At 66.4% G+C, this 54,475-nt stretch carries 58 protein-coding genes and 1 tRNA gene (2 of these 59 only partly in view); 33 read left to right on the forward strand and 26 right to left on the reverse strand.

The window, feature by feature from the left end; genetic code table 11:
* On the forward strand, positions 1 to 655 hold the 3' portion of the coding sequence (locus ACO06X_RS15530; protein WP_421837118.1) for an SDR family NAD(P)-dependent oxidoreductase. The gene continues 113 nt to the left of window position 1, outside the view; 655 of the gene's 768 nt are visible here — the last part of the coding sequence; the start codon falls outside the window, past its left edge; its stop codon occupies positions 653 to 655.
* A gap of 134 nt (positions 656 to 789) precedes the next feature.
* Here the strand turns inward: ACO06X_RS15530 and ACO06X_RS15535 are convergent, their stop codons facing one another.
* The gene (locus tag ACO06X_RS15535) at positions 790 to 2,865 is read right to left on the reverse strand and encodes a protein-disulfide reductase DsbD family protein (RefSeq protein WP_421837119.1); all 2,076 of its coding nucleotides are present in this window, start codon (positions 2,863 to 2,865) and stop codon (positions 790 to 792) included.
* 186 nt (positions 2,866 to 3,051) lie between these two features.
* Here ACO06X_RS15535 and ACO06X_RS15540 point away from each other — a divergent pair, with 186 nt between their 5' ends.
* Together ACO06X_RS15540 and ACO06X_RS15545 are read left to right on the forward strand one after the other, a co-directional pair.
* The gene (locus tag ACO06X_RS15540) at positions 3,052 to 4,761 is read left to right on the forward strand and encodes an alkaline phosphatase family protein (RefSeq protein ID WP_421837120.1); all 1,710 of its coding nucleotides are present in this window, start codon (positions 3,052 to 3,054) and stop codon (positions 4,759 to 4,761) included.
* Positions 4,758 to 5,996 (forward strand): UbiH/UbiF/VisC/COQ6 family ubiquinone biosynthesis hydroxylase, encoded by a 1,239-nt coding sequence (locus ACO06X_RS15545; RefSeq protein WP_421837121.1) that lies wholly within the window; start codon positions 4,758 to 4,760, stop codon positions 5,994 to 5,996. Before ACO06X_RS15540 ends, ACO06X_RS15545 begins: the two co-directional genes overlap by 4 nt.
* On the opposite strand, the gene ACO06X_RS15550 is transcribed toward ACO06X_RS15545, so the two are convergent.
* From ACO06X_RS15550 to hemC, 3 genes are read right to left on the reverse strand one after another with little or no spacing between them, the layout of a single operon-like run.
* A complete protein-coding gene (locus ACO06X_RS15550; RefSeq protein ID WP_421837122.1) occupies positions 5,993 to 6,889 on the reverse strand; it encodes a hypothetical protein in 897 nt (298 codons plus the stop codon). The two genes, ACO06X_RS15545 and ACO06X_RS15550, sit on opposite strands and share 4 nt — an antisense overlap.
* Positions 6,890 to 6,916: 27 nt before the next feature.
* Entirely contained in the window at positions 6,917 to 7,609 is a 693-nt protein-coding gene (locus ACO06X_RS15555; RefSeq protein WP_421837123.1) for a uroporphyrinogen-III synthase, read from the reverse strand.
* An 11-nt stretch (positions 7,610 to 7,620) separates the two neighbouring features.
* Entirely contained in the window at positions 7,621 to 8,565 is a 945-nt protein-coding gene (gene hemC, locus ACO06X_RS15560; protein ID WP_421837124.1) for a hydroxymethylbilane synthase, read from the reverse strand.
* Between the two features lie 45 nt (positions 8,566 to 8,610).
* Between hemC and tsaD the strand changes: the two genes are divergently transcribed.
* From tsaD to ACO06X_RS15580, 4 genes are all read left to right on the forward strand, one after another.
* Positions 8,611 to 9,660 (forward strand): tRNA (adenosine(37)-N6)-threonylcarbamoyltransferase complex transferase subunit TsaD, encoded by a 1,050-nt coding sequence (gene tsaD, locus ACO06X_RS15565; protein ID WP_421837125.1) that lies wholly within the window; start codon positions 8,611 to 8,613, stop codon positions 9,658 to 9,660.
* A complete protein-coding gene (locus ACO06X_RS15570) occupies positions 9,657 to 10,670 on the forward strand; it encodes an NAD(P)H-dependent glycerol-3-phosphate dehydrogenase (protein WP_421837126.1) in 1,014 nt (337 codons plus the stop codon). The genes tsaD and ACO06X_RS15570 overlap by 4 nt, the downstream gene beginning before the upstream one ends.
* The gene (locus ACO06X_RS15575; protein WP_421837127.1) at positions 10,663 to 12,171 is read left to right on the forward strand and encodes a lipopolysaccharide biosynthesis protein; all 1,509 of its coding nucleotides are present in this window, start codon (positions 10,663 to 10,665) and stop codon (positions 12,169 to 12,171) included. The genes ACO06X_RS15570 and ACO06X_RS15575 overlap by 8 nt, the downstream gene beginning before the upstream one ends.
* Positions 12,172 to 12,244: 73 nt before the next feature.
* A complete protein-coding gene (locus ACO06X_RS15580) occupies positions 12,245 to 12,724 on the forward strand; it encodes a hypothetical protein (RefSeq protein ID WP_421837128.1) in 480 nt (159 codons plus the stop codon).
* Positions 12,725 to 12,728: 4 nt separating this feature from the next.
* Here the strand turns inward: ACO06X_RS15580 and ACO06X_RS15585 are convergent, their stop codons facing one another.
* From ACO06X_RS15585 to uvrB, 4 genes are all read right to left on the reverse strand, one after another.
* Positions 12,729 to 13,256, reverse strand: coding sequence for a hypothetical protein (locus ACO06X_RS15585; protein ID WP_421837129.1), 528 nt, complete (start codon positions 13,254 to 13,256; stop codon positions 12,729 to 12,731).
* A gap of 134 nt (positions 13,257 to 13,390) precedes the next feature.
* On the reverse strand, positions 13,391 to 13,711 hold the full coding sequence (locus tag ACO06X_RS15590) for a HigA family addiction module antitoxin (RefSeq protein ID WP_421837130.1): 321 nt from the start codon (positions 13,709 to 13,711) through the stop codon (positions 13,391 to 13,393).
* Positions 13,680 to 13,967, reverse strand: coding sequence for a type II toxin-antitoxin system RelE/ParE family toxin (locus tag ACO06X_RS15595; protein ID WP_421837131.1), 288 nt, complete (start codon positions 13,965 to 13,967; stop codon positions 13,680 to 13,682). Before ACO06X_RS15595 ends, ACO06X_RS15590 begins: the two co-directional genes overlap by 32 nt.
* Before the next feature lie 389 nt (positions 13,968 to 14,356).
* Positions 14,357 to 16,546, reverse strand: coding sequence for an excinuclease ABC subunit UvrB (gene uvrB, locus ACO06X_RS15600; protein WP_421837132.1), 2,190 nt, complete (start codon positions 16,544 to 16,546; stop codon positions 14,357 to 14,359).
* Between the two features lie 275 nt (positions 16,547 to 16,821).
* On the opposite strand from uvrB, the gene ACO06X_RS15605 reads away from it, so the two are divergent.
* Positions 16,822 to 17,742: a DUF481 domain-containing protein gene (locus ACO06X_RS15605; protein WP_421837133.1), complete on the forward strand. Its 921-nt coding sequence runs from the start codon at positions 16,822 to 16,824 to the stop codon at positions 17,740 to 17,742.
* A gap of 77 nt (positions 17,743 to 17,819) precedes the next feature.
* Positions 17,820 to 18,368, forward strand: a complete 549-nt coding sequence (locus ACO06X_RS15610; RefSeq protein WP_421837134.1) for a DUF3617 domain-containing protein — start codon at positions 17,820 to 17,822, stop codon at positions 18,366 to 18,368.
* Positions 18,369 to 18,372: 4 nt separating this feature from the next.
* Here ACO06X_RS15610 and ACO06X_RS15615 read toward each other — a convergent pair whose 3' ends face one another.
* Entirely contained in the window at positions 18,373 to 20,448 is a 2,076-nt protein-coding gene (locus ACO06X_RS15615; protein WP_421837135.1) for a molybdopterin oxidoreductase family protein, read from the reverse strand.
* A gap of 183 nt (positions 20,449 to 20,631) precedes the next feature.
* Here ACO06X_RS15615 and ACO06X_RS15620 point away from each other — a divergent pair, with 183 nt between their 5' ends.
* From ACO06X_RS15620 to ACO06X_RS15640, 5 genes are all read left to right on the forward strand, one after another.
* Entirely contained in the window at positions 20,632 to 22,065 is a 1,434-nt protein-coding gene (locus tag ACO06X_RS15620; protein WP_421837136.1) for a circularly permuted type 2 ATP-grasp protein, read from the forward strand.
* Positions 22,065 to 23,012, forward strand: coding sequence for an alpha-E domain-containing protein (locus tag ACO06X_RS15625; RefSeq protein ID WP_421837137.1), 948 nt, complete (start codon positions 22,065 to 22,067; stop codon positions 23,010 to 23,012). Before ACO06X_RS15620 ends, ACO06X_RS15625 begins: the two co-directional genes overlap by 1 nt.
* A 30-nt stretch (positions 23,013 to 23,042) precedes the next feature.
* Positions 23,043 to 23,855, forward strand: a complete 813-nt coding sequence (locus tag ACO06X_RS15630) for a transglutaminase family protein (protein WP_421837138.1) — start codon at positions 23,043 to 23,045, stop codon at positions 23,853 to 23,855.
* 47 nt (positions 23,856 to 23,902) lie between these two features.
* Positions 23,903 to 24,655 (forward strand): peptidase, encoded by a 753-nt coding sequence (locus ACO06X_RS15635; RefSeq protein WP_421837139.1) that lies wholly within the window; start codon positions 23,903 to 23,905, stop codon positions 24,653 to 24,655.
* A 239-nt stretch (positions 24,656 to 24,894) separates the two neighbouring features.
* A complete protein-coding gene (locus ACO06X_RS15640; RefSeq protein ID WP_421837140.1) occupies positions 24,895 to 25,515 on the forward strand; it encodes a response regulator transcription factor in 621 nt (206 codons plus the stop codon).
* Positions 25,516 to 25,544: 29 nt separating this feature from the next.
* Here the strand turns inward: ACO06X_RS15640 and ACO06X_RS15645 are convergent, their stop codons facing one another.
* From ACO06X_RS15645 to ACO06X_RS15660, 4 genes are all read right to left on the reverse strand, one after another.
* Positions 25,545 to 26,669: an energy transducer TonB gene (locus ACO06X_RS15645; protein ID WP_421837141.1), complete on the reverse strand. Its 1,125-nt coding sequence runs from the start codon at positions 26,667 to 26,669 to the stop codon at positions 25,545 to 25,547.
* 53 nt (positions 26,670 to 26,722) lie between these two features.
* On the reverse strand, positions 26,723 to 27,538 hold the full coding sequence (locus tag ACO06X_RS15650; RefSeq protein ID WP_421837142.1) for a phosphate/phosphite/phosphonate ABC transporter substrate-binding protein: 816 nt from the start codon (positions 27,536 to 27,538) through the stop codon (positions 26,723 to 26,725).
* Entirely contained in the window at positions 27,535 to 28,434 is a 900-nt protein-coding gene (locus ACO06X_RS15655; protein ID WP_421837143.1) for a fatty acid desaturase, read from the reverse strand. The genes ACO06X_RS15650 and ACO06X_RS15655 overlap by 4 nt, the downstream gene beginning before the upstream one ends.
* 197 nt (positions 28,435 to 28,631) lie before the next feature.
* The gene (locus ACO06X_RS15660; RefSeq protein ID WP_421837144.1) at positions 28,632 to 29,294 is read right to left on the reverse strand and encodes an extensin family protein; all 663 of its coding nucleotides are present in this window, start codon (positions 29,292 to 29,294) and stop codon (positions 28,632 to 28,634) included.
* 168 nt (positions 29,295 to 29,462) lie between these two features.
* Between ACO06X_RS15660 and ACO06X_RS15665 the strand changes: the two genes are divergently transcribed.
* The 6 genes from ACO06X_RS15665 to ACO06X_RS15690 all read left to right on the forward strand — a co-directional run bounded on the left by ACO06X_RS15665 (position 29,463) and on the right by ACO06X_RS15690 (position 36,539).
* Positions 29,463 to 30,599: a phosphoserine transaminase gene (locus ACO06X_RS15665; RefSeq protein ID WP_421837145.1), complete on the forward strand. Its 1,137-nt coding sequence runs from the start codon at positions 29,463 to 29,465 to the stop codon at positions 30,597 to 30,599.
* A gap of 67 nt (positions 30,600 to 30,666) precedes the next feature.
* Positions 30,667 to 32,250 carry a phosphoglycerate dehydrogenase gene (gene serA, locus ACO06X_RS15670; RefSeq protein WP_421837146.1) on the forward strand — a complete coding sequence of 528 codons (1,584 nt, stop codon included), beginning with the start codon at positions 30,667 to 30,669 and terminating at the stop codon, positions 32,248 to 32,250.
* A 246-nt stretch (positions 32,251 to 32,496) separates the two neighbouring features.
* The gene (locus ACO06X_RS15675) at positions 32,497 to 32,913 is read left to right on the forward strand and encodes a DUF4440 domain-containing protein (RefSeq protein WP_421837147.1); all 417 of its coding nucleotides are present in this window, start codon (positions 32,497 to 32,499) and stop codon (positions 32,911 to 32,913) included.
* 58 nt (positions 32,914 to 32,971) lie between these two features.
* Positions 32,972 to 34,282 carry an NAD(P)/FAD-dependent oxidoreductase gene (locus ACO06X_RS15680; RefSeq protein WP_421837148.1) on the forward strand — a complete coding sequence of 437 codons (1,311 nt, stop codon included), beginning with the start codon at positions 32,972 to 32,974 and terminating at the stop codon, positions 34,280 to 34,282.
* 289 nt (positions 34,283 to 34,571) lie between these two features.
* Positions 34,572 to 34,931, forward strand: coding sequence for a CZB domain-containing protein (locus ACO06X_RS15685; protein ID WP_421837149.1), 360 nt, complete (start codon positions 34,572 to 34,574; stop codon positions 34,929 to 34,931).
* Between the two features lie 489 nt (positions 34,932 to 35,420).
* Positions 35,421 to 36,539, forward strand: coding sequence for an ATP phosphoribosyltransferase regulatory subunit (locus ACO06X_RS15690; protein WP_421837150.1), 1,119 nt, complete (start codon positions 35,421 to 35,423; stop codon positions 36,537 to 36,539).
* Here the strand turns inward: ACO06X_RS15690 and arsC are convergent.
* Genes arsC through ACO06X_RS15705 form a run of 3 tightly spaced genes read right to left on the reverse strand, consistent with a single transcriptional unit; the run spans position 36,536 to position 37,955 of the window.
* A complete protein-coding gene (gene arsC / locus ACO06X_RS15695; protein ID WP_421837151.1) occupies positions 36,536 to 36,946 on the reverse strand; it encodes an arsenate reductase (glutaredoxin) in 411 nt (136 codons plus the stop codon). The two genes, ACO06X_RS15690 and arsC, sit on opposite strands and share 4 nt — an antisense overlap.
* Entirely contained in the window at positions 36,943 to 37,605 is a 663-nt protein-coding gene (locus tag ACO06X_RS15700) for an MIP/aquaporin family protein (RefSeq protein WP_421837152.1), read from the reverse strand. Before ACO06X_RS15700 ends, arsC begins: the two co-directional genes overlap by 4 nt.
* Positions 37,602 to 37,955 carry an ArsR/SmtB family transcription factor gene (locus ACO06X_RS15705; protein WP_421837153.1) on the reverse strand — a complete coding sequence of 118 codons (354 nt, stop codon included), beginning with the start codon at positions 37,953 to 37,955 and terminating at the stop codon, positions 37,602 to 37,604. The genes ACO06X_RS15700 and ACO06X_RS15705 overlap by 4 nt, the downstream gene beginning before the upstream one ends.
* A gap of 155 nt (positions 37,956 to 38,110) precedes the next feature.
* Here ACO06X_RS15705 and ACO06X_RS15710 point away from each other — a divergent pair, with 155 nt between their 5' ends.
* On the forward strand, positions 38,111 to 39,400 hold the full coding sequence (locus ACO06X_RS15710) for an adenylosuccinate synthase (protein WP_421837154.1): 1,290 nt from the start codon (positions 38,111 to 38,113) through the stop codon (positions 39,398 to 39,400).
* 16 nt (positions 39,401 to 39,416) lie between these two features.
* Here ACO06X_RS15710 and ACO06X_RS15715 read toward each other — a convergent pair whose 3' ends face one another.
* A complete protein-coding gene (locus tag ACO06X_RS15715; protein ID WP_421837155.1) occupies positions 39,417 to 39,650 on the reverse strand; it encodes a hypothetical protein in 234 nt (77 codons plus the stop codon).
* 18 nt (positions 39,651 to 39,668) lie between these two features.
* Between ACO06X_RS15715 and ACO06X_RS15720 the strand changes: the two genes are divergently transcribed.
* Positions 39,669 to 40,718: a winged helix DNA-binding protein gene (locus ACO06X_RS15720; protein ID WP_421837156.1), complete on the forward strand. Its 1,050-nt coding sequence runs from the start codon at positions 39,669 to 39,671 to the stop codon at positions 40,716 to 40,718.
* A 232-nt stretch (positions 40,719 to 40,950) separates the two neighbouring features.
* Here the strand turns inward: ACO06X_RS15720 and ACO06X_RS15725 are convergent, their stop codons facing one another.
* Together ACO06X_RS15725 and folE are read right to left on the reverse strand one after the other, a co-directional pair.
* On the reverse strand, positions 40,951 to 41,904 hold the full coding sequence (locus ACO06X_RS15725) for an NAD(P)/FAD-dependent oxidoreductase (protein ID WP_421837157.1): 954 nt from the start codon (positions 41,902 to 41,904) through the stop codon (positions 40,951 to 40,953).
* A 14-nt stretch (positions 41,905 to 41,918) separates the two neighbouring features.
* Positions 41,919 to 42,533: a GTP cyclohydrolase I FolE gene (gene folE, locus ACO06X_RS15730; protein WP_421837158.1), complete on the reverse strand. Its 615-nt coding sequence runs from the start codon at positions 42,531 to 42,533 to the stop codon at positions 41,919 to 41,921.
* 234 nt (positions 42,534 to 42,767) lie between these two features.
* Between folE and ACO06X_RS15735 the strand changes: the two genes are divergently transcribed.
* Positions 42,768 to 43,343 carry a LuxR C-terminal-related transcriptional regulator gene (locus ACO06X_RS15735; protein WP_421837159.1) on the forward strand — a complete coding sequence of 192 codons (576 nt, stop codon included), beginning with the start codon at positions 42,768 to 42,770 and terminating at the stop codon, positions 43,341 to 43,343.
* A 416-nt stretch (positions 43,344 to 43,759) separates the two neighbouring features.
* Here ACO06X_RS15735 and ACO06X_RS15740 read toward each other — a convergent pair whose 3' ends face one another.
* The 4 genes from ACO06X_RS15740 to ACO06X_RS15755 all read right to left on the reverse strand — a co-directional run bounded on the left by ACO06X_RS15740 (position 43,760) and on the right by ACO06X_RS15755 (position 47,258).
* On the reverse strand, positions 43,760 to 44,611 hold the full coding sequence (locus ACO06X_RS15740; RefSeq protein WP_421837160.1) for a TorF family putative porin: 852 nt from the start codon (positions 44,609 to 44,611) through the stop codon (positions 43,760 to 43,762).
* A gap of 222 nt (positions 44,612 to 44,833) precedes the next feature.
* On the reverse strand, positions 44,834 to 46,189 hold the full coding sequence (locus ACO06X_RS15745) for an ATP-binding protein (RefSeq protein ID WP_421837161.1): 1,356 nt from the start codon (positions 46,187 to 46,189) through the stop codon (positions 44,834 to 44,836).
* Complete coding sequence (locus tag ACO06X_RS15750) at positions 46,186 to 46,899, reverse strand: response regulator transcription factor (protein WP_421837162.1); 714 nt, start codon at positions 46,897 to 46,899, stop codon at positions 46,186 to 46,188. The genes ACO06X_RS15745 and ACO06X_RS15750 overlap by 4 nt, the downstream gene beginning before the upstream one ends.
* Before the next feature lie 59 nt (positions 46,900 to 46,958).
* Positions 46,959 to 47,258: a hypothetical protein gene (locus ACO06X_RS15755; protein WP_421837163.1), complete on the reverse strand. Its 300-nt coding sequence runs from the start codon at positions 47,256 to 47,258 to the stop codon at positions 46,959 to 46,961.
* A 458-nt stretch (positions 47,259 to 47,716) separates the two neighbouring features.
* On the opposite strand from ACO06X_RS15755, the gene ACO06X_RS15760 reads away from it, so the two are divergent.
* The 6 genes from ACO06X_RS15760 to ACO06X_RS15785 all read left to right on the forward strand — a co-directional run bounded on the left by ACO06X_RS15760 (position 47,717) and on the right by ACO06X_RS15785 (position 49,527).
* On the forward strand, positions 47,717 to 48,007 hold the full coding sequence (locus ACO06X_RS15760) for a hypothetical protein (RefSeq protein WP_421837164.1): 291 nt from the start codon (positions 47,717 to 47,719) through the stop codon (positions 48,005 to 48,007).
* Complete coding sequence (locus ACO06X_RS15765; protein WP_421837165.1) at positions 48,004 to 48,183, forward strand: Flp family type IVb pilin; 180 nt, start codon at positions 48,004 to 48,006, stop codon at positions 48,181 to 48,183. Before ACO06X_RS15760 ends, ACO06X_RS15765 begins: the two co-directional genes overlap by 4 nt.
* A 30-nt stretch (positions 48,184 to 48,213) precedes the next feature.
* A complete protein-coding gene (locus ACO06X_RS15770; RefSeq protein WP_421837166.1) occupies positions 48,214 to 48,585 on the forward strand; it encodes a hypothetical protein in 372 nt (123 codons plus the stop codon).
* A gap of 43 nt (positions 48,586 to 48,628) precedes the next feature.
* Positions 48,629 to 48,976, forward strand: coding sequence for a PilZ domain-containing protein (locus ACO06X_RS15775; RefSeq protein WP_421837167.1), 348 nt, complete (start codon positions 48,629 to 48,631; stop codon positions 48,974 to 48,976).
* Positions 48,977 to 49,030: 54 nt separating this feature from the next.
* A tRNA-Val gene (locus ACO06X_RS15780) sits at positions 49,031 to 49,106 on the forward strand.
* A 253-nt stretch (positions 49,107 to 49,359) separates the two neighbouring features.
* Positions 49,360 to 49,527, forward strand: coding sequence for a DUF465 domain-containing protein (locus ACO06X_RS15785; RefSeq protein WP_421837168.1), 168 nt, complete (start codon positions 49,360 to 49,362; stop codon positions 49,525 to 49,527).
* 99 nt (positions 49,528 to 49,626) lie between these two features.
* On the opposite strand, the gene ACO06X_RS15790 is transcribed toward ACO06X_RS15785, so the two are convergent.
* Entirely contained in the window at positions 49,627 to 50,208 is a 582-nt protein-coding gene (locus ACO06X_RS15790; RefSeq protein ID WP_421837169.1) for a TlpA family protein disulfide reductase, read from the reverse strand.
* A gap of 22 nt (positions 50,209 to 50,230) precedes the next feature.
* On the opposite strand from ACO06X_RS15790, the gene argH reads away from it, so the two are divergent.
* The 4 genes from argH (at position 50,231) to ACO06X_RS15810 (ending at position 54,122) form a co-directional block, all read left to right on the forward strand.
* On the forward strand, positions 50,231 to 51,646 hold the full coding sequence (argH, locus tag ACO06X_RS15795; protein ID WP_421837170.1) for an argininosuccinate lyase: 1,416 nt from the start codon (positions 50,231 to 50,233) through the stop codon (positions 51,644 to 51,646).
* A complete protein-coding gene (locus tag ACO06X_RS15800) occupies positions 51,646 to 51,897 on the forward strand; it encodes a hypothetical protein (RefSeq protein ID WP_298166090.1) in 252 nt (83 codons plus the stop codon). The genes argH and ACO06X_RS15800 overlap by 1 nt, the downstream gene beginning before the upstream one ends.
* Before the next feature lie 48 nt (positions 51,898 to 51,945).
* Positions 51,946 to 53,205: a diaminopimelate decarboxylase gene (gene lysA, locus ACO06X_RS15805; protein ID WP_421837171.1), complete on the forward strand. Its 1,260-nt coding sequence runs from the start codon at positions 51,946 to 51,948 to the stop codon at positions 53,203 to 53,205.
* A 140-nt stretch (positions 53,206 to 53,345) separates the two neighbouring features.
* Complete coding sequence (locus ACO06X_RS15810; protein WP_421837172.1) at positions 53,346 to 54,122, forward strand: siroheme synthase; 777 nt, start codon at positions 53,346 to 53,348, stop codon at positions 54,120 to 54,122.
* On the opposite strand, the gene ACO06X_RS15815 is transcribed toward ACO06X_RS15810, so the two are convergent.
* Both ACO06X_RS15815 and ACO06X_RS15820 read right to left on the reverse strand, forming a co-directional pair.
* Complete coding sequence (locus tag ACO06X_RS15815) at positions 54,119 to 54,376, reverse strand: hypothetical protein (RefSeq protein WP_421837173.1); 258 nt, start codon at positions 54,374 to 54,376, stop codon at positions 54,119 to 54,121. The two genes, ACO06X_RS15810 and ACO06X_RS15815, sit on opposite strands and share 4 nt — an antisense overlap.
* Positions 54,377 to 54,475, reverse strand: the 3' end of a protein-coding gene (locus tag ACO06X_RS15820; RefSeq protein ID WP_298166081.1) for a hypothetical protein. It continues 105 nt past the right edge of the window; only the last 99 of its 204 coding nucleotides appear in the window; its start codon lies beyond the right edge, outside the window; it ends in the stop codon at positions 54,377 to 54,379. It abuts the gene before it with no gap.

Below are 54,475 nucleotides of genomic sequence, written 5' to 3' on the forward strand. Positions count from 1 at the left end.
CGCGCGGCGCGTGGAGCGCATTGCGGCGCTGGCGGACGAGATCAACGCGGGCGGCGGGAAGGCGCTGGCCGTGGCGCTCGATGTGACGGACGAAGGCTCGATCATCGCAGCGTTCGATGCGGCGGAAGCAGCCATCGGCGTGCCCGATGTGGTCGTCGCCAATGCCGGGATCGTCGTGCCGGGCCGGGCGATCGACGTGCCCGCCGAAGGCATCCGCAGCGTGGTCGATACCAACTTCACCGGCGTCTACCTCACCGCCCGCGAAGGCGCGCGGCGGATGATCAAGGCGGGCTCCAAGCAGAGCGAGAAGGGCCGCGTCATCCTGATCGGCTCGATCACCTCGCACATGACCGGGCAGGGCGATGCCTCCTACGCCGCCACCAAGCTTGCGGTGCAGCACCTTGGCCGCCAACTGGCGCAGGAATGGGCGCGGCTGGGGATCAGCGTCAACACGATCCAGCCCGGCTACATCAGCACCGAAATCGCTGGCGACTGGTTCGATACCGAAGGCGGCAAGGCCCAGATCAACACCTGGCCCCGCCGCCGCCTGACCGACATCACCGCGCTCGATGAACCGATGGTATTCTTCGCCAGCGATGCTGCGCGGCAGGTGACGGGTTCGCACATCACGGTGGATGACGGGCAGAGTTTGTAACTCCGGGCCACTTGAACCCAAACCCGCTCACCCTGAGCCTGTCGAAGGGTGCTGGCGCAACCGCCGCGTCAGATGCTTCGACAAGCTCAGCATGAGCGGATCTGGTGGTTGGTAAGGAAAAAAGGGGACAGTCCCTATTTCGCCGGCAGCCCCGCCATGAAGTCCGCGCTCAGCACTTGCGGCAGCTTTTGCGGCTCGGCAGCCTTCGCCGGATACCACAGGTAAAGCGGCACGCCTGCTGCGCCCTGTTGCGCAAGGAAGCTGGTGATCTTGGGATCACGCCGCGTCCAATCGCCCACCAGCACGACGACGCCGGCTTTGCGGAAGGCATCGCGCGTGGTCTCGCGCTCGATGGCGGCGGCTTCGTTGACTTTGCAGGATAGGCACCAGTCGGCGGTGAAATAGGCGAACACCGGCTTGCCCTCAGCCCGCGCCGCAGCCAGCGCGGCCTCGCTGAAGGGCTTGGCATCGAGCAGGCCCGCTTCCACCGCGCCGCCCGGGCCTGCCGTGGCAAGGCGCGGCGTGGCGGCGAGGGCGAGCGCGGCCAGCGCGACGCTGCCGGGCAGGGCCCACTGCATCGTACCGAGGCCCTGCCGCTGTGCGCGGCCGATCATGATCAGCAGCGCCACGACCAGCACGGCGAGCGCGATGGCACCCGCCGCATAAGCCGGTCCGCCCAGCCGCCATGCCAGCCAGCACAGCGCCAGCACGGTCAGCCCCATCGGCACAGCCATCGCGCGGCGAAAGCGCTCCATCCATGCGCCGGGTTTGGGCAGCAGCCGGCGCAGAGCAGGCACGAAGCCGAGCAGCAGGAACGGCAGCGCGAGGCCGAAACCGAGCGCGGCGAAGACAGCCATCGCGGCCCAGGCAGGCAGGACCAGCGCGGCGCCGACCGCAGCGGCCATGAACGGGCCGGTGCAGGGCGTGGCAACGAAAGCAGCCAACAGTCCGGTGCCGAACGCGCCGACCCAGCCACCCTTGCTGGTGCCGTCGCCGCTTTCGATGGAAAGCCCCGGAAGCTCATAAAGCCCCATGAAGTTCGCGGTGATCGCAACCGCGAGGAGGAGCAGCAGCGCGACGACGCCCGGGTCCTGCAACTGGAATGCCCAGCCGACTTGCGTGCCCGCTGCGCGCAGCGCCAGCATGGCCGCGCCGAGCCCCATGCAGGCCAGCATCACGCCCGCCGTATAGGCCAGGCCTTCGACATGCGCGTTATGACTGCCTGCGCGGGCCAGCGCCATCGCCTTGAGGCTGAGGATCGGGAAGACGCAGGGCATGACGTTGAGGATGAGCCCGCCCACGAGCGCGCCAAGGATGGCGAGCACCAGCGTGGCAGCGGAGAACGGCGCGGGCGCGCTCCCCTTGCCGAGCGGCGTGCCGCCCGTCGGCACCGCGCCGGGTACGGCGGTGAAGGCAATCCCGCCGAGCGATTCGCCCTTCGCGCCGGTGCCGAGCGACAGCACGCCGGAGAGCGTGGCGGGCGGCTCTGGCGAGGGGAAGGCGGCCTTGGCGAGTTCGATCACGAGAGTATCGCCCACGCGGCTGAATGCCTGCGGCTTGGCGTAGCTCGCCACGCCCTGCGCATCGATGAAGAAATGCGGTTCGTCAATGGCGGCACCCGCCGGGAAAGGTACGGCGATGCGCCAGCCCGTGGGCGAGGCGGCAAAGGTGCCCTGCCGGTCAAGCGGAGCAGGCAGCATAGCGCGCCAGCCATCGAAGCGCGCATCCGCCGCACCGCTGCCCACGGTCACGGTGCCCTGCAGCGTCGCGCTTTCGGGCACGCAGATCGCCTCGGTGCAGGCGAGCCAATTGGCCTTGGCGCTGATCGGCAGCGTGGTGCCGGGGGCAGCATCTTTAGGTACGTTGAACGGCACGAGCACGGCGTAGTCATGCTCGTAGACGTGGTTCATCAAGCCCTGCAGCAGCAGCGTCTGCGGCACGGGGAATTCGGGCACGCCGGTGCCAGCGCCCGGCGGCAGGGTCCATTCGAGCGTGATCGGCAGGCCGGCATCGCCGGGATTGGTCCAATAGCCGTGCCAGCCCTTGTCCGGCTGCATCAGCACCGCGAGGGTGATCGTCTCGCCGGGCATTGCGGGCCGCTCGGCGAGCAGCGAGGCGCGGATGTGCGGCCCTTGCGCCGCAGCGGGCGTGCCAGCCAGCGCCAGCCAGCAGACTGCCAGCAGAAGGACGATGTTTCGCAAGAATGCCATATGCCTCGTCTATCGCACCGCAATCGCTTTGGCCACCTGCCCGCCCGGCTTCAGCGCCCCCGGTGCCTTTGCGGGCAAGCAGCCACGCGAGGCCTCTTGCGCGCATGCGCCGCCGGGGCCATCACGCAGCGGCCCGGCCCGGAGCAGGCGACTCCGGTTCGGCCAAGTACCGAGAAAGGTTACTCTATGGCGCTTCGCACGTTCCGGTCCGTCACTCTGGGCGCGGCTGCGCTCGCCGCCGTGATCGTCCTGCCGCACTGCGGGCTGGCACGTCCGGCCGCGAAACGGGCACCGGCCCCGGCGGCTGCCCCTGCAGTCCTGCCGGCCGCGAATGCGCCCAAGCTCATCGTCGCGATCTCCATCGACCAGTTCTCGGCAGACCTCTTCGCGCAGTATCGCTCGCACTTCACCGGCGGCCTGGCGCGGCTCGCCACCGGCGCGGTGTTTCCGGCGGGCTATCAGAGCCACGCCGCAACCGAGACCTGCCCCGGCCACTCGACGATCCTGACCGGCGTGCATCCCGCGCGCACCGGGATCATCGCCAACACCTGGATCGACCAGTCGGTCACGCGCGGCAAGAAGGCGGTCTATTGCGCCGAGGACGAGACAAAGGCTGCCGCAGACCCCAGGGACTATGTCGCCTCGGTCGGTCACCTCCTCGTTCCCACGCTGGGCGAGCGGGTCAAGGCGCTCTGGCCGACCAGCCGTAATGTCGCCGTTTCCGGCAAGGACCGCGCCGCGCTGATGATGGGCGGCCATGTGATCGACAGCGTCTACTGGTGGAAGGGCGCAGGCTTCACCTCGCTCGACGGGCGCGCGCTGACCCCGGCGGCGGTGAACGAGAACAAGGCGCTCGGCGACGTGCTGAGCGCGGGCGCGCCGGAGCTTTCGCTGCCCGACTGGTGCAAGGCCAAGGACCGTGCCGTGCCGCTGAGCAGCACGTTTGCCGTTGGCACCGGCCGCTTTGCGCTGGCCCCGGGTGACAAGAACGGCTTCCGCGCCTCGCCGCGGCTCGACCGCGCGACGATCGATCTCGCGACCGAACTGGTGGACGAGAACAAGCTGGGCAAGGGCGCGACGCCCGATGTGCTGTCGGTCAGCCTTTCCGCAACGGACTATGTCGGCCACGGCTATGGCACCGAAGGCAGCGAGATGTGCATCCAGATGCAGCAGCTCGATCTGGCGCTGGGCGATTTCTTCGTGGCTCTGGACCAGCGCGGCATCGACTACGCCGTGGTGCTGACGGCGGATCACGGCGGGTTCGACATGCCCGAGCGGCTGGGCGAGCAGGCGCTGCCTGCCTCGCACCGGGTGAGCAAATCGCTCCTGCCCGAAGCGCTGAGCGCGGCGGTGGCGGCCAAGACCGGGCTCGATCCGAGCGGCCTCGTCCTCTCCGATGGTGCTTCGGGCGACATCTGGCTGCGGCGCGATCTGGCGCCGGCAGACAAGGCCCGCGCGCTCGAAGCGCTCAAGGCCGAACTGCTGGCCAACCCCGAAGTTGCCGCTGCCTTCACCGCCGACGAGATCACGGCCGCCTCCGCTCCCACCGGCTCGCCCGAGACCTGGCCGCTGATCGCGCGCGCCAAGGCCTCGTTCTATCGCCCGCGCTCGGGTGATCTCGTGCTGATGCTGAAGCGCGGGGTGGTGCCGATTCCGGTGCCCGGGCCGGGCTATGTGGCGACGCATGGCTCGCCGTGGGACTATGATCGGCGCGTGCCGATGCTGTTCTGGCGCAAGGGGATGACCTCCTTCGAGCAGCCCAGCCCGGTCGAAACGGTGGACATCGCCCCCACGCTTGCGGCACTGATCGGCCTGCCGGTTCCGGCCGGCGCGTTCGACGGGCGCTGCCTCGATCTCGATGCGGGCACCGGCGATACTTGCGGAGCACGGCCATGAGCGAGACACCCGGAAACCAGACGATGACTTCTGATATCGTGATCGTCGGCGGCGGGCTCGTCGGGATGACGCTCGCCATCGGCCTTGCCAAGGCGGGCATCCCCAGCGTGGTGATCGACAGCTCCGACCCTTCGGCGCAGACCGCCGAAGGCTTTGATGGTCGCGCCTCGGCGATTTCGACCGCGAGCTGGAATCTCTACAGCCATCTCGGCCTTGCCGAAGTGCTCGAGCCGTTGGGCTGCCCGATCGATTCGATCGCGGTGACGGACGGGATGAAGCCCGGGCGGATCGATTTTCAGCCCGCCCCGGGGGATGGCTCGCTGGGCCGCATGTTCGCCAATCGCGATCTGCGCGTGGCTATGTACGATGCGGCGGCGAAGGAGGATCTGATCACCTTCCTGCCCAATGCGCGGGTGGCGGAGCGGGAGCGCGATGCGCACGGCGTGGCGGTGACGCTCGCCGATGGCCGCGTGATCAAGGGACGCCTCATGGTGGGCGCCGAAGGTCGCGCTTCGCCAACGCGTGACGAGGCGGGCTTCACCCCCGCGCGCTGGAGCTATGGCCACCGCGCGATGATCGTGGGGCTGGCGCATTCGAAGCCGCACGGCAACGTGGCGTGGGAAATCTTCTATCCGGCGGGGCCTTTCGCGCTGCTGCCGCTGCTCGACGATGCGGAAGGCAACCACCGCTCGGCGCTGGTGTGGACGGTGAGCGAGAAGGACGCGCCCGGCGCGATGGCGCTGCCCGATGGCGCATTCCAGAGCGCGGTGCAGGAACGCATGGGCGATGTGCTGGGCACGGTGCGGCTGATGGGGCCGCGCTCTTCCTGGCCGCTCAATTTCCACCACACCGCGCGGATGGTGTCAGACCGGCTCGCGCTCGTCGGCGATGCCGCGCACGGGATGCACCCGATTGCCGGGCAGGGGCTCAACCTTGGCCTGCGCGATGTGGCGGCGCTGGTGGAAGTGCTGACCGACGGCATGCGGCTCGGGCTCGATCCGGGCGATGCGCAGCTGCTGGCGCGCTACGAACGCTGGCGCGCGGCGGATACCTTCATGGTTTCGGCGGCGACCGATGTGCTGACGCGGCTGTTCGGCGTTCCGGGGCGCTTGCCTTCGGCGATCCGGCGGTTGGGCATGGCGGGCGTGCAGCGCATTCCGGCGCTCAAGCGCTTCTTCATGGACGAGGCGCGCGGCATGAGCGGCGCGCTGCCGAGCCTGCTGCAGCCGGCTTAAGCGGCGGGCGCGCTGGCTGAAGGCGAAGGGCTGGCGACTGGCTCTGGCGCAGCCGCATCCGGTTTTGCCACAACCGGCGGTGTCGGCGGGAAGGAGAGCGCGGCGGTTTCCAGCTGATCAAGTGCGTGCTGCGCAGCTGCGAAATCGCGGGCATGGGCGAGCCATTCGGTCGCGGCATCCTTGCCCGGCATCCGCTCGACTTCGGCGATGGCGACATCGATGCGGCCCCCGGCCAGCGCCTCGCGTACGCGCATCGCGCGGCTTTCGGCGGTGGGCGAGGGGCCGTCGGCATGGCGGATGACAAAGAGTTCGCCCATCTGGCGCGTCAGCCAGTCCCACGTGCCTTCGCTCTGCGCGCCGCCGATCAGTTGCGGGCTGATCTTCTCGAAGGTTTCGTTCAGCATGGCGAGCGTCATCGGCTTCTGCGCGGCGGCGATCACGCGGTCCACGACGGATTGCTGCGTGCTGCCAAAGCGCACGCGCAACTGGGCTTCAAGGTAGCCAAGCGGCTGGCCGCGCTCGATCGCGCGGCGGGCGGCGAAGGCGACCAGCAGGGCTTCGGCCTGCGTGGCCTGTCCGGCCGCGGCGACGGCCTGCTGGTTGAGCTCGGCAAGGCGCTGCTCGAGCGCGGAGACCTTGGCCGCAGCGGCGGTGAGCGCGGCGTCGGTCGCGGCGAGGTTGGCGGTGGTCTGTGCGGCGGCCTGCGACATCGAGGCCGAGGGCGCGGGGATTGGCGAGGCAGCAAGGCCCGAGACGTGCACTTCCAGCCAGCCGGTCTTCCAGCCGTACCAGGCGCCGCCAGCGAGCGCTGCGAGGATGAAGAGGACAGCCAGCACCGCCCGCCCGCGACCAGTCCGGTTGCGTTGCAGAGCTAGGGGCGAACCAAAGGTCATGTCCTGCATAGGATCATTTTTCAGTTGTTAGTGTCCTCTTGGTGACACTTTCTCGCACATTTGCACGGCGAGTGCCAGCACTGCTTGATCGGTACGTGTCTCTGCGATTTCAATGTGTTGCCAGCCGAGCCCCGCCATAGACCCGATTCGTGAGGCAAGGCAGGCCAGCGCGATCTGCCCGCGTGCCACGCCGATCCGGTCCGATTCTGCGGCGAAATGAGCAGCGGCTTCTCCGGAGTGGAGCAGGACAACGGCGGGTTTCGCCAGCATGCGAGTGAGCGCAGGCGGCATCGGCAGGCCGGCAGCGGCATAGACCACCACATCGTCGACCTCGACCCCTTCGGGCATGGCGAGCGGCACGCGCTTTTCGCCGGCGAGGCGCAGATAGCGGCCCGGCGGCAGGGCGGAAGCCATCGGCTGCAGGCCGCCTTCGCCAATCGATGCCACGGTGAAACCGGCCGCACGCCCGGCCTCTGCGGTCGCCGCGCCGACAGCGTGGACGGGCAAGTCCCTGAGCCGCGCAAGGCTCTCGCCGCCGAGTCGGAACACATTGGCGCTACCGACGAGCAGCGCGCGGTAAGGCGCGGGATCGGGGACGGCCCAAGGCGCGGGGGCCATGTCGAACAGCGGGAACCCCTGCGCATCAAGGCCGAGCGCCTGCGCGGCAGCCACGGTGGCGGCGTTGCCCGGTTCGGGGCGGATCACGATCACCGGGATCATCCCGGGCGGCCTCAGCTGCCGGTGAAGTGGCGGCGAATGGCTTCGGGCGCGCTGGCCAGCAGGGTGCGGGCGAGCGCGGCGGGGCCATCGTTGTCGCCCGCCGGGAAGGTGGCGCTTGCCTCGATCCGTTCCGCCCCATCGGGGCTGAATAGCGCGGCGCGCAGCGTCAGGTTCGTGCCCTCGGCCGTGGTGAGCAGCGCGATCGGGCTGTGGCAGGTGCCGCCAAGGCCGCGCAGCAGGGCGCGTTCGGCCATCACGGCGGCGTGGCTCGGCTTGTGATCGATGGCATCGAGCAGCGCGACGAGATCGGCGCGGGCGGCGAGGCACTCGACGCCGATGGCGCCCTGTGCGGGGGCGGGAAGCCAGGTGTCGGACGGGAGCGGGCTGCCGACCGCGCTCTGGCCGAGGCGGTTCAGCCCGGCAGCGGCGAGCAGCGTCACGTCGGCCTCACCCGCTTCGAGCTTGGCGAGGCGAGTCGCGACATTGCCGCGGAAGCCGACCACGGTGAGATCGGGGCGGGAATGGAGCATCTGCGCGGCGCGGCGCGGGGCACTGGTGCCGACCCGTGCGCCGGCGGGAATGGCCGCCACGCTCTCCGCGCCGACCAGCACATCGCGCACGTCCTCACGCGGGAGCACGGCGGCGATCATCAGCGTGGCAGGGCGCTCGGTTTCCACATCCTTCATCGAATGGACCGCGAAATCGATGTTGCCATCGGCCAGCCAGGCATCGAGCTCCTTGGTCCACAGCGCCTTGCCGCCGATTTCGGCGAGCGGGCGATCAAGCACCTGATCGCCGCTGGCAACCACGGTGACGAGCTCGATCACATCCTCATCCCAGCCATGCGCCGCGCAGAGCCTACGGCGGGTTTCCTCGGCCTGAGCCATGGCGAGCGGAGAGCGGCGCGTACCCAGTTTGAGCGGGTTTGCAGCGGTGGGTGTTATGGACGTGTTCATGCGTCACTTGCCGTAACGGGGAATGTCTCTAAGGGAAAGTGTCCCATGGCCTTGATCCTCGGCATCGAATCCTCCTGCGACGAGACCGCCGTCGCCGTGATCGACGGGGCGGGCACCACGCTCGCCGCGCGCATTGTTGCGCAGCGCATCGCCTCGCAGGATGAGGAACACCGCCCCTATGGCGGCGTTGTGCCAGAAATCGCCGCGCGCGCCCATGCCGAAACCCTCGCGCCCATGGTCGGCGCGGTGCTGGAAGACGCGGGGCTCACTTTGGCGGACATGGATGCGATTGCCGCCACGGCGGGGCCGGGCCTGATTGGCGGGGTCATGGTCGGGCTGGTAACGGCGAAAGCACTGGCGATGGCGGCAGATAGGCCCTTGCTGGCGGTGAACCATCTTGAGGGCCACGCCTTGTCTGCGCGGCTGGCGGAGCCAGGCCTTGCGTTCCCCTATCTGCTGCTGCTCGCCTCGGGCGGGCATTGCCAGATCCTCGAAGTGCGCGGACTGGGCCAGTATCGCCGCCTCGCCACCACCATCGACGACGCGCTGGGCGAGGCGTTCGACAAGACCGCGAAGATCCTCGGGCTGGGCTTTCCGGGCGGACCTGCGGTGGAGCGGATGGCCCGCGAAGGCAATGCCAGGGCCGTCCCGCTGCCGCGCCCGCTCTTGGGTAGTGCTGAGCCGCATTTCTCCTTCGCGGGCCTGAAAAGCGCGGTGATGCGCGCCCATGATGCCGGCATCCACCAGACGGCGGATATCGCCGCCTCGTTCCAGCAGGCCGCGATCGATTGCGTGATCGATCGCACGCGCCGCGCGATGGCGGCTGCAGGGCCGGTGACGGCGCTGGTTGTCGCGGGCGGGGTTGCCGCCAATGCGGCCCTGCGCGGCGCACTTACGGCGCTTGCGGAGGAGGCCGGGCTGCCCCTCGTCGCCCCGCCGCCGAAGCTGTGTACCGATAACGCCGCGATGATCGGCTGGGCCGGGGCGGAGCGCTTTGCCGCCGGCCTCACCGATTCGCTCGACGTGCTGGCGCGCCCGCGCTGGCCGCTCGATCCCGATGCGGAGCCAGTGCGCGGCGCCGGGGTGAAGGCGTGAGCGGGGCGGCTCAAGTCGGCGTCGTGGGCGGCGGCGCGTGGGGCACGGCGCTCGCGCAAGTGCTCGCGAGCGATGGCCGCGACGTGCTGCTCTGGGCGCGCGAGGCCGATGTGGTCGAGGCGGTGAACGCGCAGCATCGCAATCCGCGCTTTCTGCCGGGGGCTGCGCTCCATCCGACGATCCGCGCGACCAGCGTTCTCGCCGATCTCGCCGTGCTGCCGGTGCTGCTGCTGGTCACGCCGGCGCAGCATCTCGGCACGGTGCTGGGCCAGCTTGCGCCTCAGGGAACCGACATCGTGCTCTGCGCAAAGGGCATCGAGCAGGGCACGGGCCGCCTGATGACCGAGGTGGCCGCCGCCGCTGCACCCGGTGCGGCGCTGGCCGTCCTCTCCGGCCCGACTTTTGCGCATGAAGTGGCTGAAGGACTGCCAACCGCGGTGACGCTCGCCTGCGCCGGGGGGGAGGCGCAATGGGCGCGGCTTTCGCCCGTCATCGCGCGGCCCTCATTCCGGCCCTACTATTCGGCGGACGTGATCGGCGCTTCGATCGGCGGCGCGGTGAAGAACGTGCTCGCGATTGCCTGCGGTGTGGTCGAAGGGCTGGGCCTTGGCGCCAACGCCCGCGCGGCGCTGATCAGCCGGGGCTTTGCCGAAATGCAGCGCCTCGGCCTTGCAATGGGCGCGGAAGGCGAAACGCTGGCGGGCCTCTCGGGCCTTGGCGATCTGGTGCTCACCTGCTCGTCCTCCGATAGCCGCAATTTCGCGCTCGGCATGGCGCTCGGCGCGGAAGGCGACCGCACCGGCGGCGCGGCGGCTCTTCTCGCGGAGCGCAGCACCGTGGCCGAAGGCGCGTTCACCGCTCCGGTGCTCGTGCGCGTCGCCGATGAACGCGGCATCGCCATGCCGATTGCTGCCGGAGTCGCCGCCCTTCTCGATGGCGCGATCTCGCCCCGCGCGCTGGTGGCGCAGCTGCTGGCCCGCCCGCTTCGTGCGGAGGCCCCGCTTGGCTGAAGCCGCCGCCCCCCTCTCCGCCGAACAGCAGGACATTGCCGCGCTGGCCAAGGGCGGGCGGACCAATTTCTTCGGTTTCCTGCTCCGCCTTGCCGCGCGCATCCCGTTCCTGTTCATCGCCGGGCGGCTGTATGGCGCAGAGGACTTGGGCCGCTTCGCCTCGGCCACCATCGCGGTGGAGCTGGCGGCACAGCTGGCCACGCTCGGCCAGAAGCGCGGCCTTGCGCAGCAGCTGGCGAGCGACGATCGCGACGGCGCCGAAGTGGTTGCCGATGCGCTGCTGCTGTCGGGCTTCGTCTCGGCCGTGCTGGCGGCCCTGCTCTATATCTTCCCGGCCCCGATGTTTCCGAGCGGGCATTTCACCCCGCTCCAGCGCCTGCTACCGCTCACCGTGCTGCCGATCGCGCTGGGCGATATCGCGCTGGCGGCGCTGGCCTACCGCTTCGATGTCGGCGCGACGGTGCGGGCGCGGTCGGTGGTCGAGCCGTGGACGCTGTCCATCGTGGCGGGGGCGGTGTGGCTGGCGGGTTTCACCTTCCTCTCGATCCGCGAATCCGGGCTGATCCTCGCCTATGTCGCCTCGATCTTTGCCGCGACGCTGACCGCCTTCGTGCCCCTGCTCAGGAGCTATGGCCTGCCGCGCCAGTGGTCGCCGCGCCCGATCGATCTCCTGCGGCTGGCGGTGAGCAACCTGCCGCTGGCCGGCGCGGATGCGATCGAATGGGGCACGCGCAAGCTCGATCTGTTCCTGCTCGGCGTGTTTCAGGCGCCGCCTGCGGTCGTGGGCATCTACTATGTGGCGCAGCAGGTCGCGACCCTGCCGCAGAAGCTCAAGACCAGCTTCGAGCCGATCCTTGGCCCGGTGATCACGCGCAATCTGCAGGGCGGAAACTTCCCCGCCGTGGCGCGGCAGGTGTGCCAGGTCGGCTTTTGGATCATCGCGGCGCAGGCCGGGGTGGCGCTGGCGCTGGGCATTCCGGGCGCGGCCGTGATGGGGCTGGTGGGGCCGGGCTTCGTGGCCGGAACCGCCGCGCTGGCGCTGTTGCTCGCCGCCGAAGTGGCCGCCGCCACCGCCGTGGTGAGCGAGGCGGCGCTGATCTACATCGCGCGGCTGCGCAACTTGTGGATCAGCCTTGCCACCATCGCGCTGCAGGCGGCGCTGACCGTGGGCTTCATGCTGGCGGCGCGGCGGGCGGGGCTCGATCCGCTGATCCAGGCGGCCGGAGCCGCCGCCGCGCTGGCAATTGCGCTGGGATGCGCGTCGCTCGCCAAATCGTTGCTGCTCGGCAGCCTTCTGGGTGAGCGTATCAGCAATTGGCGCTGGGCGTTGATCTGGGCTGCGGCGCCGGCGGTGCTGGTGGGCTTTGCGGCAAAGCTCATGCCCGAATGGGTCGAGCTTGCCTTCGGCATCCCCGCGATCCTCGGCGTCTATGGCGCGGTGATCTGGCGGCGCGGCTTCGGGCCGGAAGACCGCATCCTGTTCCGCAAGCAGACGCTCTGAAGCGGGAGGTCTTGGCTTCAGCCGCTGCGCATGGGAAAGCGCCGGACAGGTCCGGCAAGTCTTGGGGTGATCGATGATGGAATGGATTCAGGCAAACGCGGTTCTGGTCGGCGCGATTGCCGTGCTGCTGGTGCTGGCGCTGGCCTTCCTGTTGCGGCGCGGCAAATCGCTGCCGGAAAAGCGCGAGTACCGCGATGTCCTGTCCGAAGGTGCCGCGCCCGCCGCGCGCAATTCGGCGCTGATCGATGCGCCGCCCGCCGCCGCGATTGCGCCGCCGCCAGTGCTCGCCGAAGCGCCGCCACCCGCCACGGATGAAGGCGACGACCTGACCCGGATCAAGGGCCTTGGCCCCAAGATCAGCACTGCGCTGCGGGCGCTCGGCGTCACGCGCTATGCCGAGATCGCGGCGTGGACCGAGGCGGATGTGGCGCGGATCGACGCGCAGCTGGGAGCCTTTGCGGGCCGCGCGACGCGGGACAACTGGATCGAGCAGGCCAAGCTGCTTTCGAGCGGGGAAACCGGCGCCTACGAAGCGAAGTTCGGCAAGCTTTAGGCGCTCAGGATTCCCTGGCGGCGCAGCGCTTTATCAGCCCGCCGGGGACTTCGCTGGCGGGCACTGCGATATGTCCGCCACCCGGAAGCGTTCCGACGAACTTCGCCTTGAACAGCGTCAGGCGCTTGTCATCGGCCGGGATCGCGCCCTGCCAGACATAGCCGCGCTGGCCAGCGACTGCCGTCGCATCGACCGGCAGGCGCAGGATATAACCGCTCCCCTGCAGCGCGAAGAGCGCGGCGGCCCCGATGGGAGCGGCGACATTGCGGGTGACGACAAGCGAGCCCTGGCGGCATTCAAGGCTGAGCAGCGGCGCCTCACCCGGATAGCCGAAGCGGGCGGCATCCGGCGCGGAAGCCCATGCGCCCTTGGCATCCGGCGCGCGCATGGCAGGGGGCGCGGGGCTATCTGCCGGCATGGCGACGCGCACGCCGTCTACCGGACCATCCTTGCCCGCCGTGGTCGTTGCCGAAGAGGACGAGCAGGCCGCCAGCAGCAGGACCAGCAGGGGAGGCATGACACGCGAAATCAAGGCTTCATCCTTTTGCGACGCGATCATCGCCGCAGCACTGAGGTCAGACCCAAGCAGCCGAATTTCAAGGCCAGCGCAAGATAGCGAAAGGCGCAGCGCGGTGGATAGATGCGCGTGTGCGCTCAGCCATGCAATCAGGCTGCGCGCCGGACAATCCGGTCAAGCTCGTCGCCGTGCTGGCGGCGCTCTTCTTCAAGGTCATAGTCAATCTGCAGGCCTAGAAAGAAGCCTTCGGACACGCCGAAATAGCGGGCAAGGCGCAGATCGACGGCTGCCGTGACAGGCTCGGCTGCTGCAATAATCGCAGTCAGCACGTCTGCGGCAATGCCTGTCTCCTGAGCCACATCGCCAAGCGGAATTTCGCTGCCGATCAGGAAGTCCTCGCGCAGGATGTCGCCCGGATGAACATTGTCCAGCCGCTCGTCAGCCCCGGTGATAATCTTCGATCCGGACATCGTCCGCGCCTCCGTCAGACCAGGTGAAGGTGATGCGCCACTGGTCGTTGATCCTTAGACTATATCGTGGAGGGGTAAAACCTTTCAACTGCTCGAAGCGGTTGCCCGGAGGCACGCGCAGGTCGGTCAGGATTGCCGTGCGATTGATCTGGCGCAGCTTGCGCCGAGCGGTCTGCTGAATGTCGGGCGGCAGCTTCCGGCTGCGCTGGCCGAGCCAGATGCGTTCGGTTTCAGGGTCGGCGAAGGTGCGGATCATTTGCGCCTCCCCACTTGGAAGGCCATCAACACGACGGTGATGAACGCAATGTTCACAAGACAGCCGGTCAAAACCAAGCTTATGGCTTCATAAGTGCTCAAGAGCACCTCCTAGACAGAAGTTTAGAAGTGTTAGGCTTCTGTCTGGTGTTCTTGCTGCCGCCGGTTGCAGCGCCCTTTCCGGGTGAACGGTGGAGCAATAGCCGCTGCGACTAGTCACGTCAACAGTGCGAAAATTATCGCTGAGGGTAAAACACATTCGAGGAACTGCGGGAAGGTAGCCATAGGATTGTGTGTTCTGTATCATGCAAATGCCTGTGGCAGAACTAACAGCCTGTTTGAATCGATACTCCCCCGATTACCCGGTATTCTGGTTCGCCGCGCGAAGCCCTACTTCCCCCACTTCTTCTGGCTCTTCCCAAACCGCGTCTTCCTTGTCCCCGGCTTGCCTTCGTTGCTGCGGCCCACAATCGGCGCTTTCTTCTCGCCGTCCGGCAGGCCGAGCTCGCTCGCTTCAAGCGCGCGGATCTCATCGCGCAGCCGCCCCGCTGTCTCGAATTCCAGATCCGCCGCTGCCGCGCGCATCTTGCGTTCCAGTTCCTCGATATAGGCGCGCAAGTTGTGGCCGACGAGGTTGTTGGCCCCGCCTTCGGTCTCGATCTCCACCAGCACCCCGTCGCGGCTCGCGGTGTCGGCCACGATGTCGTGGATGTCGCGCTTGATCGATTCGGGGGTGATGCCGTGGAGCTCGTTGTAGGCGCGCTGCTTTTCGCGGCGGCGGTCGGTCTCGGCAATCGCCCGTTCCATGCTGCCGGTCATGCGGTCGGCATAGAGGATCACGCGGCCATCGACGTTGCGCGCGGCGCGGCCTATGGTCTGGATCAGTGAGGTTTCACTGCGCAGGAAGCCTTCCTTGTCCGCGTCCAGAATGGTCACCAGCCCGCATTCGGGAATATCGAGCCCCTCGCGCAGCAGGTTGATGCCCACCAGCACGTCATAGACGCCGAGGCGCAAGTCACGGATCAGTTCGATGCGTTCCAGCGTCTCCACGTCCGAATGCATGTAGCGCACCCTCAGGCCCGCCTCGTGCATGAACTCGGTGAGGTCCTCGGCCATGCGCTTGGTCAGCGTGGTGACGAGCGTGCGGTAGCCTGCCTCGGCGGTCTTGCGGCATTCGTTGATGCAGTCCTGCACCTGGTCTTCCACCGGGCGGATCTCCACCGGCGGGTCGATCAGGCCGGTCGGGCGGATCACCTGTTCGGCAAACACGCCGCCCGCCTGCTCCATCTCCCAGTGCCCCGGCGTTGCCGAAACCGCTACGGTCTGCGGGCGCATCGCGTCCCATTCGTTGAAGCGCAGCGGGCGGTTGTCGATGCAGCTTGGCAGGCGGAAGCCATACTCGGCCAGCGTGATCTTGCGGCGGTGGTCGCCTTTGCTCATCGCCCCGATCTGCGGCACGGTCTGGTGGCTTTCGTCCACGAACAGCAGCGCGTTGTCCGGCAGATACTCGAACAGCGTCGGCGGCGGCTCGCCCGGCATGCGGCCCGTCAGAAAGCGCGAGTAGTTCTCGATCCCGGCGCAGCTGCCCGTCGCGTGGATCATTTCGAGGTCGAAGTTGGTGCGCTGCTCCAGCCGCTGCGCCTCCAGCAGCTTGCCTTCCGCTTCCAGTTCCTTGAGCCGCTCGGTCAGCTCGAAGCGAATCGCGTCCGCCGCCTGCTTCATCGTCGGCCCCGGTGTCACGTAGTGCGAATTGGCGTAGACGCGGACCTTGGAAAGCTTCGTGCCGGCCTTGCCCGTCAGCGGATCGAACTCGCTGATGGCCTCGATCTCGTCCCCGAAGAACGACACGCGCCACGCCATGTCCTCGTAGTGCGAGGGGTAGATCTCCAGATTATCCCCCCGCACGCGGAAATTGCCGCGCTGGAAGGCGGCATCGTTGCGCTTGTATTGCAGCGCCACCAGCTTGCGGATGATCTCGTGGTTGTCGACCGTGTCGCCCACCTTGAGATCGAAGATCATCGCCGAATAGGTCTCGACCGAGCCGATGCCGTAGAGGCACGAGACCGAGGCGACGATGATCACATCGTCCCGCTCCAGCAGCGCGCGCGTGGCCGAATGGCGCATCCGGTCGATCGCCTCGTTCACCGAGCTTTCCTTCTCGATGTACGTGTCCGACCGGGGCACGTAGGCTTCGGGCTGGTAGTAGTCGTAGTAGGAGACGAAGTACTCGACCGCGTTCTCCGGAAAGAAGCTCTTCATCTCGCCATAAAGCTGCGCGGCGAGGATCTTGTTGGGCGCGAGGATCAGCGCGGGGCGCTGCAGTTCCTCGATCACTTTGGCCATCGTGAAGGTCTTGCCACTACCGGTCACGCCGAGCAGCACCTGCGTCACCTCGCCATCCTTTGCCGAGGCGACGAGATCGGCAATCGCGGTCGGCTGGTCGCCCGCCGGCTGGTATTCGGAGACAACGCGGAACGGCCGCCCGCCTTCCGATTTCTCGGGTCGCACGGGCTTGTGCGGAACGAAGTTTTCAGAGGTATCGGGCTCTTCCAAGCCCCTGCGGATCACGAGTTCGGCCATCCGCCGAATATGGGGAACAAACCGCGTCCATGCAATCGGCACGCGTTGCCCGTTATACCTTTTCCTGCACCCGGAAGCGGCCCTGAATACGTCGGCATGGCTGGCTGCCTGTGCCGCGATGGATAGGCATGGGGCGGCGTTTGCTATATTGCGCCCGGTGGTAGCATGACCACCGCAAGCCACCTTGCGGCATGTGAAGGATCAGGGAACTGCAGCTCTCTCAGCGCATCATCGCGGTCGCGGTCCTCGCCGTCCTGCTGCCCTCGGCGCCGGTGATGGCGCAGGATGCGGTGCCGGAGGCGGGGCCATTGCCCCCCGCGATGGCGGACGTGCTGGCAGCGGTCGAAGCCTCGCACGATCCGCGCGCGCTCGACGCGCTGGTGCAATATCTGCAGCACGCGCATCCCGAAGCCCAGGCGGCTATATCGGCCTGGGCCCTGCGCCGCAGCGTGCTGGTGTGGCTGGCCGAGCCCGTCCCGCTGGCGAGAAGGGAGGTCAAGGTCGAGCTTCCGCTTGAGGGTCCCGAGCCCTTGCAGCCCGACCTCTTCGCCCTGCCCGTCAAATGGAGCGGCGAAGGCGAACTGGGAGCCTTCGTCAGCACTGGCAGCGCGCCGGGTTCAGGCTTTGTCGGGCGCCTCACCGTGATCGCGGAGAAGGGGCGCTGGCGCGTCGCCACATCGGGCCGGATCGATTACCAGAAGACCTCTGACGAGGTGACGCGAAACCAGATCAGGCTGACGCTGGAGCCCAATTACAAGTTCGATGACCATGGCTATGTGTTCGGCCTCGGCCAGTACGAGCGTGATCGCTTTCAGGGCTTCATTGACCGGTACAGCCTGTCGGCCGGGCTCGGTTACAATCTGCTCGAGGGGGACGGCCGGAAGCTGAGCATCAAGGCAGGCCCCGCCTTGCGCGTGACCCAGCCTGTGGAGGGGCCGCAGGAGCAGACCCTTTCGGCAGTCGCGCTTGCCGATCTCAAGGTCAGGCTCACCCCCACGTTGAATTACAGCCAGGAAGTCAGCACCTATTTCGATGCGGTCCGCCGCACCTACTATACGCTCGCCGCGCTGGATTCGCGCCTGAGCAGCAAGCTCAAGGCCCGGCTTTCGTACACGCTGCAGCACGAAGCCGGCTCGGGAGTCGCGCGCACATTGACGGACACCACCAGCCGGCTCACGCTGCTTTACGGGTTCTAGGCCGGCGACGCGGATCATTGGAAAACCGCCGCGCGGGTGTTAGCCCTGTCATCACATCAGCGAGAGGACCTGAACCCATGCGCCTGCCCCTTCTGCCACTCGTGGCTCTTTCCACCGCACTGGCGCTGGCCGGCTGTGGCAGCGGGAAAACCGTCACCGCCACCAACGAAAGCGTTTCGGACGTGGCCAAGAAGGTGTCCGACGCGGGGCTGCGGTTCAATCCCGGGCGGTGGGAATCGACGATGAAGTTCGTCAAGATCGAGATGGAAGGCATGCCGCCCGAAGCCAGGGAAATGATGGGCAAGGTGCTCGGCAAGGACCGCACCTTTGCCACCTGCCTGACCAAGGAAGAAGCCGAGAAGCCCGACGCCAAGTTCTTCGGCCAGGCCGACGAGCGCTGCAAGTATGACAGCTTCAGCATGGGCGGCGGCAAGATCGATGCGAAGATGACCTGCAAGGCGGAGCAGGGGGTGCAGACCATGGCCATGGTCGGCAACTACACGCCCGAGACCTACCAGATGACGATGTCGATTGGCGGCATGGGGCCGCAGGGCAAGCCGATGTCGATGCAGATGGAACTGAACGCCAAGCACAACGGCGAATGCACCGGCAAGGAAGAGAAGTAGGCGGCTATTCCGCCGCTTCCAGCGCCGCCCTTGCCACCTCCACCTGCACGCCCGAAAGCGCGGCGTTGCCCGAAAGCGGATCGAGCGCGCCGGATTCGGTGAGTGCATTGGCGCTGACCCCGGCGCGGCTGCGTGCCACTTGCATCGCCATGCCGGGCAGATCATGCCCCCAGCCGTGTGGAATCGAGACAGTGCCGGGCATCATGTCGTCGGTCACTTCGGCGGGGATGATGACTTCGCCCGAGGATGAGCGGACAGCCGCCATGTCGCCGTCTTCAAGGCCCAGCGGCGCGGCATCGTGCGGATGGATCATCAGCGTGCAGCGGTTGGGCCCCTTGGTCAGGCGGTGGCTGTTGGCGAGCCAGGAATTGTTGGTGCGCAAATGCCGCCGCCCGATCAGGGTGAGCTTGCCGCTATCGGGCACTTCCACCTCGATCGCCGCGAGCGCGTCCATGAAGGCGGGCACGGCGCAGCGCACCGTCTGATCGTCGCTGCGCAGGCGTTCGGGGAGCACGCCCGTTTTCGGCGGGCCGAAATCGAGGCCCGATGGCGCGGCTTCCACTTCGGCGAGCGAGACCTTGTAGGGTCCGCTCTTCAACATGCTGTCGAGCGCCTCGCGCGGGGTCGGCTCCTGCACCGGCTTGCCGCTGATGGCGGCTGCCAGCCCGCGCAGGATTTCCCAGTCGTGCAGCGCGGCGGGGTCTTCCTTTTCCAGCGTCGGCTTTGAATAGGCAGCGATGTTGCGCACCGCCATCGGCAGCAGGAACAGGCCGTAGTGGTCGCGCTCCAAGGGCCCCGTCGGCGGCAGGATATAGTGCGCGCGGCGGCTGGTGGCGTTACGGTACATATCGACCGAGACCATCAGTTCGAGCCCTGCCAGCGTCTTGTCGAGCCGGGGGCCATTGGGGGTCGAAAGCACTGGATTGCCCGCGACCACGAACAGCGCCTTGATCTGGCCTTCGCCCGGCGTCTCGATCTCCTCGGCCAGCGCGGCGGCGGGAAACTCGCCCAGCACCGACTTGTGGCCCGAAACGCGCGAGGTGAACTTGCCGAGCGAGCCGCGCGGGAACATCGCCAGCGTATCGAGCGCGGGGATCGGGAAGACCGTCCCGCCCTCGCGGTCCAATTGCCCTGCCGCGATATTGATCAGCGCGATCAGCCAGGCATTGAGCGTCCCATGCCGCTGCGTGGCAATCCCAAGCCGGCCATAGAGCGCGGCCGGACCCGAAGTCAGCCGTTCTGCCAGCCACGCCACGTCTTCGGCCGCAACGCAGGAGGCCGCGAGGCACGCCGCATCATCAAACCGGGCGAGCAGCGCGGACACTTCGGGAAGCCCGGTCACGAAGTCTTGCACCGGCTGGAAGGGCCTGCTCGCCATCACGGCCTTGAGCAGTGCGACGAGCAGGAACACGTCGCTCGCGGGGCGCACGAACACGTGCCGGTCGGCAATCTTGGCGGTCTCGGTGCGGCGCGGGTCGATCACCACGAGCTTCCCGCCCCGCGCCTTCAACGCGCGGACGCGATTGCGGAAATCGGGCACGGTCCAGACCGAGCCGTTGGACGCCATCGGATTGCCGCCGATGATGATCAGCGTCTCGGTGCGGTCGATATCCGGTATGCCGAACATGCTGGCATGGCCATACATCAGCAGGTTCGCCACCTGATGCGGCATCTGGTCCACCGTGCTCGCGGAGAACTGGTTTTTCGTCCCCAGCGCCTTGGTCAGGTGATGGGCATTCAGCGCGTTGCCATAGGAGTGCGCGTTGGGATTGCCGACATAAGTCGCGGTGCTGGCGGGATCGCGGGCGAGAATGGCGCGGGCCTTCTCGCCGATCTCGCGGAAGGCCTGCTCCCAGCTGATTTCGTGCCATTCCTCGCCCACGCGCTTTTGCGGCGCGCGCAGGCGGTCTGGATCGTTCTGCAGGTCTTCCAGCGCGGTCGCCTTGGGGCAGATGTGCCCGCGCGAGAGGGGGTTGTCGGGGTCGCCCTTGATGGAGAGGACGCGGCGCCCTTCCACCTCCACCAGCACGCCGCAATTGGCTTCGCAGATATGGCAGGTGCGGTGGTGGATCTCGCCCATGGCTTGCTCTCTCCCGGAAATTAGCCGTGCGGTTAAACGTGTCACCTTGGCACGGCCAAGGCAAGCGCGAAGCGGCGAAACCCTTTGCCGCGCAGTTCAGTTACAAATTTGTCTCGCAAGTGCAGCATGGCGCTTGGCAAACCTCCCGCGCTGTGCAAGCTTCGTGCGCATCGGGATGATCGCATGACCAACGCCTCGCCCTCGTCTTATGACGAGATGTTTGCCGCCGATGGCTCGGTGCGTCCGGCCTATCGCGGGTACAGCGAATGGTATCAAAACCAGCCCGCCGATCTGCTGCGCCGCAAGGGAACCGAGGCGGAGGCGTTCTTCCGCCGTACCGGCATCACCTTCAATGTCTACGGGAGCGAGGACGCCGAAGAGCGGCTGATCCCGTTCGACATGGTGCCGCGCATCATCACCGCGCACCAGTGGCGGCGGCTTTCGCGCGGGATCGAGCAGCGCGTGCGCGCGCTCAATGCGTTCCTCCATGATCTTTACCACCGGCAGGAAATCGTCCGATCGGGCCGCCTGCCCGCGCGCCTGCTGGAGAAGAACCCGGCCTTCCTGCCGCAGATGGTCGGCTTCACGCCGCCGGGCGGGGTCTACACCCACATCGTCGGCATCGATCTCGTCCGCACCGGCGAGGACGATTTCATGGTGCTCGAAGACAACGCGCGCACGCCCTCCGGCGTCTCCTACATGCTGGAGAACCGCGAGACGATGATGGCGATGTTCCCGGAACTGTTCACGCGGGTCCGCGTGCGCGAGGTTTCGGACTATCCGCGCCGCCTTGCGCGCAGCCTCGCCGCCTGCCTGCCGCCCGCCGCCAAGGGCCACCAGCCGGTCGTCGCGGTGCTGACGCCCGGCATCTACAACTCCGCCTATTTCGAACACGCCTTCCTCGCCGATCAAATGGGCGCCGAACTGGTCGAGGGCAGCGACCTGCGCATTGAGAACGGCCGCATCGCCATGCGCACCACGCAGGGCTACACACCGATCGACGTGCTCTACCGCCGGGTGGACGACGATTATCTCGATCCGCTGTCGTTCAAGCCGGAAAGCCAGCTTGGCGTTTCGGGCATCATGGACGTCTACCGCGCGGGCGGGATCACCATTGCCAATGCGCCGGGCACGGGCATCGCCGATGACAAGGCGATCTACTCGTTCATGCCCGAAATCGTCGAATTCTACACCGGCGAGAAGCCCATCCTGCCCAATGTGCCGACCTGGCGCTGTTCGGAGCCGGATGCGCTCAAGTATGTGCTCGAGCATCTCTCGGAACTGGTGGTGAAGGAAGTCCACGGCTCGGGCGGCTATGGCATGCTGATCGGGCCGACCTCGACGAAGAAGGAAATCGCCGCCTTCGCCGCCAAGCTTGCCGCGCGGCCGCACAATTATATCGCGCAGCCCACGCTGTCGCTTTCCACCGTGCCGATCCTTGGCCGCGGCGGGCTCACCCCGCGCCATGTCGATCTGCGGCCCTTCGTGCTCGTCTCCCCCGGCGGGATCGACATCACGCCCGGCGGCCTCACCCGCGTCGCGCTCAAGAAGGGCTCGCTGGTGGTGAACTCGTCGCAGGGTGGGGGCACCAAGGACAGCTGGGTGCTGGACGACTGATGCTGGGAAGAAGCGCCAACGGCATTTTCTGGCTGTTCCGCAATCTCGAGCGGGCAGAGAATACCGCGCGCCTGATCGAGGCGGGCTTCCGCATGGCGCTCACCCGCGATGCGCGCGACGCCAGCGACGAATGGCGCTCGGTCATCGTCACGCTGGGGCTGCGCGCGCTCTACGAGACAAAGTTCGGCACCGATTATGCCGGACCCAACGTGATCAACTTCATCCTGCGCGACAAGGATAACCCCGGCAACGTGCTCGCCATGTGCGAACTGGCGCGCACCAATGCGCGCATGGTCCGCGCCGGGATCACGCGCGAGGTGTGGGAATCGGTCAACGACAGCTGGCTGCGCATGCGCGATCTGCTGGCCCGGCCGGTCGCTGAAACGCGGCTCGGTGCGGTGCTCGATACGCTCCGCCGCCAATCGACGCAGGTGCGCGGCGCGATGGAAGGCACCATGCTGCGCAACGAGATCTACAATTTTGCGCGCATCGGCAGCTTCATCGAGCGGGCGGACAACACCGCGCGCATTCTCGATGTGAAGTACTACGTGCTGCTGCCCTCGATTTCCTATGTCGGCTCCAGCCTTGATAACGTGCAGTGGGAAAACGTGCTGCGCAGCCTCGCGGGGGAGCGCGCCTATCGCTGGCTCAATGCCGGCCGCATGGAAGCGCGCGGGATTGCGGAGTTCCTCATCCTCGATAGCCGGTTCCCGCGCAGCCTGGCGTTCTGCTACGGCAAGCTGCGTTCGAACCTCGCCCACCTCGCGCGCGAATATGGCTGCGAGACCGAGGCGCATGCCATCCTGCAGGAAGCGGACTGCGATCTCCACACGATCACGATCGACGCGATTTTCGAGCAGGGCCTCCACGAGTACATCGCGAAGTTCATCAGCCGGAACACGCGGCTCGCCAACCAGATCCAGTACGACTATCGGTTCATCGATTAGGCGCTTCATCGATTAAGGGAAAACGACCGCTTGCGACTCTGGGTCGATCATACCACGCACTATACGTTCTCCGCCCCGGCGGCGCGGGGGCTGCAACGTCTGCGCCTGACACCCAAGACCAGCGCGGGGCAATCGATCGTGGCGTGGAAGATCGGGCTCGAAGGCGCGCGGCAGGAAGTCGAGTATGATGACGAGAACGCCAACCACGTCACGCTGATCGCGTTCGAACCGGGCGTGACCGAAGTGACGATCCGCTGCGAAGGCGTGGTCGATACCAACGACAAGGCCGGCATCGTCGGTCATCACGCGGGCTACCTGCCGCTGTGGCATTTTCGCCAGCCGACCGAGCTGACAAGCGGCGGCCCGCGGCTGCGGTCGCTGATTGCGGGCCTTTCGGGCAAGCAGGATACGCTGGAAAAGCTCCACTCGCTCTCCGCCCTCGTGCGTGGATCGGTGGAATACGGCTCGGGCCATACCGATACCGCGAGCAACGCCGAGGCCGTGCTCGCCGCCGGGCACGGGGTGTGCCAGGATCATGCCCACGTGTTCATCGCGGCGGCGCGCGCGCTCGGCGTGCCGGCGCGCTATGTCAGCGGCTACCTGATGATGAAGGACCGCGTCGAGCAGGACGCCGGCCACGCCTGGGCCGAGGCCATGGTCGATGGGCTCGGCTGGGTGGGCTTTGACATATCCAACGGAATCTCGCCCGATCCGCATTACGTCCGTGTCGCGACGGGCCGGGATTATCGCGATGCTGCCCCTGTCACCGGCATCCGCTACGGTGCCTATGACGAAACATTGCACGTGAAGCTTGCCGTCGCGCAGCAGCGTGTGGAACAGTGACCTCGCACGCGAGTCCGGGCGACGCCAGACAACGAGGGGCAGGACCAATGACGTATTGCGTGGGGATGGTGCTCGACAAGGGCCTCGTGCTGATGAGCGATACCCGCACGAACTCGGGCGTCGACAACATTTCCACGTTCCGCAAGATGTTCACCTGGTCCGTTCCGGGCGAGCGGATCATCTCGATCATGACCGCAGGCAATCTGGCGACCACGCAGGCCGTGATCAGCCAGCTGGAAGAACGCAACAAGACACCGGGCGAGCGCCGCCCATCGATCCTCGATGCGCCGACGATGTTCCAGATCGCGACGATTGTCGGCCGCCTGCTGCGCGATGTGATCGAGGGGCGGCAGGATGATACCGGGATGCAGGGCGAAGGCCCGCGCTTCACCGCCTCGATGATCGTTGCCGGTCAGATCAAGGACATGGAGCCACGCCTGTTCCTGATCTATCCCGAAGGCAATTTCATCGAAGCCTCGTTCGATACGCCCTTCTTCCAGATCGGTGAGACCAAGTATGGCCGCCCCATCCTCGTGCGCGGCTACGACAAGACGATGAGCTTCGAGGACGCGGTCAAGCTGCTCATGGTCTCGTTCGATTCGACGCTGGCGGCCAATCTCTCGGTTGGCCTGCCGTTCGATCTCATGGTGATCGAGCGCGACCGGTTTGAACCGCTGCACCACAAGCGGATCACGGCGGAAGACCCGTTTTTCAAGCTGATATCCTCAAGCTGGGGCGAGGCGCTGCGTTCGGCGTTCTATTCGCTGCCAGACTACAGCTTTGAAGATCCGGTGACCTGATCCGCATCCGGTTTCGTTAACGCAGCCGGATGTACGGGTAAACACTTATCCAAATCGGTTCGCGATCCGGGGTAAGCCTGATGGGGCTTACTTAGCACCTTTGCTGCCGAACTGACTCCATTCCGGAGCATAATTCCCTAAGGGAATGGTGTATTTGCGGCGCCCTGGCGGCGCTTGTGGGTTCAGAACGAAGCTAACCTCATTGGCGTGGTGGCCGGTGTTCATGGTTTGGTTAACCCATGATCGAACGCGTCACACTCCATGTCCTCGATAGCGACACAGCCCGCCGGGCCCAGCTCGCTCGTCTCGCATTTGCCGCAGGGCATCATGCGGAAATCTATGCCCACGCGGATGAGCTGCTCAGCCATGCGCCGACGGGCGGCCTTGTCCTCGCGCAGGATGAGCCGGTGGGCGAGGGGATAACCAGCCTCGTCGCTGCCATGATGCGCGCCGGGCAGTGGCTGCCGATCATCGCGATCGCCGAAGCGCCGACGATCGACGCGGTGGTCGCCGCGATCAAGGCCGGCGCGCTCGACTATCTCACCGTGCCCGAACAGATCGCCCCGCTGAACGAGGCGGTGGCCCGCTGTGCCCGTGAAGCCGATACCCAGCGCCAGCAGCGCGCCCGCGCAGCCGAAGCCCGCCAGCGCATTTCCCGCCTCTCGATGCGCGAACGGGAAGTGCTCGATCGCCTCGCCGAAGGGTGCAGCAACAAGGCCATCGCGCGTGATCTCGAAATCAGCCCGCGCACGGTCGAGATCCACCGCATGAAGATGATGGGCAAGCTCGGCGCCCGCCACGCGGCCGAAGCCGTGCGCCTGCGGATCGAGGCCACCGGCCTGGGCAATATCGCGGCCTGAGGCTTGCTTTCCGGCTCCGGCGCCTGCCGCTACTCCGCCGGGATCACCCAGCGGAAATCCTTGGTCTCATATCGCAGGCCGGAAAAGTCCGAGATTCTTTTGCTGAAGGCAAAGTGCAGGCGGCGCATCGCAACCTTGCAGGTCATGTTGTCGAGATAGGCCGTGCCTGATGAGCCGATCGGCCGGCAGCTCGCCGGTTCGCCATCGCGGCGAAAGCCCACCAGGATCTTCACCTTGCCTTCGATTTCCTCCCGCAGCGCAAGGCTGGGATAGTCATTCTCGGAAACCTTTGATTCCAGCGATCCGTTGCCGGTTCCGACCGGCGGGCGTTCGTCGAAGGGCACTTGGGGATAGACTATATCGACATCGCGCCAGATCAGCCGCTGGCCGACCGTGATCTCGCTGCGGTTCGGCCCCAGCCGGATCGCGATATAGGCGATCTGGACGCGCGCCGGTGCGGCAGGTGGGCGTGCGGACCGGGCAGCGGCGCGCACCGGTCGGCCCGCCGATTTGCGCGGCGCGCCCCTGCCCGCACCAGCCCTGCGCACATTCGGGCGAACCGGGGCGGGGGGCGGCACCGCGGCGGCCGACGGAAGCGGCGCGAAGCCGGGCCGCCCGGCGCGGGTCCAGGCCGCGCAGATTTCGGCCTCTTCCCACTCGGAAAACGGATTGGCCTCGATCTGGCAGCGCCCGTCGATCATGACCACGGTGACATCGTAGCCCTTCCCAGCAGGCAGGATCGCGATCGGATCCAGCGGGGTGAGCAAAGTTCGGCCCCAGAACGCAACCGCCAGCTGTCCGGTATCATAGGGCAGATCAAAGCCGAAGTTGCGCCGGAACTCCCCCTTTGCCTTGATCTGCTCGCACAGCGCTGCCACCCCGCGCGCCGTGCTGCCGGTTTCGCCGGGTACGCAGGCAACCGCGCGGCCCTGGTGGTTGAACGTGATCCGGGCGGTTCCAAGTTCCGCATCGCCCGGCCCAAACGTGGTGACACCCATGGCCGCCAGCACCGGGTCGGAGTCCGGATAGAACTGCAGATCGCCCGCGCCGGCCAGATCGACATTGTCGCTGCCGATCATCACCTGTTCGTGCGGCGAGGGTAGCGGTGGTGGCGGCGGGGCGGCTGCAGCCAGCGCCAGTGCGGAAAGGATCATCGGCATCGCAGCATGCTAACCGGCGGCAAATGTCATGGGAAGGCCGCGCGCGCTCAGCCCTGCGGACGTGCGATGCCGGCGGCATCCGCGATGCGCTCCAGTTCCAGCACCTCGTCGTAGGCCGCAGCATCGATCGGCTCGGCGCCCAGCAGTAGGAGGTCCGCGCGGGTCTCCGCCAGTTCCGGCGCATGCATCGCCGCCAGCAGCGCTGCCTGCACCAGCTGCGCGACCGGTTCCGGCGTTGCCCGCGCGGTCACAAAGGGCAGTGCGGGGACCTTGCGGGAAACGGCGATGACCTTCAGCTCTTCGCGCAGACCGGGATAGCTCGCCTCGGCAGCGGCAAAGGTCACCGCGTCAATCGCGGCCAGCTCCGCCTCGCCCGCCGCGACTGCGCGCATGCTGGCGACATGGCCGCCGGTGCGGACAAAGCCGGAGAAGAAGGGGCCGGGTCCGCACTGCTCGGCAACGGTGTGGCGCAGCAGGTTCACGCCGGTGTTCGAGGCAGGTTCATTGATCGCCGCGACCGCGCCGCGATAGTCCGCCAGCGCCGTGCGGGCATCCCCGGCGCGGGCGACGATCACGCTGCTGTGGCGCGTCCCTTCGCAATGAGGGGCGCCATAGCGGGGCACTGCCAGCACGCGCAGGTGGTCCTTGTGAAAGCGCGCGAAAGGATAGCCGCAGGCCTGCCCGAACAGCAGCGCCGGATCCGGCCAGAGCGCATCCGGGGCGCGGGTCCGCTCGAGATTGGCGGGCACGTCGCAAACGCCTTCGGCCGCGAGGCGGGCCGCGATCCAATGCCAGAGCGAATCGTTGGCGGCGCGCTGGGCGGGGTGATCGTACATGCCCAGCGAGGCGACCGGTCCGCTCATCCCCCGGTGGGCTTGTAGTCAGGATGCACAAGTTCGTCGTGCGGGCGCAGTGCGAAGCGGCGCAGCAAGGCACCGTAGGAGAGATAGACCGGGCCGGCAGGAACCTTGCCGCGCCGCGCGGCGTGGAAGCGCGGCAGGCGGTACCATGCAAGGTCCGGCCGGGCGTGGTGCGCCGCATGGAGATTGTTGTTGAGATAGAGCAGCGCGAGCAGCCCCCCGCGCTCGACAGTGGCCGCGCGGCGCGCCGGATCGGGATCGGCGCGGTGCTCGGCATGGCTGCGCAGCATCGAAAGCGCGGTGCCGGGATAGACGAAGCACAGCAGATAAGTGCCCAGGCCCAGGCCGCACCAGTTCAGCCAGAACAGGATCACGGCCACGCCCGCGCAATGCGGCAGCCAATCGCGCAGGAAAGCGCCGGGTTCATGTCGCAGCCGGGCCAGTTCTTCCACCAGCGTCCGCGCCACCACGATCGGCGGACCGAGCACGAGCCGGCCGATGAGCGTCTGCTGCACGCGCTCGCTCCACCACAGCAGGCTGCCTTCGCTGGCGACGTATTTCGATTCCGGATCGTCGAACGGATCGGTCGTCAGCCTCGTGGAATGGTGCGCCACGTGGCTGCGGTAGTAGATTTCATAGGGAAGCCAGATGTTGATCGGCGGCCAGCCAATCAGCGTGTTGATGAGTGGACTGCGTGTCGGGTGGCCGTGGATGGTCTCATGCTGCAGCGAATTGTGCCAGGCGTTGATCCAGCCGCCGGCCACGAACAGCACGGCGAGGGGCAGTGCCGCATGCCACCAGGTGAGGGCCAGCCAACCGCCGTAGATCGTGGCGGCAAGCAGCAGGGTTGGCAGTTCGACCCATCCCTGCGGACGGCGCGGCGAGCCTCGCATGCGCATCAGGCTACGCTCCCCGTGGCCGCTTCCTGCGGCAGGCAAATGAAAACACCCGGCAAACCGAACGCGTCAACGTAACGAATCATCGCAACCCCACCTGGCCCGATACGGAACTCAACAAACTTGGTTGAGAAGGGCAAGCGAAGAGATATTTAAAAGTGCGCAGGGCGGAATTCAGCGCCCCTGCAGTCGGCCCGCCCTTATTGGCAGAATGGCCTGCCGCTGCCGACCTCGAGGTGGAAGTGATCGCGGTGCGCGGCGTTGTACTCGGGGCTCAGCACCGTGCCGAAGCGCTTGCACGCGCTGGTCCGGATCGTGGCAATGAACGCGCGGATCTGCGGGTTTTCGCTGTCCCAATCGCGCAGGACGGTGATGCGCCGTCCGTCCGCCAGCACGAAGCCGCTGACGTCGACGGCATTGGCGCTGGCGTGGGCGGAAAGGCGCGATGTGCCGGCAACGGTGCGGCAGGCATAGCTGCCCATCGTCTCGATCCGCACCAGCGGACTGCCGAGAATCGCCCGCGCTGCGCGGTCCACGCCGAAGCGCGCCCAGCCGGAGAGGGTGCTGGCCAGCGGGCAGGTCACCGGGCCGAGGTTCGAGATCTGAAGCATGCCGCCGTCGCTGCGGAGCGAAGCGATTCGCACCGCGCCCACCGCCGAGCAGCCCGCGCCATAGTACTGGTCCGGTAGCGGGGTGAAATTCGCATACTTCTGGCTGAGATTGGCGAGGCACATGCGGCTGTCCGGCGCAGCGCGCGGGTTCCAGGTGGTCGCCGTGCGCACGGGGCGCGGGGCCGGCGGTGGTCCGCCAACGCAGCCGGCGAGCAGCACCGGCAGGGTGAGCGCAAGCGTGAGGGCAACCATGCGAACCATGCCGGCAATGTGCCGCACCGATGGTTAATTTGCGATTAGGAACAAGCTTAAGGGAAGTCCCACCCCTGACGCAGGTTGACAGGATCACCCCTGCCACTATGCACGGCGCCGGGCCACGCGGTCCCAACGCCGCGCGTGCTCTCTGCAAGGAGAGACTACATGACTGCACAAATGCCGGCGCGCAAACCCGCGCGCCCTCACTTCTCGTCCGGCCCCTGCGCCAAGCCGCCCGGATACGATCCCGCCAAACTCGCCACCGAAGTGCTCGGGCGCTCGCATCGCTCGAAGATCGGCAAGACGCGTCTGCAGCTGTGCATCGACCTGATGCGCGAAGTGCTGCAGCTGCCCGATACGCACCGCATCGGCGTTGTTCCGGGGTCTGACACCGGCGCCTTCGAAATGGCGATGTGGACGATGCTGGGCGCCCGCGGCGTGACCGCGATGGCTTGGGAAAGCTTTGGTGAGGGCTGGGTCACCGATGCGGTCAAGCAGCTCAAGATCGATCCCACGGTGATCCGCGCCGATTACGGCCAGCTGCCCGATCTTTCCGTCGTCGATTTCTCGACCGACGTGCTCTTCACCTGGAACGGTACCACTTCGGGCGTGCGCGTCCCCAATGGCGACTGGATCCCGGACGACCGCGAGGGCCTGACCTTCGCCGACGCAACCAGCGCGGTCTTCGCCTACGACATTCCGTGGGACAAGATCGACGTCGCCACGTTCTCCTGGCAGAAGGTGCTGGGCGGCGAGGGCGGCCACGGTGTCCTGATCCTCGGCCCCCGCGCCGTCGAACGCCTCGAAACCTACACCCCCGCCTGGCCGCTCCCCAAGGTGTTCCGCCTTGTTTCCAAGGGCAAGCTGACGGAAGGCGTGTTCAAGGGCGAGACGATCAACACCCCCTCGATGCTTGCGGTGGAAGACGCCATCTTCGCGCTCGAATGGGCCAAGTCGGTTGGCGGGCTCGAAGGCCTCAAGGCCCGCTGCGCCGCCAATTCCGCCGCGCTCGACAAGCTGGTGCAGGAGCGCAGCTGGCTCGGCCACCTCGCCGCCGATCCCGCCTCGCGCTCGATGACCTCGGTGTGCCTCACCGTCGAAGGCGCGGACGAGGCGCTGATCAAGGCGTTTGCCGGCCTCCTCGAAAAGGCCGGTGCGGCCTATGACGTCGCCGGATACCGCGATGCACCCCCGGGCCTGCGCATCTGGTGCGGCGCCACCGTCGATGCGGCGGATATTGCCGATCTCGGTCCCTGGCTCGATTGGGCCTGGGCTGAAGTCAAGGCCACCGCCTCCGCCTGATCTCCCGGCAACCCCCGCTGAGGCGGGGGCATGGCCGCCTGCACCCCGATTCCCAAGGACATTTCCCATGACCAAGCCCCGCGTTCTCATTTCCGACAAGATGGACCCCAACGCCGCCCGCATTTTCGCGGAAAGCGGCTGCGACGTGGACGTCATCACCGGCGAAACCCCCGAAGAGCTGATCGCCCGTATCGGCGACTATGATGGCCTCGCCATCCGCTCCTCGACCAAGGTGACCAAGGCGATCCTCGATGCCGCGACGAACCTCAAGGTGATCGGCCGCGCCGGCATCGGCGTCGACAACGTCGATATCCCCTATGCCACTGGCAAGGGCGTGGTGGTGATGAACACCCCGTTCGGCAACTCGATCACCACCGCCGAACACGCCATCGCGCTGATGTTCGCGCTCGCCCGTCAGATCCCGGAGGCCAACGCGCAGACCCAGCAGGGTCTGTGGCCGAAGAACGGGTTCATGGGCGTCGAAGTGACCGGCAAGACGCTCGGCCTGATCGGTGCGGGCAATATCGGCTCGATCGTCGCCAGCCGCGCGCTCGGCCTCAAGATGAAGGTCGTCGCCTACGATCCCTTCCTCACCCCCGAACGCGCGATCGAGATCGGCGTCGAAAAGGCCGATCTCGATACACTGCTCGCCAAGGCTGATTTCATCACGCTGCACACGCCCCTTACCAGCGAGACGAAGAACATCCTCAGCCGCGAAAACCTCGGCAAGACGAGGAAGGGCGTACGCATCATCAACTGCGCGCGCGGCGGCCTGATCGATGAAGCCGCGCTGAAGGACCTGATGGATGCCGGCCATATCGCCGGCGCTGCGCTCGACGTGTTCGAGACCGAGCCCGCCAAGGAATCGCCGCTGTTCGGCACGCCCAACTTCATCTGCACCCCGCACCTCGGCGCAAGCACGACCGAAGCGCAGGTCAACGTCGCGTTGCAGGTGGCCGAGCAGATGGGCGAGTTTCTCACCACCGGCGGCGTCACCAATGCGCTCAACATGCCCTCGCTCTCGGCGGAGGAAGCGCCCAAGCTCAAGCCCTACATGGCGCTTGCCGAACGCCTCGGCAGCCTCGTCGGCCAGCTCGCGCACGACAACCTCACCAAGATCGCCATCGAAGTGGAAGGTGCCGCTGCGCAGCTCAACCAGAAACCGATTACCGGCGCGGTTCTGGCGGGTCTGATGAAGCAGTATTCGCAGACCGTGAACATGGTCAACGCGCCCTTCCTCGCCAAGGAACGCGGGCTCGACGTGCGCGAAGTGCGGCACGACCGTGAAGGCTACTACCACACACTGGTGCGCGTCACCGTCGGCACCGCGCAGGGCGATCGCTCGGTTGCGGGCACGCTGTTCGCCAACGGCCAGCCGCGTCTGGTCGAAATCTTCGGCATCAGCATCGAAGCCGATCTGGCGGGCGACATGCTCTATATCGTGAACTCGGATGCGCCGGGCTTCATCGGCTCGATCGGGACGCTGCTCGGCAAGGCCGGCATCAACATCGGCACCTTCCACCTCGGCCGCCGCGAGGCCGGCGGTGAGGCGGTGCTGCTGCTCTCGGTCGATAGCCCCGTCACCGAGGCGGTGCTGGCCGAAGCCCGCACCGTCCCCGGCGTCCGCACGGTGCGCGCGCTGAAGTTCTAAAAATAGGGACAGTCCCTATTTTATCGGCTCCAAGTATCGACAGTTCCTGTTTAATATGCCGCTTACGGCGCGTAGATTAAATGGGGACTGTCCCCTTTTTCCAGTGCTTGCTCATCCTGAGCCTGTCGAAGGCTGCCGGCGCTACGCCCGCCCTTCGGGGCGCATCCCTGCGCGGTGTTTGACGCGCTGGACAAAGCCCCATAGCCTCTCACCCTCGGGGACCATTCCCAAGGGGGCTCACTTCTCATGCGCAAGACACTTCTCGCCGCGGCCGCACTCGTTTTCTCCGCAACACCCGCACTCGCCAACGACAATGCCATGATCCAGGCCGCCGACGACGCGCTCGCCGCTGCGTTCAACAAGGGCGACACCGCCGCCGTCGGCGCGATGTACGCTGCCGACGCCACCATGCTCCCGGGCGACAACAAGCTCTACAAGGGCGCGGATATCACCGCATGGTGGACCGGCGCTGCCACCGCGATCACCAACCTCAAGCTCACCGTCCTCGAAACCGAGCGCCTCTCGCCGACCTACATCCGCGAAATCTCCCGCGTCGAATACGACACCAAGGGCGCCAACTCGGTCCACGCCAACGTCACCGCTGTCGTCGTCTACAAGCTGGTGAACGGCAAGTGGATGCTCTGGACCGATATCTTCCATTGATATCCTGAAAACCCTCTCCCCTTCAGGGGAGAGGGTTGGGAGAGGGAATCAGCCTCGAATGACCGAAAGAAGCGCATACGACGCCGTGATCATCGGTGCCGGCGTCATCGGATGCGCCATCGCGCTCGATCTGGCGCGGCGCGGCTACCGCACCTTGAATGTCGATCGCGGCCCCGCACCGGGGCACGGCTCCACATCGTGGTCTGCCGCGATCATCCGGCCTTACTATTCGACCGTGGACGGCACCGCGCTCGCCTATGAAGCGCACTTCGCCTGGCAGAACTGGGAGGAGTACCTGGGCTACCGCCCCGATTCCGCGCTGCACTACAACGAATGCGGCTGCCTCGTCCTCGAAGCGGCAGACAATCGCCAGCTGGCAGGCACGCGCGCCATCATGCGCGAGGTCGGCGTTCCCTTCACCGATGTCGCTTCAAGCGAGCTTCCCGAATGGCTTCCCGGCGCGGACCTCCGCCAATTCAGCCCCGCGCGTCGCATCGATGATCCCCTGTTCGGTGAAACCGCTGGCGAGGCCATCACCGGCGCGATGTTCTGCCCGACCGGCGGCTATATCAGCGATCCCCAGCTGGCGACCGCCCAGATCGCGCAGGCGGTGGAGCGCGCTGGCGGCCATTTCCGCTTCAACGATACCGTCCTCGCCGTCCACCAACCCGCCGGAAAGATCACCGGCCTGACCTGCGACAAAAGCGGCCTGATCCATGCGCCCATCGTCATCAACGCCGCGGGGCCGGCGTCGCGCTGGGTGAACGGCCTTGTCGCCGATGCGCACCAGCCGGAGCACATCAGCACCCGCCCGCTGCGACAGGAAGTTGCCTACGTCCCCATGCCGCAGAGCCCGCAAGGGCCCTCCTTGCGCTTCGTCATGACCGACGCCGACGCCGGCATCTACATGCGCCCGGAGCAATCCGATCACCTGCTGATCGGCTCGCTCGAACCTGCCTGCGACCACCTCGAATATCTCGACAGCGAAGACTACGAGACCAGCCTCTCCGAGCAATGGACCAATCAGGTCTGGCGCGCCGCCCTGCGCTTCCCGCACCTTGGCATTCCCAACACCGCCCAGGGCTTCGCCGCGCTCTACGACGTCAGCGAGGACTGGATTCCGGTCTACGACAGGAGCGACATCGAAGGCTATTTCACCGCCGTCGGCACCAGCGGCAACCAGTTCAAGAACGCCCCGCTTGTCGGCGGACTGATGGGCCATCTGATCGAAAGCGTGATGAACGGCGCCGACCACGACCGTTCACCCTTGCAGTTCCGCCTGCCGGTGTCGGGGAGGGACGTGGGCCTCGCCGCCTTCTCGCGGCTGAGGCCGATCAACCGCGCGAGCAGCTTTTCCGTGCTGGGGTGATGGGGCTGGCGCGCGATGCGTCGTTGCGCCCACCGCCGCGCGACCTTTTCGTCATTGCGAGCGAAGCGAAGCAATCCAGAGCAGCGAAATAGGAGGAATGCTGCGACATCACCGTGACCCCAGAGAACTCGAAAGACGTACTAAGGGAATATCCTGCATCCCGATATCACCTGAATTAATGACGAATGGATAGGTTCAAACTCATGACGACAGCGATGTCGGTCGAAGTTCCCGGTGGCTAACTGCGGTCAGTTTGGTCGGCGGATACGTCAAGTGAGGAGCCCATCCAGTGTCTGAATTTCTCGATCGAGCCATGATGACCCACAGCGCCGTCAAGAATCGCCTCATCCGGGCGATCAAGGGCGAAGAAATGATCGACTACAACACGATAAAGCGGGATGATGTCTGCGAAGTCGGCAAATGGATATATGGCGAGGGCGGCAGGAAGCACGCGACCTCCCGCATCTTCCAGGAGTTCAAGACGACGCATGCGGAGTTTCACATGTGCGCATCGCACGTTCTTCTTCTGCATCGCAGCGGCAAGGTGGCTGAGGCCAATGCTGAATTGCAACGGGGGGCCTTTGAGCAGAAGTCGATGGACATCGGCAGCTGCATCGTGCGGATGAAGAAGGATCCCGCTTTCAGTTAAGCGTTCATCCAGTCCGCGCCGCAAAGCCCCTGCGCAAGGCGGGGGCTTTTTCGTTTCGGCAAGCTGCCACCCGGGCGCTTCGTCTCCGCCAACGTCCCGGTTTCTGCACGACGCAAAAAACCGGAGATCCGTCCGCGGCTGTTGATGACTTGCGAAAGACTCGCCCGATCCAATCGGCCCGCTGTCGAGCCCAATTTTCTCCAATGAATAACAGACGCGTCGGTTATTTATAATCGGCTGTCCTACAACCACGACCATGCGGCATAGTCCTCACATGCCTCGCCAACCTGCCGCAGTCCCGCCATACTTCGCGCCTCGCCGCAGCGCCGCAAGCCTTCTCGCCGGGGCTGACAGTTTTCCCCATGGACTGTGTCAACTGCGTCAACTTCGCGCTCCCCGCACCCTGCCGCTGGCACCTGCCACCCGCCGCGCCCAACTTGCGCAATTGGGGTTCGATTCTCGCGCGCCATGGTCTAGGGCGCGGCTGTCATGACCGAACCGAATTCCGATCTCCTGCCTGAGGGCCTCGAAGACCGTCTCCCGCGCGAAGCTGCCGCGACCACGCGCGTCATGCGCAGCTTGCAGGACGTGATGCACGGCCACGGTTATGACCGCGTGCTGCCGCCGATGATCGAGTTCGAGCGCAGCCTGGCCGCGCGGATGGACGGGATCAACCAGCGGCGCATGTTCCGCTTTGTCGATCCGGCGTCCCTGCGGATGATGGGCCTGCGCAGCGACCATACGCCGCAGATCGGCCGCATTGCCGGAACCCGCCTCGCCGGTGCCGCGCGCCCGCTGCGGCTGTGCTATGCGGGGCAGGTGCTGACGATCAAGGGCGACGCGCTCGATCCTGCGCGCGAGCGGCTGCAGTGCGGCGCGGAACTGATCGGAACGGACAATGTCGCAGCGGCCACCGAAGTGGTCGCCATCGCCATCGAGGCGTTGCAGGCCGCCGGCGCACAGGGTGTCAGCGTCGATTTCACGCTGCCCGATCTGGTCGATACCCTTGCTGCCAAGGCTTTCCCGCTGGCGCCGCAGCAGATCGAAGCGGTGCGGCGCGAGCTTGATACCAAGGATGCGGGCGGGCTCGTCGATGCGGGCGGCGAGGCCTATGTCCCGCTGCTCTACGCCACCGGCGATTTCGATACGGCGATTGACAAGCTTTCGGCCATCGACGCTGGCGGCGCGCTTGCCAGCCGCATCGCCGCGTTGCGCGAGATTGCCGCAACGCTGGGCGGCACCGCGCGGCTCACGCTCGATCCTTCGGAGCGCCACGGCTTCGAGTATCAGTCCTGGCTGGGCTTTACGCTCTATGCCGATGGGGTACGCGGCGCGCTGGGGCGGGGCGGCACCTACCGGATCGCAGGCTCCGGAGAGGGTGAGGCCGCGACCGGCTTCTCGCTCTATCCCGATGCCCTGATCGCGCAGGTTGCCGAAGCCGAACCGGCACCGGAGAGCGTGTTCTTGCCCCTCGGGCACGACCGCGATATCGCCGCCCGTCTGCGCAGCATCGGCTGGCGCACGGTCGCAGCACTGAGCGAGGCGGACAGCGCCCCCAAGCTCGGCTGCACGCACGAACTGCGCGGCGGCGAGCCGGTGAAGCTTTAGAGCTTCACGACCTCGCCATCTTCCTTGGTGAAGCTCTCGGGCTTCCTGTCGAGCAGGTCGAGCACCAGTTCCGAAGGGCGGCACAGCTTGGTGCCCTTCGGCGTTACCACGATGGGCCGGTTCACCAGGATCGGGTGCTCCACCATCGCTGCAAGGATCGCCTCGTCGCTCGCCGCGGGATCGGTGAGGCCAAGTTCCTCCGCGGGGGTGCCCTTGGTGCGCATGATCTCGCGCGGTGCCGCGCCCATGTCGGCAAGGATCTGGTCAAGCTGCGGCCGTGTCCAGCCGGCCTTGACGTATTCGACGACCGTGGGCGCGTAGCCCGCCGCCTCGATCATCGCCAGCGTATTGCGCGAGGTGCCGCACTTGGGGTTGTGGTAGATGGTGATCGGGAAACTGTCAGTCATGTGTGGTCCTCTGCCAGAAGCCAGCCGAACACGGCAAGGGCGGCAAGCGCGCCGACCAGCTGTCCGGCGATGAACATGGGGATCGATGCGGGCGCGATGCCCGCAAACGTATCGGTGAGCCCGCGCGCCAGCGTCACCGCTGGATTGGCGAACGACGTGGAGGCGGTGAACCAGTAGGCCGAAGTGATGTAGAGCCCCACCGCCACAGCCGTGAACTCGCGGCGGTGCTTCGAGACGGCGAGGATCGTGCCGAGCAGTCCGAATGTGGCGACCAGTTCCGCAAGGCCCTGCGCCCAACCGCCGCGTGAGTGGGCAGAGATCTGCAGCATCGGCAGTGCAAACATCGCATGCGCCAGCCACACGCCCAGCACTGCGCCGATGATTTGCGCCGCGATATAACCGAACGCGTCCACCGGGCCAAGTTCACGGCGCAGCACGGTCGCCAGGGTCACCGCGGGATTGAAGTGTGCGCCGGAAATCGGGCCGAACATGTGGATCAGGACCACGAGCCCCGCACCGGTCGAGAGCGTGTTGCCCAGGAGCGCGATGGCGTCGTTGCCGCCCGCCAGCCGTGCGCCCATCACGCCGGAGCCGACCACCACGGCGAGCAGGAGCAGGGTGCCGAGCCCTTCCGCCACGATCCGCCGCGCGAGGCTCATGCGCAGGCCCCGCAATCGGGCGCGAGTTCAGCGAGCGGCGCGCAGATTTCCGGCCTTCCGCCGCAGCAATCCTCCGCGAGGAAGCTCATCAACGTGCGCATCGCGGCATAGTCTGCCGAGTAGATCAGCGAGCGGCCCTCGCGCCGGGCATGGACCAATCCGGCATGATCGAGGATCGCGAGGTGAGTCGAGAGCGTGTTGGGCCGCACGCCCACTTCGCGCGCGATTACGCCGGCGGGCAGGCCCTCAGGTCCGGCCTTCACCAGCAGGCGGAACACGGCGAGCCGGTGCCCTTGTGCCAGCGCCGATAGCAGATCAACCGCGCGGGGCAGGGCAAGAGATATGGTCAAGCTCGGCTCCTGATTCGATAATTCGGCGATAATCGAAATGAATTTGCATGGCCATCCCCCATAAGCTGGTGGCGGCCCCTTTCCCTTGCCCTCAGCGCCACACTCCCCTAGGGCGCCAGCCGACTTTGAACTGCAACAGAATGAAAGCGTGAGCCGTGGCCAACGTGACCGTGATCGGCGCCCAGTGGGGCGATGAGGGCAAGGGCAAGATCGTCGATTGGCTGGCAAGCCGCGCCGATGCCGTGGTGCGCTTCCAGGGCGGTCACAACGCGGGCCATACGCTGGTGGTGGACGGTTCGGTCTACAAGCTTTCGCTGCTGCCGTCCGGCATTGTGCGGGGCACGCTTTCGATCATCGGCAACGGCGTGGTACTCGATCCCTGGGCACTCAAGGCGGAGATCGAGAAGCTGACCGGGCAGGGCGTGACCATCCATGCCGAAAACTTCGCGATTGCAGACAATTGCCCGCTGATCCTGCCGCTGCACCGCGATCTCGACGGCCTGCGCGAAACCGCCGCAGGCTCGGGCAAGATCGGCACCACCGGACGCGGCATCGGCCCGGCCTATGAGGACAAGGTCGGCCGCCGCGCGATCCGCGTCTGCGATCTTGCGCATCTCGATGCACTGGATTCGCAGCTTGACCGGCTTTGCGCCCATCATGACGCCCTGCGCGCCGGTTTCGGCCAGCCGCCGGTGGACCGCGCTGCGCTGCTGGCAGAGCTGCGCGAGATCGCGCCCTTCGTGCTGCAATATGCGCAGCCGGTGTGGAAGCGCCTGAAAAAGGTGCGCAAGGCGGGCGCGCGCATCCTGTTCGAAGGCGCGCAGGGCGTGCTGCTCGATGTCGATCACGGGACCTATCCCTTCGTCACCTCGTCCAACACCGTTTCGGGCACGGCGGCTTCGGGTTCGGGCCTTGGCCCCAATTCGACCGGTTTCGTGCTCGGCATCGTCAAGGCCTATACCACCCGCGTCGGTTCGGGCCCGTTCCCGACCGAACTGGAAGACGAAGTTGGCCAGCAACTGGGTGAACGCGGCCACGAATTCGGCACGGTGACGGGGCGCAAGCGCCGCTGCGGCTGGTTCGATGCGGTGCTGGTGCGCCAGTCGTGCTCGATCTCGGGCGTCACCGGCATTGCGCTGACCAAGCTCGACGTGCTTGATGGGTTCGACAAGGTGAAGATCTGCACCGGCTACCGCCTGCGCGGAAAGGTGCTGGACTATTTCCCGAGCCATGCCGCAGACCAGGCTGCAGTCGAACCGATCTACGAGGAAATTGACGGTTGGCAGGGCACGACCGCCGGCGCGCGTTCGTGGGCGGACCTGCCGGCGCAGGCGATCAAGTATATCCAGCGCGTGCAGGAACTGATCGAAACCCCGGTCGCGCTCGTCTCGACCAGCCCGGAACGCGAGGACACGATCCTCGTGCGCGATCCTTTCGTCGACTGACGACGGCCACGCCGAATCAAAGCCGATGCGCGCCCTGGCCGATCTGGCCGGTGTGAAAGTGCGTGTTCCGCGCGGTTGCAGCCCAGTTTGCCGCGATGCGGAATGCATCCGCGATGCGCGGATCAAACTGTTGGATTTGCGGGGATTCCAGCGGCTTTACCGGAGGTGTTCCCGTGGCCTGCATCCAGTTTGGAGCTTTTTGATCTTGACTTGAACCTGTTTTGTTCCTCCCTTGTTCACATACGGACATTTACGGAGTGCGCTTTCGATGGGACAGGCTGCCAGGCAGTTCGACTACGGCAATGGCGATGCAGGAGCACCGCCCGTGGTGGAAATGCGCAATCGGGTGGAGGGCAGGCTTCAGGGCCGCGTGCAGGATCGCGGCACATCGGCTCTGGCCGTTTCCATTTTCGCGGACCGCAGCTATTTGCGGGCCGAGATGGAGGAGGACGCGGTGGCGGCCGGACTGCGCATCGCGCATACGGCGGATCTCGGCAATCTGCTCGGCTCGGAAAACGGCCCAGCGCTGGGTGATCTCGTGCTGGTCGATTGCCCCGTGATCGACGGCGCCGAACTCGCTGCACTCGCCCGGCTCGATCTGCGTGCGGCGAAGAGCGGATCGCAACTGGTGGTCTCGACCAGCATCGGCTCGCTCGACGATGTGTTCGGCTGCCTTGATCAGAGCGACGCGCAGATCCTCGTCACCCCTAGCCGTGCAGACCGCGTGATCGCTTTGGGCCGCACGCTGGCCCGCGCCGGAAACCGCGTGCGCGAACTTTCGGAGGAAGACCGGCTCGCCCTGCTGCGCCTTACCGAACAGGTCGGCCAGATTGCCCAGAAGCTTGAGGCGCTCTCGTCCGGTTCAGGTGCTGCGGCGGCGCAGGCTTCGGCGTTCCGCTTCGATGACTCCGCTGACGAGGCGCGACTTGACGATGGCACGGACCGGCTGGTTCGCGCCGCCCGCCCGCCGCTTCCCGACCCGCGGCTAGTCCGCAAGATCATCCGCCAGCGCCAGCTGCGCGCGCGCTTTTTCGAAGGCGATCTCTTCGCCGATCCGGCGTGGGACATGCTGCTCGATCTCACCGCCGCGCGCGCCGAACACGTGCGCGTCTCGGTCACCTCGCTCTGCATCGCCTCGGGCGTGCCGCCGACAACAGCGCTGCGCTGGATCGGCCAGATGACCGACGCGGGTCTGCTCCAGCGCGTTGACGACGAGACGGATCGCCGCCGCGCCTTCATCACGCTGACCGACAAGGCCGCCGATGCGATGGCGCGCTATTTCGCTGAGCTGGGCGCGGCATCAGCGACGCTCGTTTGAGCCCGGCCTAGCGGCGATCATCCGTCGAGAACGGCGGGCTGGGCGCGATTGTGCCCATCCTGCCCAGCTCCAGAGGCCTTTCGGCGCCCGATTGGCCCACGGTGCTGCGAGCCCATGCGAAGCTGGCAACTTTGCCATGCAGAGCTCGTGCGAATGGGCCGGCAGCGATGGTGGCTCGCAGGGCATTTCGCGGGGCTCGTCCATCTCCGCTTCAAGCCGCCGAATCGCTGGCTCAGGCGGCTTCGCGCGCTGCGCCAAGGATGCGTTCGCCCAGCATTCGGCCGGAGATCCAGGCGCATTCCACGCGCGGGCCAAGCAGCCAGTCCCCGCAGGCGCCGATGCGCTGCTGCTCGTTCCACAAACAGCCGAGCCCGGTGCCGGCTGACAAGGCGTAGCGCCAGCGATGCGCGGAATGGGCGAGCGGCATGTGGGCATGCGCTCCGGTCGCCTCTTGCAAGGCAGCGAGCAGCAGCGGTGCGATTTCCTCAGGGCTGCGCTCGAGATGCGCTGTCGACCATTGCGGCGTGGCCTGGACCACCCAGCTCTCCGGTCCGCGCCGACCTGGCTTGGCGCTATCGCGCGAGGCCCAGGCGAGGATGCCGTGGTTGCGCAGGATGTCCTCGCCGTGGGGCAGGGGGCTGTCGAAGGCGAACATCCCGGTCCAGCACGGCTGCGAACGCGCGAACAGTGCCGTGCGGGCCAGATCGAAATCGTGGAGCGTCAGAATCGGTGCGGCCTGCTCGGCAGGAAGCGCAAGGACGGCAGCGTCGAATTGTTCGGTCGGCATGCCCTCACCAAGGAGGCGCCAGGACATGCCCTCTCGGGCAAGGCCGCTGACGTGGTGCGAAAAGCGCACTTCGTGCCGCGCCGCCATCTCGCGCACCACGGCATTCATGGCCGGAACGCCGATCCACGCGTCAGAACCCGCATGGGGCCAGCGGACTGCCAGCCCGGCATCGGCCCAGCGAGCAACTTCGGCCGCGAAGCCATCATGGCGAACGGTGAAGTACTGTGCGCCGAAGTCGAAGCTCGCCTCGCCGTGGGGGGTCTCGACCCGCCTCGACGACATCCGGCCGCCAGCCTTGCGGCCCTTGTCGAACAAAGTGACCCGCCAGCCGTCCTTTGCCAGAACATCTGCACATGAGAGGCCGGCAATCCCGGCCCCGATGATGGCAACGCTACGCATGGATCTGATTGCCGCTACTTGCGGCCCATCAGCGACAGCACTTCCTTGCGACTGCTGTCATCCTCAAGGAAGCAGCCGAGCATGCGGCTGGTGACCATGCCGACACCCGGCGTACGCACGCCGCGGCCGGTCATGCAGCCATGCTGCGCCTCGATCACCACGGCGACGCCATGCGGCTGGAGATTGTCCCAGATGCAGCTGGCGACTTCGCTGGTCAGCCGTTCCTGAATCTGCAGCCGGCGAGCGAAGCCGTGCAGCACGCGCGCCAGCTTGGAAATGCCGACAACGCGGTTCCGTGGGAGGTAGGCGATCGAAGCCGTGCCAGTGATCGGCGCGAGGTGGTGTTCACAGTGTGACTGGAAGGGAATGTCGCGCAACAGGACGACTTCATCATATCCTGCGACTTCGCTGAAAGTGCGGCGCAGGTGGATGCCGGGGTCTTCCTCATAGCCAGCGCAGTATTCGCGCCATGCACGGCCGACGCGTGCCGGCGTGTCGGCAAGGCCTTCGCGCTGCGGATCATCGCCCGCCCAGCGCAGCAGCGTGCGGATTGCTTCCTGAACAGGTTCGGGAACGATCAGTTTTCCGTCCTCGTCGCGCGCTTCGAACTCGTGATTTACGTAATTCATGCGTGCGCTCCGTGGACGAGAGGAAGTTGCGCGCCGGAATGGGCTACGCACTTGCTGCAGAACGAGGGCAGAAATCCGCGCGGCACATATTGCAGCACCGTCGCAAATGGGTTTACCCACGCAGCAATCTTGGCTCTAAGGATCGGGACGGGGCCGGTTTTTGGGAACATGGACCTAAGGGCAATTGCGCGCGGCGCTCCGGAGCCGAAGGGAAAGAATATGGCAATTGGCGCAATGATTGAGAACAGCCTGGTGGCCGCGGTGGTGAGCAACCCGCGTTTGCCGGACAATCCCATCGTGGATTGCAACGCGGCTTTCATGGAACTCACCGGCTATGGGCGCGATGAAATCATCGGGCGCAATTGCCGTTTCCTGCGCGGCCCGGGCACCGAACCGGAACTGACCGCACAGTTGCGCGATGGCATCGCGGCACGCGTGCCGGTGATGGTCGAGTTGCTCAACTACAAACGCGATGGGACCCCGTTCCGCAACGCGGTGATGATCGCGCCGATCTTCGATGCTGCGGGGGAGCTTGAATGGTTCCTCGGCAGCCAGGTGGAAATCGCCGGGGCAGCCGATGCGGTGCCCAGCGCCCGCGCGGTGGAAGCGCGCGAGAAGGTCGCCTCGCTTTCGCGCCGGCAACGCGAGATCCTCGAATGCATCGCGGCCGGGCGGCTCAACAAGCAGATCGCCTACGAGCTTGGGCTGAGCGAGCGGACGGTCAAGCTCCACCGCGCGGCGGTGCTGCGCGCGCTGGGTGTTCGCACGAGCGCGGACGCCATCCGCATGGCGATCGAAGCGGGCCTCTGACGCCCGACCTGGCGGCAATGCGCACGAGTCGCCCGAGGGGGCTGCGAACCGCGCCAAAGTGGCGTGATTTGCCCTCCGGGACAGGTTGAGAGCGCGGGGGCCGAAGCCCACCTCTGATGCATCGGGTCGATGGAGCAAAGCTCCTCTTCGCGGTCGCAAATGGGTGCGAGCCTTCTGGTCCCCCCCGCTTCACCGGGAGGTTCGCACCTTTTTCCCTGTCATTGTGAGTTTGCCAGCGGGCGCCTTGCGATAGCGCGCGAGGCGTGTCTGCAGCGCGTTCGCTTGCAGTCCCCGCCCGTCTGGCTGGTTGGTGATCGTGGCTGGTGAAGCCGCTTGGCCGGATTGCTGGAGGGGAGCCAAAAGGGTCCCCCCGGCCATCGGGCCGAGGGGACAGGCTGCGTACCTCGTAAATGCGATCAGAATGCAGCGGTAATCGAGGCCACGAACTTCGAACCGGCGATGGTCTTGCCGTTCTTGGTCGAGGAGAAGTTGGGCTGCAGGTAGGCCGCCTCGGCGTCGCTGATGTCGGTATCGACATAGGCGAGGCCGAGCGTCAGCTTGCCGAGCGCGATGTCCGCGCCCAGCAGCCAATCGACGTATTCGCCGGTCGGCGTGACGCTGGTGCCGTTGGGGCCAAGGCCCGAGTTGCCCTTCGAGTAGCCGATGTGGCCCTTGAGGGTGACCGGCGTCGACGGGATGCCGGCAGCGGCGTCGGTCCAAATGTAGAAGTTGTCCGTCTTGGCGCCCGGATTGTCATAGACGCCCGCAACGGCGGAGGCGCCAGAGTTGTACCACTTGCCCAGCGCTTGCTGCTTGGGGGCATAAGCCACGCCGGTGGTGACGCTGGCCGGCCCGAGCGTGCCGGAAAGCTTGACATAGGGTTCGACGAAGGCGGTTTTGCTCGAGCCACCGGGATAAGTGTACCAGGTCAGGCCGACGTCGAGCGCAACGGACTTGGCGACGGGGACCTTGTAGCCGGCGATGAGATCGAGTTCGAGGTTCGGACCGCCGAAGGTGCCCCAACCGGCGAGGTTCGACGACCAGAAGCCCGCATAGGCTCCGCTTTCGTGGCTGACGGTGATGCCGCCCTGAACGGCTGCGCCGCCGTTCGACTGCGAGACGCCGCGGAAGCGGTAGTCGGAAACGAGTGCAACGGTGCCCGAGACGGTCACAGCCGGGGGAGGCGCGGTTTCCTCGGCGTGCGCCGCAGTAGCGGCCAGCGCGGAAACGGCAGTCATGAGTGCCATGGTGGCAAGACGGAAATTCATCTGGAACGACCTCCCTGGGACTGAGCCCGAGATTAAGGATACCGTTCCTGCCTGCGGCCACACTCCGCGTAGCATCTCACCAATTGGTGCTACGTCCCGTGCGGTGGAGTAATACTTACGGTAACGATTTTGCTGCTTGATTGCTGGATGGTGTCGTAATGTTGCTACTCGTGCTGCAGCGCAAAAAAAACGGGCTGCGATGTTTTTGCAACAGCGTGGGAGTCAGGTGGGATTCGCCGCTGCCGGAAGGGGTAGGCTGATCACCGCCGCCAGCCCCGTGCCCTCGCCATCGAGTTGTCGCTTGTTGATCAGCGACAGGGTGCCGCCTTCCAGCTTGACCGCCGCCTGCACGATGGCAAGGCCCAGCCCCATGCCCGGCGTATCGCGCGTGCGGGCGGTGTCGAGCCGGAAAAAGGGCTGGAACACGTCTTCCATGCGGTCTTCGGGAATGCCGGGGCCATCATCCTCGATGCGGATCACAACGGCATAGGGCTCGCTGGCCAGTGAGACGCGGACATTGCCGGCATAGTGCAGCGCGTTGTCTATAAGGTTTGCCAGCGCCCGGCGGATCGAGACCGCGCGCGCCATGATTTCGCAGCTCTCGGGGCCATCGTAATGCGCATCGAGGCCCTGATCGGCGGCGCTATCGACCAGGGTGGCAGCCATGATCGCGATATCGATGCGCTGCGGCGGGATCTGGGTTCCGCCAGCTTCGACAAAGGCCTGCAGCGATTCGAGCAAATGGCGCATCTCGCCGATATCGTGTTCCAGCTCGGCGCGCGTTTCGTCATCGAGCCCAGCGCCGTCGAGCCGCAGTTGGAGCCGCGCCAGCGGTGTGCGCAAGTCGTGCCCGATGGCAAGCATGGACTGGGTGCGCTCGGCCTGCTGGCGCTTGATGCGGCGTTGCATCTGGTTGAAAGCGCGAATCAAGCGGCGCACTTCATCGGGCCCCTGTTCGGGCAGGCCGCCAAGACTCGGCGTTTCGATGTGCCGCAGCGCGCTGACAAGGCGTTGCAACGATCGCATCGTCGCGCGGAACATGAACCATGCCAGCGCGCCGAGCACCAGCGTGGGCAGCAGCATCGGCAGGATCTGCCAGAGCGAAAGCTGAAGCCGCACTTCGCCGGCATACGTTTCGAAACCAAGCGCACTGCCATCGGCCATGACGAGCGTGCCGGCGACATCGCGGCTGCCGCGCGCATGCTCCACGAAGAGGTGCTGGCCATTTTCCGCCAGCGCGGGTCCAGCCGTAAGAATGCGAGCCGTCAGGGCCGTATCCTGGGATGTGGCTGCCACCCGCGGAGCGCGGGGATACCATTCGAGCGTGAAGCGCCGCGACGAAAGTGCGCGAACCGCCTCGGGACGCCGCTCGGGCGCTTCGCGGGAAATCGCGCGGGCGGCCAGGGCCAGATGCTCGCCGATGCGCGCGGCATCGTCGCGCTGCACCGCCGTGGTCGTTGCCGAATCGAACAGGAATGTATTGGCGAGGAAATCGACCGCGGCGACCAGCAGCAGGATCGCCAGCAACCGTTCGGTCAGGCCAAGGCGGCGAAATCCCAGGCGATTCTGGCGTTTCAACCCCGCCGGACTTCCGCCTTGAACATGTAGCCAACCCCGCGCACCGTCACGATCGGCGGTTCGCTGCCACTGGCGGAAAGCTTGCGGCGCAGGCGGCTGACCAGCACGTCAATGCTGCGATCCGAACTGTCACCCAGCCGCGTGCGCGAAAGTTCGATCAGCCGTTCGCGCCCGAGCACGCGCTGGCGGTGGCTGACGAAGGTGGCCAGCAGATCGAATTCGGCGCCGGTGAGATCGACCATCGCGCCGCTGGGCGAGCGCAGCTCGCGGCGCGAGAGCGAGAGGATCCAGCCTTCGAAGTGGACTTCGCTGGTGCGTTCGTCACCCTTGGCGATGCCTTCGCCGCCGCCGCGCCGCAGGACCGCGCCGATCCGTGCGATGAGCTCGCGCGCACTATAGGGCTTGGCGATGTAGTCATCCGCGCCGAGTTCGAGCCCGAGCACGCGGTCTTCTTCGCTGCCGCGCGCCGAGGCGAAGATGATCGGCACATCGCTCTGACGGCGCAGCTTTCGGAACAGTTCGATCCCGCTGGCCCCGGGCAGCATGATGTCGAGGACCACGAGTTCGGCCGGCTCTGCCTCGAGCATGACCCACATTTCGGCACCGGTCGCCGCCGTGCGGACGGCGTAGCCGTTCTCCCGCAGGGCGCGTGCGGTCAGCATGCGGAGCGAAACGTCGTCTTCAACCAGCAGAATGGAGGGTGCAGTCATGGCCGTGTTCCGAGCCTAGAGGGGGGCAGGGGAGGCGGCAAGCCCCCCGCATGAGCAGGTCAATCCACTGCGGCGAGTTCATCACCGCGCGCGGCGTTGCTGCGGGCTTCGGCACGGGCCTGTGCGGCGTGGGCATGGCAGGCCGCGCCCTTGAGCGGATCGGGATTGCAGGCGATCGGCACAGATGCCGCCGCGCGCGGCGATGGGGTGTGGCGCTGCGCGGTGCAGGCAATGTTCTTCATCGCATCGGGATTGCAAGGCGCCGGGGCAGCGTGAGCAATGGCGGTGGCAAGCGTGGACGGGGGAGCAGGCGGGGCAGCGAGCAGGGCGGCTGAAAGAGCAAGCGAGGCAAGCAGCATGAGCGACTCCGTTGCAAATGGGGCTGCTGCTCCGATGGTGTCATTTGATTGCCTACCGTCGTCTGATTTGTGACGAATTGTGTCTCCTGCAGAATCATGCGGCACTTCCGCGCCGATGGGCGGTCCGTCGCGGGAGCAAGGGATCGTATGCGCGGTCAGGATCGGAGGCTGCGACCGCGTGTTAATACGTACATTTCGCAGGATTCACGATTGCGCAGGGCGCTGGCGGTGCGGAGAAGCGCTGCCTTTGTGCGCGCGCGCCAATCATGGCAGCGCCAGAAAATCCGCATAAATCATTGAGAAATAAAAATAAAGAGCAGGGTTAAGCGCCATCTGCAGTTTGGCAGCGGGCCTTTCATCTTGTCCTCGATCATCGGCCCATTTGGTGATGGTCGTTAAAGCGCACGGTTAAGATGCGGTCCTTACACAATGTCTCCATCAGCGGGGGAGGCGTCGCTATGGAAGAAGTGCGCGAAAGCTATGGGGCGATTTATCGGGTGGTCCGGGAAGCCAATGGCTTCGGCTATGTCACGCCCGGTCTGCGAGGCCGAATGTATCAGGCCATCGATAAGCTGAAGACCTTCAAGGCGCCGGCCGATCACATCGGCATTGCCGAGCGGATTTCGGTGACCCTTCACGCGCTGGAGTGGGCCACGCTGCGGCGCGACGATTCGCGCCGGGCGGCAGACTGGCAGGCGCTTGGCGCGCTGGAGGAGCAGTGGCTGTCCGCCCCTGTTCCGAGGTCATGATCAAGCGGTTGCTGCACCGGTTGCTGGTAGAAGACCAGAGCGGCGCCACCGCAATCGAGATGGGTTTGCTCGTCGCGCTGATCTCGGTGGCCATCATCAGTTCGCTGCACACCTTCAGCAACCAACTGAACAACACGCTCAACATCACGACCACCACTGTCACTCTAACACCTTGAAGATAAATGAGGATCGCAATGCAGTTCGCAATGGAAATGCTTCAGCGACGGATCCGGCAGCACGCCGACCGCTATGAGAGGGTGCTGGCCGCGCTGGAGGAAGCCTTCGGCAAATACGAAGCGGGCCAGATCTCGATCAATGCCTATCTGGAGGCCGTCTGCGCGATCGAACAGAGCTTCCGCAACGAGCGCGCGCTTTGGCTCAAGCTGTGTGACTGGTCGCTGGCGCTGCGCTGGGTCAATCGCAGCGAGCGGCGGGCGTTCGTCGAGACCTGCGATGCGCTTGACTGGTGCCGGAACTGGGCGATCCGCCAGCGCGGCGTTGATGTGGCATCGTGCCTGCAGAGCGTGAGTGCGGGCGTAGACCTTGGATTCGGCCAGTCGCTGGGGATGGCCGCATGAACGAGCGCTTCGCCGCCGCCTGCTCGCCGCAGGAGCGAGGGCGATGACGACAATCAAGAACCGGAGCGACCGGTTTGGCAATCGCCGCCGCTATGCGCGAGTCGATGCCGGGCAACGGATGATCCTGATCTCCGTGGCGAGCCGCATGGATGGCGAACTGCGCGACCTTTCGCAAACAGGCGCGCGCGTGAGCCTGCGCACCGTCCCGCCGCGTCAGGGCCGTGATGTGCTGCTGCGCTGGGGGGCGCAGGAGATTTTCGGTCAGGTGGTGTGGAGCCACGGGCATGAAGCTGGCGTGGCCTTCCACAAACCCATCTCGCCCGAAGAACTGGTCGAAACCGTGGGCGGCGAGGTGCCGGAACAGCAGCCGTCCGGGCGCAGGGTGCTTTAGCGCCGATTGACGAAGCACCCAAAACCTAGCAATAGCGCGGGTTCCGGCATGCCGGGGCGGTTAGCTCAGTTGGTAGAGCATCTCGTTTACACCGAGAGGGTCGGGGGTTCGAGCCCCTCACCGCCCACCAGTCCGGTTTTCGCATGTCCTTTGCGCCATAGGCTTTGCTTATAGGCTGCCGGCAGCAAATCCGATTGGCTGCCCGGGCGCCGCAACGTTATCTCATCACGTGCGGACCGGGCCCCTCTGGCAGCTGTCTCCTCCCCCGCAGGCAGCTGCGATGTCGGACCGCATCGAGCCGACCCGGACAGTCCAATCCCCCCCCACGCATCAGGACTGCACCGGGCCGGCTCGAACCGACCATTCGGATGAGGAGAGAGGCAATGCATGCACAAGACTATCGGCTCTCGCTGGTCCACCACCGGCTGGAGACCGAAATCGGGCGCGAGCAGGCGCGCAAGGCGCCCGATCGCTGGCGCTTGATACGGCTGAAGAAGCTCAAGCTGGCGATCAAGGATCGCCTGCACCGGCTGACCGGTGCGACCGCCTAGAGCGTTTTCGAAGCAGGTGGAATCACCTGCTGGCTCGGAAAACGCGGTAAAACAAATGGCTGGAGCAGTCGGTCCGATGCAATCGGATCGGAATCTGATCTAGCGCAGCGTATCAGCCAGTATTGCATCGGTGCGCGGGCCGGCCCAATCGTGCGAGCCGATCATCCGCCAGACCTCCTTGCCAGCGGCATCATAGAGCACGGTGGTGGGCAGGACGCCGGTATTGTAATGCTGGCTGAGGGCGTTGTCCGGATCGAGCCAGGGCGCGAGATGCGTAAGCTTGCGGTCCTTGAAGAAGGCATCCACCGCCTTGGCCTGATCCAGATCCTGCGAGACGGTAAGGACCGTGAGCTTGCCGGCCTTGGCTGCGGCCAGCGCATCGAGCGTGGGCATTTCGAGCACGCAGGGACCGCACCAGGTCGCCCAGAGGTTGATCAGCAGCGGCTTGCCCTTGAGATCGAGCGTGCGCACCTTCTTGCCCGAGGGGTCGGTGAAGGTAAGATCGGGCAGCGCGGCGCCGCGGCTCGATATGTCGAGCGTGCCGTTGAAGGCTTCCGCGCCTTCAGCAGGCGCGGCGGGCGCTTCAGAAGTGCTGGCAGAGGCACTGCTCTGCGGTTGCGTGTCCGCCGGGGTTTGCCTATCGCACCCGGCGAGAAGGCCCGCGATAACGAGCGGGACCAAGAAGGCGGACGGACGCGGCGACATGAGCGGCAATTCAGGCTCCAACCAGATGTGGGGCGGGCGCTTCGCGGCGGGCCCTTCGGCCGTCATGCGCGAAATCAACGCCTCGATTCCCTTCGACAAGGCCTTGTGGCGGCAGGACATCGCCGCGTCAAAGGCCCATGTGGCCATGCTGGGCCAGCAGGGGATCGTGACCGCGGAAGATGCGGCGCTGATTGCGGGCGGTCTCGATCAGGTCGCCGCCGAGTATGAGGCCAGCGGGGTGCCCGAAAACTGGGATCTCGAAGACATCCACATGACGACCGAAAGCCGGCTGGCCGAGTTGATCGGTCCGGCGGCGGGGCGGCTGCACACCGCGCGCAGCCGCAACGATCAGGTGGCGACCGATTTCCGGCTCTGGGTACGCGATGCGGTGGACCAGACCGGTGCGGCGCTGGAGGCGTTGCAGGCGGCTCTGGTGACGCGCGCGGGCGAACATGCCGCGAGCATCATGCCCGGCTTCACGCACTTGCAGACCGCGCAGCCGGTCACTCTGGGGCATCACCTGATGGCCTATTACGAGATGATCGGGCGGGACCGGTCGCGCTTTGCCGATGCGCGCATCCGGATGAACCAGTGCCCGCTGGGCGCGGCTGCGCTGGCGGGGACGGGCTTCCCGATCGACCGGCACGCCACGGCGGCGGCGTTGGGCTTTGACGGGCCGACGGCGAACAGCCTGGATTCGGTGTCCGACCGCGATTTCGCGCTCGATTTCCTGATGGCGGCGGCGCAGTGCTCGCTGCACCTTTCGCGGCTGGCGGAAGAGTTCGTGATCTGGGCGAGCCAGCCGTTCGGTTTCGTCACCCTGCCCGACAGCCTTTCGACCGGCAGCTCGATCATGCCGCAGAAGAAGAACCCCGATGCGGCAGAACTCGTGCGCGGGCATTCGGGGCGGATCGTGGGGTGCCTGACGGCGCTGATGATCACGATGAAGGGCCTCCCGCTCGCCTATTCGAAGGACATGCAGGACGACAAGCCGCCGGTGTTCGAGGCGGCGTCGCTGCTCGCGCTTTCGATCGCGGCGATGACGGGCATGGTGGCCGAAGCCACGTTCCGCACCGAACGGATGCGCGGTGCGGCGGAGCTCGGCTATGCGACCGCAACCGACCTTGCCGACTGGCTGGTGCGGCAGGCGAACATCCCCTTCCGCGAGGCGCACCACATCACCGGCGCGGCGGTGAAGCTGGCGGAAAGCCGCGGCGTGGCGCTCGATCAATTGGCGCTCGCAGACCTCAAGACCATCGACAGCCGTGTGGACGAGCGCGTGTTCGCCGCGCTTTCGGTCGAGGCGAGCGTGGCCGCGCGCGCCAGCCATGGCGGAACTGCGCCGGACGAGGTAAGGAAGCGCGTGGCCGAGGCGCGTGTTGCGCTGGGGCTGCCAAAGGACATCGAGGCCTGATGCGCAACTTTCGCACCCTGATCCTGCTGGCTGCCCTGGGCACCGCACTGGCGGGCTGCGGCGCGCGGCGCGAGCTTATGCCGCTCAAAGGTCACTCCCTGCCCCCCGCGCCCTTCGGCCGCGAGGACAAACCTGGGCCCGACGTGCTGCTGACCCCGCCGGTTCAGGCGAAACCGCAGCGCAATATCGAGCTGCGCAGCCGCTCGGAGGACCGCGAGGACGATCCCTTCGATCTGCCGCCGGAAGAATAGAACCCTGCTCTGGCCCTGCGCCGGACCCCAGTTTCCAGGAATACCCCAATGGATCATTTCGAATTTCGCGGCGGCGTGCTTCATGCCGAAGACGTGCCGCTGCCCTTGATCGCGGCTGAAGTCGGTACGCCGGTCTATGTCTATTCGCGTGCGACACTGACGCGCCATGCGCGGGTGTTCCGCGATGCGCTCTCGGTGCTGCCCAAGGTTCACCTCGCCTTTGCGGTGAAGTCCAACCCCAACCTCGCCGTACTCAAGGTGCTGGCGGCGGAAGGCTACGGCGCTGATGTCGTCTCGGCGGGCGAGTTGGACCGCGCGCTCGCGGCCGGTATTCCTGCCGCAGACGTGGTGTTCTCGGGCGTGGGCAAGACCGCGGCGGAAATGCGCCGGGCGCTGCAGGCGGGCTGCGGACAGTTCAACCTCGAGAGCGAGGAAGAGGGCGAAGAGCTTGCCGAGATCGCGGCGAGCATGGGGCTGACCGCGACCGCAACGCTACGCATCAATCCCGATGTCGATGCCGGCACGCATGCCAAGATCTCGACCGGCAAGGCCGAGAACAAGTTCGGCGTGCCCTACGATCGTGCTGCGGGCATCTATGCGCGGCTGTCCGTGCTGCCGGGCCTCGATCTGCGCGGCCTCGCGCTTCATATCGGCAGCCAGCTTGCGCGGCTCGATCCGCTGGAGGCAGCCTTCACCAAGGCCGGGGCGCTGATGCAGGCGATCCGGGCGGAAGGCTTTTCGGTGACGCACATGGACCTCGGCGGCGGGGTGGGCGTGCCTTACAGGGCGGGTGAAGTGTTTCCGCAACCGGCGGACTACGCCGCGATGGTCGCGCGAGTCACGCAGGACTGGGACGTGACGCTGATGTTCGAGCCGGGGCGGCTGATCACCGGCAACACCGGCGTGCTGCTGACCGAAGTGGTGCGCGTGAAGCAGGGCGCGCTGCATCCCTGGGTGGTCGTCGATGCGGCGATGAACGATCTCGCGCGCCCGGCGATGTATGACGCGTGGCACGATTTCAGCGCGGTGACGCCGAAGGGCGAGACGATGACCGCCAATATCGTCGGCCCGATCTGCGAATCGAGCGACACCTTTGCGATGGCGCGGGAAATCGACGTAGTGGCGCGGGGTGATCTGGCGGTATTCCGCACTGCCGGCGCTTATGGCGCGACAATGGCGAACACCTACAACTCGCGCCCCATGGTGCCCGAGGTGATGGTGGATGGCGCGAAGTGGGCGGTGGTGGCCGACCGCATCGAGCCCTCGACGATCCTGTCTGCAGAGCGCGTGCCGGCCTTCCTGCTGTGAGGCTCGCGGTGCGCTAGCACCCTTCGACAAGCTCAGGGTGAGCGGACGTGGGGTTTTCCGTGCGTGGGTCTTTGGGTCTTGCCCTTAGGTCCGCTCGTCCTGAGCTTGTCGAAGGACCCAGCACAGCATAGGCGTTTCGCATGACGCTCCCAAGCCTCCCGCTGTTTCATCGCCTTGCCGGGCAGCCGGTGGTGGTGCTGGGCCATGGCGAGGCGGCGGAGGCGAAGCGGCGGTTGGTGCTGCGCGCGGGCGGCAAGGTGATCGAGGATCTGGCCGAAGGCATTGATACGGGCGCGCGGCTGGCGTTCATCGCGCATGAGGATGCAGGCGCCTGCGAGGCCGATGCGATCCGCGCGCGGGGGGCAGGGCTGCTGGTCAATGTCGTCGACAAGCCGGCGCTGTGCGATTTCACCACGCCTTCGATCATCGACCGTGCGCCCGTGCTGATCGCGGTGGGCACCGGCGGGGCCTCGGCGGGGCTGGCGAAAGCGCTGCGGCTGCGGTTGGAACGGCTGCTGCCGCAAGGGCTGGGGGCGCTGGCGGAAGCGCTTTACGCAGCGCGCGGCGCAATGCGTTCGCGCTGGCCTACAGGGCCGGAACGCAGGCGCGCGCTCGATGCGGCGCTGGAAGATGGCGGCGCGCTCGATCCGCTGCGTGAAGGTGACGCGGCGCGGGTGCAGGGCTGGCTGGAGGGCGGTGCGGATGGCGCGGCTGGCCGGTTCACGATCCGGCTGCGTTCGCCTGATCCCGATGACCTTACGCTGCGCGAGGCGCGGCTGCTGGGGCAGGCCGATGCGGTTGTGGCGGGTCCGCAGGTGCCGGGTGCGGTGCTGGCGCGGCTGAGGGCGGATGCGATGCGCATTGCGCCCGGGGATGCCGAGCCCGAAGGCGGCATCGTGGTGGTGATCGAACCCTAGTCCGGCGCGACGATGTGCGCGAAGAGCTGGTCGAGGTGCAGTTGGAGTTCCTGCACCGCCGGATTGTTTGCGTGGCGGGGAAGGCTCAGCGGCAAGCTCATGCTCTGGTGCAGCGCCGAGGCTTCGGTGATCGTGAGCATGCCGCGCTGGCGCAGGATGTTGGCAAGGCTGGCGATGCCGTTGATCGCACAAATGTCAGAGACTTCCAGCGCCGCAAAGAGCTGGGGAAGATCAAGATCGGGCAGATCGGTCATTCAGGCCGGACTGGGGCTGTCGGCGAGCCGTTCCAGGCGCGAACGTTCCCGGCCTTCGGCAACTTCGCGCAGCTGATCGGCCATGGCGCGCCATGCCTT

The sequence above is a fragment of the Novosphingobium sp. genome (assembly GCF_965229225.1).
Taxonomy (GTDB): domain Bacteria; phylum Pseudomonadota; class Alphaproteobacteria; order Sphingomonadales; family Sphingomonadaceae; genus Novosphingobium.

Coding starts and splice junctions, on each gene's coding strand:
- ACO06X_RS15735 (WP_421837159.1), top strand. CDS start 42,768: ATGATTGAGAACAGCCTGGTGGCCGCGGTGGTGAGCAACCCGCGTTTG.
- ACO06X_RS15540 (WP_421837120.1), top strand. CDS start 3,052: ATGGCGCTTCGCACGTTCCGGTCCGTCACTCTGGGCGCGGCTGCGCTC.
- ACO06X_RS15765 (WP_421837165.1), top strand. CDS start 48,004: ATGATCAAGCGGTTGCTGCACCGGTTGCTGGTAGAAGACCAGAGCGGC.
- ACO06X_RS15645 (WP_421837141.1), bottom strand. CDS start 26,669: ATGATCCTTTCCGCACTGGCGCTGGCTGCAGCCGCCCCGCCGCCACCA.
- ACO06X_RS15810 (WP_421837172.1), top strand. CDS start 53,346: ATGACGCTCCCAAGCCTCCCGCTGTTTCATCGCCTTGCCGGGCAGCCG.
- ACO06X_RS15650 (WP_421837142.1), bottom strand. CDS start 27,538: ATGAGCGGACCGGTCGCCTCGCTGGGCATGTACGATCACCCCGCCCAG.
- ACO06X_RS15720 (WP_421837156.1), top strand. CDS start 39,669: ATGGGACAGGCTGCCAGGCAGTTCGACTACGGCAATGGCGATGCAGGA.
- ACO06X_RS15595 (WP_421837131.1), bottom strand. CDS start 13,967: ATGATCCGCACCTTCGCCGACCCTGAAACCGAACGCATCTGGCTCGGC.
- ACO06X_RS15535 (WP_421837119.1), bottom strand. CDS start 2,865: ATGGCATTCTTGCGAAACATCGTCCTTCTGCTGGCAGTCTGCTGGCTG.
- ACO06X_RS15725 (WP_421837157.1), bottom strand. CDS start 41,904: ATGCGTAGCGTTGCCATCATCGGGGCCGGGATTGCCGGCCTCTCATGT.
- ACO06X_RS15760 (WP_421837164.1), top strand. CDS start 47,717: ATGGAAGAAGTGCGCGAAAGCTATGGGGCGATTTATCGGGTGGTCCGG.
- ACO06X_RS15755 (WP_421837163.1), bottom strand. CDS start 47,258: ATGCTGCTTGCCTCGCTTGCTCTTTCAGCCGCCCTGCTCGCTGCCCCG.
- ACO06X_RS15815 (WP_421837173.1), bottom strand. CDS start 54,376: ATGACCGATCTGCCCGATCTTGATCTTCCCCAGCTCTTTGCGGCGCTG.
- lysA (WP_421837171.1), top strand. CDS start 51,946: ATGGATCATTTCGAATTTCGCGGCGGCGTGCTTCATGCCGAAGACGTG.
- ACO06X_RS15665 (WP_421837145.1), top strand. CDS start 29,463: ATGACTGCACAAATGCCGGCGCGCAAACCCGCGCGCCCTCACTTCTCG.
- ACO06X_RS15740 (WP_421837160.1), bottom strand. CDS start 44,611: ATGAATTTCCGTCTTGCCACCATGGCACTCATGACTGCCGTTTCCGCG.
- ACO06X_RS15545 (WP_421837121.1), top strand. CDS start 4,758: ATGAGCGAGACACCCGGAAACCAGACGATGACTTCTGATATCGTGATC.
- arsC (WP_421837151.1), bottom strand. CDS start 36,946: ATGACTGACAGTTTCCCGATCACCATCTACCACAACCCCAAGTGCGGC.
- ACO06X_RS15605 (WP_421837133.1), top strand. CDS start 16,822: ATGGCGCAGGATGCGGTGCCGGAGGCGGGGCCATTGCCCCCCGCGATG.
- ACO06X_RS15800 (WP_298166090.1), top strand. CDS start 51,646: ATGCGCAACTTTCGCACCCTGATCCTGCTGGCTGCCCTGGGCACCGCA.
- serA (WP_421837146.1), top strand. CDS start 30,667: ATGACCAAGCCCCGCGTTCTCATTTCCGACAAGATGGACCCCAACGCC.
- ACO06X_RS15680 (WP_421837148.1), top strand. CDS start 32,972: ATGACCGAAAGAAGCGCATACGACGCCGTGATCATCGGTGCCGGCGTC.
- ACO06X_RS15785 (WP_421837168.1), top strand. CDS start 49,360: ATGCATGCACAAGACTATCGGCTCTCGCTGGTCCACCACCGGCTGGAG.
- ACO06X_RS15555 (WP_421837123.1), bottom strand. CDS start 7,609: ATGATCCCGGTGATCGTGATCCGCCCCGAACCGGGCAACGCCGCCACC.
- tsaD (WP_421837125.1), top strand. CDS start 8,611: ATGGCCTTGATCCTCGGCATCGAATCCTCCTGCGACGAGACCGCCGTC.
- ACO06X_RS15675 (WP_421837147.1), top strand. CDS start 32,497: ATGCGCAAGACACTTCTCGCCGCGGCCGCACTCGTTTTCTCCGCAACA.
- ACO06X_RS15635 (WP_421837139.1), top strand. CDS start 23,903: ATGACGTATTGCGTGGGGATGGTGCTCGACAAGGGCCTCGTGCTGATG.
- ACO06X_RS15660 (WP_421837144.1), bottom strand. CDS start 29,294: ATGGTTGCCCTCACGCTTGCGCTCACCCTGCCGGTGCTGCTCGCCGGC.
- hemC (WP_421837124.1), bottom strand. CDS start 8,565: ATGAACACGTCCATAACACCCACCGCTGCAAACCCGCTCAAACTGGGT.
- ACO06X_RS15590 (WP_421837130.1), bottom strand. CDS start 13,711: ATGTCCGGATCGAAGATTATCACCGGGGCTGACGAGCGGCTGGACAAT.
- ACO06X_RS15770 (WP_421837166.1), top strand. CDS start 48,214: ATGGAAATGCTTCAGCGACGGATCCGGCAGCACGCCGACCGCTATGAG.
- ACO06X_RS15640 (WP_421837140.1), top strand. CDS start 24,895: ATGATCGAACGCGTCACACTCCATGTCCTCGATAGCGACACAGCCCGC.
- argH (WP_421837170.1), top strand. CDS start 50,231: ATGAGCGGCAATTCAGGCTCCAACCAGATGTGGGGCGGGCGCTTCGCG.
- uvrB (WP_421837132.1), bottom strand. CDS start 16,546: ATGGCCGAACTCGTGATCCGCAGGGGCTTGGAAGAGCCCGATACCTCT.
- ACO06X_RS15775 (WP_421837167.1), top strand. CDS start 48,629: ATGACGACAATCAAGAACCGGAGCGACCGGTTTGGCAATCGCCGCCGC.
- ACO06X_RS15655 (WP_421837143.1), bottom strand. CDS start 28,434: ATGCGCATGCGAGGCTCGCCGCGCCGTCCGCAGGGATGGGTCGAACTG.
- ACO06X_RS15690 (WP_421837150.1), top strand. CDS start 35,421: ATGACCGAACCGAATTCCGATCTCCTGCCTGAGGGCCTCGAAGACCGT.
- ACO06X_RS15610 (WP_421837134.1), top strand. CDS start 17,820: ATGCGCCTGCCCCTTCTGCCACTCGTGGCTCTTTCCACCGCACTGGCG.
- ACO06X_RS15620 (WP_421837136.1), top strand. CDS start 20,632: ATGACCAACGCCTCGCCCTCGTCTTATGACGAGATGTTTGCCGCCGAT.
- ACO06X_RS15580 (WP_421837128.1), top strand. CDS start 12,245: ATGATGGAATGGATTCAGGCAAACGCGGTTCTGGTCGGCGCGATTGCC.
- folE (WP_421837158.1), bottom strand. CDS start 42,533: ATGAATTACGTAAATCACGAGTTCGAAGCGCGCGACGAGGACGGAAAA.
- ACO06X_RS15550 (WP_421837122.1), bottom strand. CDS start 6,889: ATGACCTTTGGTTCGCCCCTAGCTCTGCAACGCAACCGGACTGGTCGC.
- ACO06X_RS15715 (WP_421837155.1), bottom strand. CDS start 39,650: ATGTCCGTATGTGAACAAGGGAGGAACAAAACAGGTTCAAGTCAAGAT.
- ACO06X_RS15615 (WP_421837135.1), bottom strand. CDS start 20,448: ATGGGCGAGATCCACCACCGCACCTGCCATATCTGCGAAGCCAATTGC.
- ACO06X_RS15750 (WP_421837162.1), bottom strand. CDS start 46,899: ATGACTGCACCCTCCATTCTGCTGGTTGAAGACGACGTTTCGCTCCGC.
- ACO06X_RS15700 (WP_421837152.1), bottom strand. CDS start 37,605: ATGAGCCTCGCGCGGCGGATCGTGGCGGAAGGGCTCGGCACCCTGCTC.
- ACO06X_RS15625 (WP_421837137.1), top strand. CDS start 22,065: ATGCTGGGAAGAAGCGCCAACGGCATTTTCTGGCTGTTCCGCAATCTC.